At 39.1% G+C, this 57671-nt stretch carries 53 protein-coding genes (2 of these 53 cut by a window edge); 13 read left to right on the top strand and 40 right to left on the bottom strand.

What is annotated here, in order from left to right:
• The 23 genes from ATS74_RS04910 to tagH all read right to left on the bottom strand — a co-directional run.
• Positions 1–2587, bottom strand: partial view of an RHS repeat-associated core domain-containing protein gene (locus ATS74_RS04910; RefSeq protein ID WP_082660561.1) — the 5' portion only. Its footprint begins 2318 nt before the window's first position; 2587 of the gene's 4905 nt are visible here — the first part of the coding sequence; its start codon is at positions 2585–2587; the stop codon falls past the left edge of the window.
• Positions 2587–3438 carry a hypothetical protein gene (locus tag ATS74_RS04915; protein WP_058547835.1) on the bottom strand — a complete coding sequence of 284 codons (852 nt, stop codon included), beginning with the start codon at positions 3436–3438 and terminating at the stop codon, positions 2587–2589. Before ATS74_RS04915 ends, ATS74_RS04910 begins: the two co-directional genes overlap by 1 nt.
• The gene (locus ATS74_RS04920; protein WP_058547836.1) at positions 3435–4463 is read right to left on the bottom strand and encodes a hypothetical protein; all 1029 of its coding nucleotides are present in this window, start codon (positions 4461–4463) and stop codon (positions 3435–3437) included. The genes ATS74_RS04915 and ATS74_RS04920 overlap by 4 nt, the downstream gene beginning before the upstream one ends.
• Before the next feature lie 2 nt (positions 4464–4465).
• The gene (locus ATS74_RS04925) at positions 4466–4756 is read right to left on the bottom strand and encodes a PAAR domain-containing protein (protein WP_024595244.1); all 291 of its coding nucleotides are present in this window, start codon (positions 4754–4756) and stop codon (positions 4466–4468) included.
• Positions 4757–4792: 36 nt separating this feature from the next.
• Positions 4793–5149, bottom strand: coding sequence for a hypothetical protein (locus tag ATS74_RS04930; protein WP_058547837.1), 357 nt, complete (start codon positions 5147–5149; stop codon positions 4793–4795).
• 7 nt (positions 5150–5156) lie between these two features.
• Positions 5157–7034 (bottom strand): type VI secretion system Vgr family protein, encoded by a 1878-nt coding sequence (locus tag ATS74_RS04935; protein WP_058547838.1) that lies wholly within the window; start codon positions 7032–7034, stop codon positions 5157–5159.
• Between the two features lie 73 nt (positions 7035–7107).
• Positions 7108–7587, bottom strand: coding sequence for an Hcp family type VI secretion system effector (locus ATS74_RS04940; protein WP_024594574.1), 480 nt, complete (start codon positions 7585–7587; stop codon positions 7108–7110).
• 250 nt (positions 7588–7837) lie between these two features.
• The gene (gene tssH / locus ATS74_RS04945) at positions 7838–10441 is read right to left on the bottom strand and encodes a type VI secretion system ATPase TssH (protein ID WP_058547839.1); all 2604 of its coding nucleotides are present in this window, start codon (positions 10439–10441) and stop codon (positions 7838–7840) included.
• A 22-nt stretch (positions 10442–10463) separates the two neighbouring features.
• On the bottom strand, positions 10464–11453 hold the full coding sequence (gene tssG, locus ATS74_RS04950) for a type VI secretion system baseplate subunit TssG (protein WP_058547840.1): 990 nt from the start codon (positions 11451–11453) through the stop codon (positions 10464–10466).
• Complete coding sequence (tssF, locus tag ATS74_RS04955; RefSeq protein WP_058547841.1) at positions 11450–13276, bottom strand: type VI secretion system baseplate subunit TssF; 1827 nt, start codon at positions 13274–13276, stop codon at positions 11450–11452. The genes tssG and tssF overlap by 4 nt, the downstream gene beginning before the upstream one ends.
• Positions 13273–13758 carry a type VI secretion system baseplate subunit TssE gene (tssE, locus tag ATS74_RS04960; protein WP_058547842.1) on the bottom strand — a complete coding sequence of 162 codons (486 nt, stop codon included), beginning with the start codon at positions 13756–13758 and terminating at the stop codon, positions 13273–13275. The genes tssF and tssE overlap by 4 nt, the downstream gene beginning before the upstream one ends.
• A 17-nt stretch (positions 13759–13775) precedes the next feature.
• A complete protein-coding gene (locus tag ATS74_RS04965; protein ID WP_058547843.1) occupies positions 13776–14543 on the bottom strand; it encodes a type VI secretion system accessory protein TagJ in 768 nt (255 codons plus the stop codon).
• Between the two features lie 2 nt (positions 14544–14545).
• Positions 14546–16072 (bottom strand): type VI secretion system contractile sheath large subunit, encoded by a 1527-nt coding sequence (gene tssC, locus ATS74_RS04970; protein ID WP_058547844.1) that lies wholly within the window; start codon positions 16070–16072, stop codon positions 14546–14548.
• Between the two features lie 36 nt (positions 16073–16108).
• The gene (tssC, locus tag ATS74_RS04975; protein ID WP_058547845.1) at positions 16109–17599 is read right to left on the bottom strand and encodes a type VI secretion system contractile sheath large subunit; all 1491 of its coding nucleotides are present in this window, start codon (positions 17597–17599) and stop codon (positions 16109–16111) included.
• Positions 17596–18099, bottom strand: a complete 504-nt coding sequence (gene tssB / locus ATS74_RS04980) for a type VI secretion system contractile sheath small subunit (protein ID WP_058547846.1) — start codon at positions 18097–18099, stop codon at positions 17596–17598. Before tssB ends, tssC (ATS74_RS04975) begins: the two co-directional genes overlap by 4 nt.
• A 16-nt stretch (positions 18100–18115) precedes the next feature.
• Positions 18116–19231 carry a type VI secretion system protein TssA gene (gene tssA / locus ATS74_RS04985; protein ID WP_058547847.1) on the bottom strand — a complete coding sequence of 372 codons (1116 nt, stop codon included), beginning with the start codon at positions 19229–19231 and terminating at the stop codon, positions 18116–18118.
• A gap of 221 nt (positions 19232–19452) precedes the next feature.
• Positions 19453–20250: a PP2C family protein-serine/threonine phosphatase gene (locus tag ATS74_RS04990; RefSeq protein WP_058547848.1), complete on the bottom strand. Its 798-nt coding sequence runs from the start codon at positions 20248–20250 to the stop codon at positions 19453–19455.
• Positions 20243–20971, bottom strand: a complete 729-nt coding sequence (gene tagF, locus ATS74_RS04995; protein WP_058547849.1) for a type VI secretion system-associated protein TagF — start codon at positions 20969–20971, stop codon at positions 20243–20245. The genes ATS74_RS04990 and tagF overlap by 8 nt, the downstream gene beginning before the upstream one ends.
• Entirely contained in the window at positions 20953–24465 is a 3513-nt protein-coding gene (tssM, locus tag ATS74_RS05000) for a type VI secretion system membrane subunit TssM (protein WP_058547850.1), read from the bottom strand. The genes tagF and tssM overlap by 19 nt, the downstream gene beginning before the upstream one ends.
• A 9-nt stretch (positions 24466–24474) precedes the next feature.
• The gene (gene tssL, locus ATS74_RS05005) at positions 24475–25755 is read right to left on the bottom strand and encodes a type VI secretion system protein TssL, long form (RefSeq protein WP_058547851.1); all 1281 of its coding nucleotides are present in this window, start codon (positions 25753–25755) and stop codon (positions 24475–24477) included.
• Positions 25756–25776: 21 nt separating this feature from the next.
• Positions 25777–27105 (bottom strand): type VI secretion system baseplate subunit TssK, encoded by a 1329-nt coding sequence (gene tssK / locus ATS74_RS05010; RefSeq protein ID WP_058547852.1) that lies wholly within the window; start codon positions 27103–27105, stop codon positions 25777–25779.
• 15 nt (positions 27106–27120) lie between these two features.
• Positions 27121–27585: a type VI secretion system lipoprotein TssJ gene (gene tssJ, locus ATS74_RS05015; protein WP_058547853.1), complete on the bottom strand. Its 465-nt coding sequence runs from the start codon at positions 27583–27585 to the stop codon at positions 27121–27123.
• A gap of 15 nt (positions 27586–27600) precedes the next feature.
• Entirely contained in the window at positions 27601–28911 is a 1311-nt protein-coding gene (tagH, locus tag ATS74_RS05020; RefSeq protein WP_058547854.1) for a type VI secretion system-associated FHA domain protein TagH, read from the bottom strand.
• 493 nt (positions 28912–29404) lie between these two features.
• Between tagH and ATS74_RS05025 the strand changes: the two genes are divergently transcribed.
• On the top strand, positions 29405–31378 hold the full coding sequence (locus ATS74_RS05025; protein ID WP_058547855.1) for a serine/threonine protein kinase: 1974 nt from the start codon (positions 29405–29407) through the stop codon (positions 31376–31378).
• Positions 31379–31558: 180 nt separating this feature from the next.
• Entirely contained in the window at positions 31559–31915 is a 357-nt protein-coding gene (locus ATS74_RS05030; protein ID WP_058547856.1) for a PEGA domain-containing protein, read from the top strand.
• Between the two features lie 54 nt (positions 31916–31969).
• Here the strand turns inward: ATS74_RS05030 and ATS74_RS05035 are convergent, their stop codons facing one another.
• Entirely contained in the window at positions 31970–32347 is a 378-nt protein-coding gene (locus tag ATS74_RS05035) for a DUF1294 domain-containing protein (protein ID WP_058547857.1), read from the bottom strand.
• Between the two features lie 53 nt (positions 32348–32400).
• Here ATS74_RS05035 and ATS74_RS05040 point away from each other — a divergent pair, with 53 nt between their 5' ends.
• A complete protein-coding gene (locus ATS74_RS05040; RefSeq protein WP_058547858.1) occupies positions 32401–32931 on the top strand; it encodes a hypothetical protein in 531 nt (176 codons plus the stop codon).
• Between the two features lie 60 nt (positions 32932–32991).
• Here the strand turns inward: ATS74_RS05040 and ATS74_RS05045 are convergent, their stop codons facing one another.
• On the bottom strand, positions 32992–33534 hold the full coding sequence (locus ATS74_RS05045) for a carboxymuconolactone decarboxylase family protein (protein WP_058547859.1): 543 nt from the start codon (positions 33532–33534) through the stop codon (positions 32992–32994).
• 112 nt (positions 33535–33646) lie between these two features.
• On the opposite strand from ATS74_RS05045, the gene ATS74_RS05050 reads away from it, so the two are divergent.
• Positions 33647–34234, top strand: coding sequence for a TetR/AcrR family transcriptional regulator (locus ATS74_RS05050; protein WP_058547860.1), 588 nt, complete (start codon positions 33647–33649; stop codon positions 34232–34234).
• Positions 34235–34322: 88 nt separating this feature from the next.
• On the opposite strand, the gene ATS74_RS05055 is transcribed toward ATS74_RS05050, so the two are convergent.
• The 5 genes from ATS74_RS05055 to ATS74_RS05075 all read right to left on the bottom strand — a co-directional run bounded on the left by ATS74_RS05055 (position 34323) and on the right by ATS74_RS05075 (position 39811).
• Positions 34323–36443: a methyl-accepting chemotaxis protein gene (locus ATS74_RS05055; protein ID WP_058547861.1), complete on the bottom strand. Its 2121-nt coding sequence runs from the start codon at positions 36441–36443 to the stop codon at positions 34323–34325.
• A 97-nt stretch (positions 36444–36540) separates the two neighbouring features.
• On the bottom strand, positions 36541–37764 hold the full coding sequence (gene arsJ, locus ATS74_RS05060; protein ID WP_058547862.1) for an organoarsenical effux MFS transporter ArsJ: 1224 nt from the start codon (positions 37762–37764) through the stop codon (positions 36541–36543).
• A gap of 29 nt (positions 37765–37793) precedes the next feature.
• Positions 37794–38804 (bottom strand): ArsJ-associated glyceraldehyde-3-phosphate dehydrogenase, encoded by a 1011-nt coding sequence (locus ATS74_RS05065; protein ID WP_058547863.1) that lies wholly within the window; start codon positions 38802–38804, stop codon positions 37794–37796.
• A 38-nt stretch (positions 38805–38842) separates the two neighbouring features.
• Positions 38843–39196, bottom strand: coding sequence for a metalloregulator ArsR/SmtB family transcription factor (locus ATS74_RS05070; RefSeq protein WP_004587025.1), 354 nt, complete (start codon positions 39194–39196; stop codon positions 38843–38845).
• 186 nt (positions 39197–39382) lie between these two features.
• Positions 39383–39811: an organic hydroperoxide resistance protein gene (locus tag ATS74_RS05075; RefSeq protein ID WP_058547864.1), complete on the bottom strand. Its 429-nt coding sequence runs from the start codon at positions 39809–39811 to the stop codon at positions 39383–39385.
• A 135-nt stretch (positions 39812–39946) separates the two neighbouring features.
• Between ATS74_RS05075 and ATS74_RS05080 the strand changes: the two genes are divergently transcribed.
• Entirely contained in the window at positions 39947–40405 is a 459-nt protein-coding gene (locus ATS74_RS05080) for a MarR family winged helix-turn-helix transcriptional regulator (protein ID WP_058547865.1), read from the top strand.
• On the opposite strand, the gene ATS74_RS05085 is transcribed toward ATS74_RS05080, so the two are convergent.
• Positions 40394–41293, bottom strand: coding sequence for a LysR family transcriptional regulator (locus ATS74_RS05085; protein WP_235591994.1), 900 nt, complete (start codon positions 41291–41293; stop codon positions 40394–40396). The two genes, ATS74_RS05080 and ATS74_RS05085, sit on opposite strands and share 12 nt — an antisense overlap.
• Before the next feature lie 110 nt (positions 41294–41403).
• On the opposite strand from ATS74_RS05085, the gene ATS74_RS05090 reads away from it, so the two are divergent.
• The 3 genes from ATS74_RS05090 (at position 41404) to astB (ending at position 45279) form a co-directional block, all read left to right on the top strand.
• A complete protein-coding gene (locus ATS74_RS05090) occupies positions 41404–42414 on the top strand; it encodes a zinc-binding alcohol dehydrogenase family protein (protein ID WP_058547867.1) in 1011 nt (336 codons plus the stop codon).
• A 2-nt stretch (positions 42415–42416) separates the two neighbouring features.
• The gene (locus ATS74_RS05095; RefSeq protein WP_058547868.1) at positions 42417–43520 is read left to right on the top strand and encodes an L-dopachrome tautomerase-related protein; all 1104 of its coding nucleotides are present in this window, start codon (positions 42417–42419) and stop codon (positions 43518–43520) included.
• Positions 43521–43932: 412 nt separating this feature from the next.
• Positions 43933–45279 carry an N-succinylarginine dihydrolase gene (gene astB, locus ATS74_RS05100; protein ID WP_058547869.1) on the top strand — a complete coding sequence of 449 codons (1347 nt, stop codon included), beginning with the start codon at positions 43933–43935 and terminating at the stop codon, positions 45277–45279.
• A 241-nt stretch (positions 45280–45520) separates the two neighbouring features.
• Here astB and ATS74_RS05105 read toward each other — a convergent pair whose 3' ends face one another.
• Positions 45521–46378, bottom strand: coding sequence for a mechanosensitive ion channel family protein (locus ATS74_RS05105; RefSeq protein WP_058547870.1), 858 nt, complete (start codon positions 46376–46378; stop codon positions 45521–45523).
• A 281-nt stretch (positions 46379–46659) separates the two neighbouring features.
• On the opposite strand from ATS74_RS05105, the gene ATS74_RS05110 reads away from it, so the two are divergent.
• Positions 46660–47340: an SDR family oxidoreductase gene (locus ATS74_RS05110; RefSeq protein ID WP_058547871.1), complete on the top strand. Its 681-nt coding sequence runs from the start codon at positions 46660–46662 to the stop codon at positions 47338–47340.
• Between the two features lie 231 nt (positions 47341–47571).
• Complete coding sequence (locus tag ATS74_RS05115) at positions 47572–48252, top strand: SDR family oxidoreductase (protein ID WP_058547872.1); 681 nt, start codon at positions 47572–47574, stop codon at positions 48250–48252.
• 122 nt (positions 48253–48374) lie between these two features.
• Here the strand turns inward: ATS74_RS05115 and ATS74_RS05120 are convergent, their stop codons facing one another.
• The 4 genes from ATS74_RS05120 to ATS74_RS05135 all read right to left on the bottom strand — a co-directional run bounded on the left by ATS74_RS05120 (position 48375) and on the right by ATS74_RS05135 (position 50417).
• Positions 48375–48596 (bottom strand): hypothetical protein, encoded by a 222-nt coding sequence (locus ATS74_RS05120; RefSeq protein WP_058547873.1) that lies wholly within the window; start codon positions 48594–48596, stop codon positions 48375–48377.
• A 32-nt stretch (positions 48597–48628) separates the two neighbouring features.
• Positions 48629–48835 carry a hypothetical protein gene (locus ATS74_RS05125; protein ID WP_201023019.1) on the bottom strand — a complete coding sequence of 69 codons (207 nt, stop codon included), beginning with the start codon at positions 48833–48835 and terminating at the stop codon, positions 48629–48631.
• Between the two features lie 143 nt (positions 48836–48978).
• On the bottom strand, positions 48979–49533 hold the full coding sequence (locus ATS74_RS19990) for an ArsR family transcriptional regulator (RefSeq protein ID WP_201023020.1): 555 nt from the start codon (positions 49531–49533) through the stop codon (positions 48979–48981).
• A gap of 410 nt (positions 49534–49943) precedes the next feature.
• Positions 49944–50417, bottom strand: a complete 474-nt coding sequence (locus ATS74_RS05135) for a DUF6882 domain-containing protein (RefSeq protein ID WP_058547888.1) — start codon at positions 50415–50417, stop codon at positions 49944–49946.
• 434 nt (positions 50418–50851) lie between these two features.
• On the opposite strand from ATS74_RS05135, the gene ATS74_RS05140 reads away from it, so the two are divergent.
• Entirely contained in the window at positions 50852–52165 is a 1314-nt protein-coding gene (locus tag ATS74_RS05140; protein ID WP_058547875.1) for a M20/M25/M40 family metallo-hydrolase, read from the top strand.
• Positions 52166–52180: 15 nt separating this feature from the next.
• On the opposite strand, the gene ATS74_RS05145 is transcribed toward ATS74_RS05140, so the two are convergent.
• Complete coding sequence (locus ATS74_RS05145; protein WP_058547876.1) at positions 52181–53080, bottom strand: LysR family transcriptional regulator ArgP; 900 nt, start codon at positions 53078–53080, stop codon at positions 52181–52183.
• A gap of 105 nt (positions 53081–53185) precedes the next feature.
• Here ATS74_RS05145 and ATS74_RS05150 point away from each other — a divergent pair, with 105 nt between their 5' ends.
• Positions 53186–53788, top strand: a complete 603-nt coding sequence (locus ATS74_RS05150) for a LysE/ArgO family amino acid transporter (protein WP_058547877.1) — start codon at positions 53186–53188, stop codon at positions 53786–53788.
• Positions 53789–53858: 70 nt separating this feature from the next.
• On the opposite strand, the gene ATS74_RS05155 is transcribed toward ATS74_RS05150, so the two are convergent.
• From ATS74_RS05155 to ATS74_RS05165, 3 genes are all read right to left on the bottom strand, one after another.
• Positions 53859–54656, bottom strand: a complete 798-nt coding sequence (locus ATS74_RS05155) for a response regulator (protein ID WP_058547878.1) — start codon at positions 54654–54656, stop codon at positions 53859–53861.
• A gap of 121 nt (positions 54657–54777) precedes the next feature.
• Positions 54778–55494, bottom strand: coding sequence for an SIR2 family NAD-dependent protein deacylase (locus ATS74_RS05160; protein ID WP_058547879.1), 717 nt, complete (start codon positions 55492–55494; stop codon positions 54778–54780).
• Complete coding sequence (locus ATS74_RS05165) at positions 55491–56507, bottom strand: Kelch repeat-containing protein (RefSeq protein WP_058547880.1); 1017 nt, start codon at positions 56505–56507, stop codon at positions 55491–55493. The genes ATS74_RS05160 and ATS74_RS05165 overlap by 4 nt, the downstream gene beginning before the upstream one ends.
• 721 nt (positions 56508–57228) lie before the next feature.
• On the opposite strand from ATS74_RS05165, the gene ATS74_RS05170 reads away from it, so the two are divergent.
• A protein-coding gene (locus tag ATS74_RS05170; RefSeq protein ID WP_058547881.1) for a TonB-dependent receptor plug domain-containing protein crosses the window boundary here: on the top strand, positions 57229–57671 show its start. Its footprint extends 1618 nt past the window's final position; 443 of the gene's 2061 nt are visible here — the first part of the coding sequence; its start codon is at positions 57229–57231; its stop codon lies beyond the right edge, outside the window.

Raw genomic sequence — 57671 nt, forward strand, 5'->3', positions numbered from 1 at the left:
AATCATTCGCTTTGCTGTTTGTTTGCTGTAAATGAATAGCACTTAACTGGCCAAACTGGTAGTAGCTATATTTAAGTGTGGTTGAGTCTGGCAGCGTAAGCGTTTGCCTTCTGCCGTATTCGTCGTAACTGTATTTTAAAGTATGCGCTTGTTGCTGATTATGTACTTGCTCAGCACGCAGTAACCGCCCGCCTTTATCAAACTGCTGCTTTAAGGTTGATTGCGCATTATGTGCACGCGCAATTTTACCTTGCTTTGTGTAGCTGTAGTAATTGGCGTTATTAATGATATGTGAGTCACTGGCCAGGCTTGCATGCTGCGCAGTTACACGGCCTAGGCTGTCGCGCTCTATTTTTACATGGCGTTTATTGCTTTGCGTTACTGAGGCTAAGCGGTTACAGGCATCGTATTTATATTGCTGTAGCGTGCCATCAAACCCGGTTATTTGTGTTGGGTTTTCGTTAGCGTCGTAACTTATGCGGTATACGTGGCCGTCGCTTCGCTCGATGGCTGTCAAGTTGCGCTCTTTGTCGTACGTTAAATGCAGTGCGCTGCCATCGGGCTGAATAACACAATGCGGTTGGCTTAGCCCTTCAAAGTGTTGCTCTGTGGTGTCGCCTTTGCTGTTTTGCGAGCTAATTAATCGCCCTGCTTCGTCGTAGCTAAAGTATTGATGCTGTTTATTTTCAGGCTCGTTTTCATCAAAGGCAATTGTTTGTGTAAGCTGGCCGTGCTCATTGTATTTATATTGAGTGAGTAAGCCTGCGTTATTAAGTGTGGCATTTACGCGACCTAGGCTGTCGTAGCTGTAACGTATTAGCTCATCGTTATAATGCTTTGCTAATAGCTCGCCCTGCTCGTTCCAAATAAACTTGGTGATTTGGCCATTTTTATTTATATGCTGAGTTAACTGGCCGAGCTTATCGTAGCTGTATAAAGTGGTGCGGCCATCGCCAAAGGTTTCGCTTTGTAATAAGCCAGCCACACTGTATTTACGCGTAATGGTTTGGCCATCAGGTAAGGTAGTTAATACACGTTGCCCAAGCTGGTTGTAGGCAAAATGCGTTTGGCTACCATCTGGCTGCGTTATTGTTTCTAATTGGCCGAAAGATGTGTAGCTATAGCGTGTTGTGCTGCTATCGGGCTTTATTTCACTGAGCTTTTGGCCTTGCGCATTGTATGTATATTGCCAAACGTTGCCGTTAGGGTCGGTATGTTTTATCAGTTTACCTTGTGCGTTATGTACAAAGTGCTCTTTGTGCCCGCGAGAATCTATACAGGTTGTTTCACCAGCCGCTAAGTTATATTCAAACTGATAAGTATAGGTGTTGTTATCGCCCCACTGTTTTATACATTTGGCGCTAGGTGAGTAGCTATCCCACTCAAAATGATGGCTAAAGCCACTGGCTCGGGTACGCTTTGTTAATAAATTAGCGGCGTTGTAGGCGTAGCGCTCAGTTTCGTTTTGCTGATTAGTAGACTGAACAAGGTTTTTGTTTTCGTCGTACTCATAGCTTGCAAGTAATGGCGATAGCAATTGCTGTTTGTTGTTTTTATCGGTGCAGTACGCTGCTATTTTGCTTAATAAACCTTGCGCGTTGTAGCTAATAATGCAGCCACGTACTTTGTTTACTTCTATGCGGTGTAGGCGCTCTGTTGCATCGTAATAAAACGCGATGCTTTGGCCTTTTTCGTTAATTATTTTTTCAAGCAACCACGCGCTTTCGCCTGGTTTAAAGGTAAGGTGTTGGTCATCTGGTGTTACAAGTACTTGCTTACCATTTGTTTGGTAATGTAGCGCAAGGTTACTACTTAACTGATAGCTTGATTGGCCAGGCTTTACCTTTTCAAATTTATGTTTAGCGCCGTGCTCGTCTTGGTACTCTAACCAGTAGGTGCCTTTTTGCTTAGGGCCCACTTTTGGCGGCGGCAAGTAATGCTCTGTAAGGCTTGCCATAAAGTCATGGCGCCAACCATTACCCATTGTTGTACACACATCAGCATGAGATGAGCGATACAAACGTCGCCACGCTAATTGGCGGCTGCCTGCTAGGGTAAAGTCGATAAGCGGAAGAATTTCTTCGCCCGACAGCATTGATACCGGATCAGAACGGCACTCTTGGTTTGTAATTGGCTCTTCGCTTGCGGTGTTATTACTTGCAGCACCCGTATTTTTAGCGGGTGCTTGCGATGCGCTTTTACCTGATGCTGTTGAGCTTGATTTTTTGCTCGACTTTTTGCCAGCTGCTCCACTATTGGTGTTATCACTAACTTGAATAGATGACTTTGCTTTTTGGTGATAACACGTTACAGCGCCAGCTATTAAAGCTTGGGTAAGTGCACTTGCGGTTTCGCGGGCAGAGGCGCTGCGTGGGCAGCTAACGCCTGCGCTATTTAATAAGTTAATTACGTCGAGGCGTTTGGCAGCATCGCCTGTTAACGCACCACCAATTTGAGCTATTTGTTGTTTAGCCGTTTCTGGGGTGTTTGCCACAGTTGGCGCATAACCAGACGGCGTTTGGCCTTTACCAGCAACGAGGCAAATGGGGTAACTTGTTCCTTGTAAAACAACTGTATTACTTTGCATTAGTTGTGTACTTCCTCACTTATCCATAAGTATGATGCTGCAGCTTGGTATTTTGATTGTTCTTGAGAAATCACTAATGCATGTTTAAAGTGATTTACAATAGCCGGGCTTGAGGTCAATTGATATAAATTGACGAGTCCTTCAAGCGCACCAATTTTACCTAATTTGTAATTAGGTAATTCATAATGTGTATGCTCATTAATTAAGCTACTGAGCAATTCTAAATTAGTTAACCACACATCGCTTTCGTGGTTTACGCCATTACCTGGCGCACATATAAAATCTATTTGTTTTTTACTATTAAGCGCAATGTTAGAAAACATCCCACTTAACTGGTTATGCTTTATAAAATCTACAGATGGAGCTAATTCGTGGCTTTGTTGCATCCAACCCGTTGTACCTGCTGTAACCGTTGCAAATGCACCACCAACACCTTGATAAATATATTCACTGTTACTATTTGCTTTATATGTTGCGTCTACTGCAAGTACGTTAACCTTTTTCCACTGATTTTTTTGTACAAGTTCAACCATTGCATTAGCGCCCGTAGCACCATAAAACAAAATATGATTAACATGCTGTGGAAATAATTGTTTTAAACTATTTGCCAAAAGTTGCTTAAGCTCACCTTGATACTCAAGCGCAGGAAGCAGCCAAACTAAAGGCGCTTGTAGGTCTTCAACTTTTGCAAATAACTCTTTTGCTTTTAATATGCAATCGTATATGCAAGCATTCCAAGATTGCCATTCTTTAAACTCTTTTGATGCTGGGTTTTCGCCGTATAAAAGCTCATCTATGTCTTGTGAAAATGGCGCTGAAAAGCACTCCATATTAATATTAAAAGCACTCACAGCACGGCCTCCGCAGTTAACTGCTTAGTAGTAACGTGCTGGTAGTAGCTATATAAATTAAATACAGCTTGGCTATAGCTATCCATAGCAGATATTTCTATCGCATTTAACTTAGTATTTAATGCCTTCCCAGCTATTAAGCGCGAAGATGAAAGCTCGCCTTCAAACTTCGGCCAGTTAGCTTGTAACTGACGCTTAAATTCACTGCACGATAGCTCATCGCCCTGCCACGCTTGTAACTGCGTTTCAAAGCTCACCAATAAATCAAGCTTATCGCCAAGCAAGCGCCTTATTAAAGCAATAATGGCACTAGGATCTTCAACTTTATTTAAAGAGGTACTAGCTAAAGGAATAAGTTTTGCAAAGTTACTTTGCAGTAAAACCTGCATAGTTTGATCAACCGTTAAAGTGTTACTTGCATAGTTGCCAACTACATTTACCTGTTCCCAACTTAGTGATAATAAAAAAAGCGACATTAACGGAGAATTAATAAGCCCAGCATTGCACAGGTGTTTAAACGTATTTATTACATCAGTATTTTTTGTTTGGCTGCTTACTAAAAGATTTTTATCCAACGCTGGCTGTAAATTCTCAAGCGACTCTTGATTAGTGGTTAATGCAAAGCCCAGCGTTTTTAAATCAATATAAGCGATTAAATTAAAGCTATGTTGTTGTAATAACACTTTATAAATAATTAATTTAGTTAGGCTATGTAAGGCGGGCTCATTCATTAAAGCGTTAATAAACGCTAGGTTAATGTTTTGGGGCAAATTAGCCATAACCTCAATACATGCTTGTGCTGTGGTATCAATATTGGTGTCACTTTGTAAAAAAGTGATTAATTGCACTATATCTGGTTGGCTGAATTTTTGTGTTACGTTATTTTTTTTAGCCGTTAACCAACAAGCTTCTAGTAACTTGGTTTTAAGCGTTTTTATAAAACCTACGCATGTAAAAGGGCAATATTGTGCTTCACTAATTGTTAGCAGTTGCGCTTTATGATTACTTAGGTATGTAGATAGCAAGGTTAGCCACCTATTAATACTGTAGGGTTGCCAACAACAATTTTACCACCATGGGAGCTGTCATCACCCATTCTAGCGGCAGGCTTTCCGTTAATTTTAACTGACCCAGAACCCGATTTAATGCTATCTGGCGGGCCAATACATACCATCATGTCGCCTTTACGCGCAGCGGGCATACCACCAATTAACACATTAGTTGAGCCGATAACTACAGGGCCGCCTACATGCGGCACTGTGCCGGTTGTTTTAGGGCACACATGCATGTGACCAATTGTAGCTGCGGGCTTACCCATAAAGACTCCTTGTCTGTTTATATTTTTTAAATAAAATTAATCAAATAAAGGGATAATTAATAACTTACTGTGCGCCACTAAAAGAGATAAAGACTCTATTAACTCACTTTGAGAGTAATCTGAAAGTGCAACAGGGCTTTGCATAGCATATTGGTATAACCCCGACACAATATCTTCACTATTTAATACTGGGTGTAAATTATTTAAAAACTGACTAGCGTAATAACCATTCATTGCTTTTAAGTGAGTTAATGCAGGATTTAACAATGGATCATCAGGCCTATTAATCGGTAAACATATTAAATGTGCAAGCCCATAACGGCAATATACAACATAGCCATTATTATTAATGCCGTTTCTTAGTCCTGAATGAAAGCTATTTATTATTTCCATATATGCACTAATTTAATTTAATCATTCCGGCAGATAAAGTAATAGCACTACCATCAACTTTAACATTACTACCTTTAATATTTATATTAGTGCCTTCAATAGTTATATTACCACTACTGCTCATTTTAATTTGCGCAGAACCTGTTTTAATAACTATTTCATCACCCGCTTCTATATTTAATGTTTTGCCTACTTTTAAAGTATCGTTTTCGCCCATGTCGGCAATACGATTTTTAGCAACTTTAAGGCTGTCGTTGTTAGCTATATCTGTTTTTCTGTCGTTGCCAATTTCAATATTATGGTCGTGATCTGTTTTATCGTTTTGATCGTTTTTAACATAAAGTTGCTTGTCTTTTTCTGCTTGAAGATAAACCAGCTCACTGCCTTTTTTATCTTCAAATCTAAGCTCATTAAAATTATCAGCCCCGCCTTCTTTTGTAGAACGTGTTTTTATACCGCTTTGTGTTTTTTCAGCAGGTAATGCGTACGGAGGCATTAAGTCAGCGTTATACACTGCCCCACTTATTATGGGTTGATCTGGGTCGCCATTTATAAAGTCCACAAGAACTTCTTGGCCTACACGAGGGAAGAAAAACGCCCCCCACTTTTTACCCGCCCAATTTTGAGCAACACGGATCCAACACGAACTTTTAGAATCTTTTTTGCCTTCTCTATCCCAATCAAACTGCACTTTTACACGGCCAAATTGGTCAATCATAATTTCATCAGCGCTGTCGCCAGTTACAATTGCCGTTTGAACCCCATTTATTACAGGCTTTTTCTTATTTATTTGTGCTCTGTAAGGGATTTCTTTTGGGACACATTCAAAGTGATTTGAATAAACTTCCTCTACCGATGACTGCTGCGAACCTGATTGGTTTGGCACTGTAATTGAGGTCATCATAGAGGTAATAACAAATGTTTTACCTTCAAGGCGTGGGTCTTCATGCTTTTTAAAGCTAAATAACTTACCTACAGTAAATGAGCGGCAATCACTACGCCCACTGGAAAGCTTCATGTCTCTTTGCAGTGACTCTAACTGTACAGATGCTAAATTAGCTGCGCGCGGGTGGCACTCTTGCTCGCCCGTGTATTCAAAAATTTCAGAGACCGATTGAGTAGGAAGCTCAGGGTTTGCTTGCTCGCCATCAGGGTATCGAGATGGCTGTTTAAAGTCGTAACCAACACGTTTAAAACTACCAGGGGCAATGCTTAAACCGCCTTGCCAGCGCGATACGTGTGATTCACTTAAATGACCAGTTGAAAATACAACTTTGCCTTCGCCACATACTTCATAAGCTGTAATATCATCAGCTAAAACAAGCGTATGGTTACTGTTTGAGTGTTCAAAAAAGTAAAATATACCTTCTTGTTGAAATAAGCGCTGAATAAAATCAAAATCAGACTCTTGATACTGAACACAATATTCGTACTTAGGGTAGGTTTTACTGGTTTTATCGCTAAAGGCAACATTGTGTTGGCCAAATAAATCAGCAAATATTTCTTTAATTGTTTTCTTTTGAAAAATGCGGCTATTTTTACGATTGCGCATTGAAGCTGCGAATGGAACTATCGTCGCTTGATAATCTATATAATTTTTTTGCTCGTCAACATCTGCCGTACGGCTTCCGTTTGAAACCAAATGACTAACTATACCGTGGTAGTAACGCTCACCACCGCCTTCTGCATTTTTTACTTTAATAGATACAGGTTTACCCACTAAATCTTCGTGTGCGATTTGTTTTCCAATCGTGTACATATTGGCAGACATAACAAACAAATCAGACATTGCCTCTTGGGCAACAAAACGAGTTAAATAGAGGGCATCTTTACCAGCAGGGGTGCTAATTTGAATTACGTTTTTATCTTGTGTTGCTTTTTGCATTCCTTGCTTTTCCCGTCCTAAAGATCAAAAAAAGCTCTGAGCAATGCCCAGAGCCATTATAAGGTAACAAATATTACATTTGTTGACCTTTAACACCGCTGTAACCGTATACAAGAGGAGCAGTAATGTTATTTTTGTCGTCTGTTGGAGTAACAGTCATCATCATTTCTGTGTAGCTGATAGTGATTGTTTCGATTGGACGATCGTTTTGTACTGATACTGAGTAGCTAGAAATCATTGCATCTGTAAGTTCGATTTTCATGATTTCTTCAACCTTATCACCTTGCTTAGTGATATGGAAAACAGCTGGTAAACCTTTACCGATTGTCGCTTCTTTGAAAAGATCCGGAGATGCTTTATCTTGAAGTTTAGTGATTGTTACGTCGCCAAGGCGAGTAGAGCTTGACTCACGGTCCATCGCTGTACCAGTAGCTGAGCTAATTTCACGACTTACATTCCAATCAAGAGATAAAACTGTAATTAAATCTTTGAAAGACTCAGCAGTAGTTTCGCCTTTGATTGAACCGTATTTTAAATATGTATTTGCTTGCATTTGATAATGCTCCTTTTTATTAAACAATGTTATCCATTAATACTGGATTCTTTACTTTGGTATATACCAAAATTCCTTTGAAACCATTATCTTTAATACAGCAATGAAAAGGCCTTCTGATTCCTTTCCTTAGATGAAGACAATGTCTCAAAAATTCCATGTAGTGATATCAGGCACCAAAATTATAATGCCCTCAAACTAAAGAAACAACCTTAATAACAAGTTATTTCAAATTAACTTTAATTAACCTTTAATTCAGCTCCAGTTCAAATTCATTATCTTTTATTAATAGCGATATACTATTAATTTCTTTGTCATCAATCATGCTAGAAAGTAAAACTTCAGACAATAATGGCAGCACTCTGTTTTGCAGTATAGTGTGAATATTACGTGCACCTGAGCCTGCGTTCTGGCAATTAGCAATAATATATTCAATTACATCTTTATTATAAATTAACTCGGCATTGTAATGTTTTTTAACACGTTTAATTATTTTATTTATTTGAATAGCGGCAATTTCTGTAAGAATATCGTCACTTAGTGGGATGTAAGGTATTACATTAATACGACCTAAAAATGCGGGTTTAAATGAAGCAAGTAAATCATCTTGTAGTGCCTTTAATAAACCTTTGATACTTGGTTTACTTTCTTCGTCTTCAAATAAGCTCATTGTGGTGTCTGTGCCCACGTTTGAGGTCATAATTATAATAGTGTTTTTAAAGTCGATATCGCGGCCTTCACCGTCTTTTATTGTACCTTTATCAAACACTTGATAAAAAATATCTTGCACGCCAGGATGTGCTTTTTCCATCTCATCTAAAAGTACAACACTGTATGGCTTTCTTCTTACGGCTTCGGTTAGTATGCCTCCCTCGCCGTAACCTACATACCCTGGAGGTGAGCCAAGCAGTAAAGATACTTTATGCTCTTCTTTAAACTCAGACATATTAATTACAGTGACGTTTTCTTCACTACCATATACTTCTTGGGCTAAAGAAAGCGCTGTTTCTGTTTTACCTACACCGCTTGGCCCTGCTAACATAAATATACCGTTAGGGCGGCTTTCATCAGCTAGTTGAGCACGAGATGTTTGAACAACTTTAGCTATTAAATCAAGAGCATGGTCTTGTCCTACAACTCGTTGCTTCATTTGTTGTGCTAAATTTAAAATGCCATGAATTTCATCTTCGTGCATTTTACCAACAGGTATGCCTGTCCAATCTGAAATAACTTGCGCTATAAGCTCTTCGTTAACCTGCCAATGAACCATATTATGTTCAAAAGAGGCTAGCTTCTCTTTGCTAAGTCTTAGCTTATCGAGTATCTCTTGTGATGACTCATCGTCTTGAGAGTTAATAAGCTCTAGAGCTTGATTAAGCTCAGTTACAATTTCTTTTTCAGTACTAAATTGTTCATTTAAAGGGGCTAATTGCTCTTCAATTGTAATTAGCTCTGCTTTTAATGTGTCTAGCTGCTGTGAATGATCTAAACCCGTTTTTTGCTCTCTGTTAAGCATTTTTACTTGTGTTTCTATTTCGCTTAAGCGATTTACAAGCTGCTCAATAGTATTTGGAGTTGATGCTTGGCTCATTGCTACACGTGCACACGCTGTATCTAGTAATGCCACGGCTTTGTCTGGTAGCTGCCTTGCAGTAATATAACGATGTGATAAATGCACCGCGCCTTCAAGTGCTTGTTCAGATATAAATACCTTGTGGTGCTTTTCCATTACCGGTACTAAGCCGCGTAACATTGCTACCGCTTTTTCAGGGGTTGGCTCTTCAACTTTTACAACTTGGAATCGGCGTGTTAATGCAGCGTCTTTTTCAAAAAACTTTTTGTATTCAGCCCAAGTAGTTGCCGCTATTGTACGTAATTCACCACGCGCTAAAGCGGGCTTTAATAGGTTGGCCGCGTCATTTTGACCAGCAGCACCACCGCTACCAATCATGGTATGTGCTTCATCAATAAATAAAACTACCGGATTTACCGCATTCTTTACTTCATTGATAAGTGATTTAAGGCGATTTTCAAATTCACCTTTCATACCCGCACCAGCTTGTAGTAGAGCTAAATCTAAGCTGTGAATTTTTACATTTTGTAATACAGCCGGTACGTCTTTTTGAGCGATTCTTAACGCAAGCCCTTCAACGACTGCTGTTTTACCTACACCGGCTTCACCCGTTAAAATTGGGTTGTTTTGACGACGCCTTGTTAAAATATCTACCATTTGACGTATTTCGAAATCACGACCAAGAATAGGGTCTATTTTTCCAGCGAGTGCCTGGGCTGTTAAATCAACAGTGAATTGATCTAAGCTTGGGGTTTTAGAGCCAGCATTTACCTGAGTTGATGCATTTTGTACTGAATGGTTACGCTCTTGAGATTGCGCAACTATTTCAGGCCATGCATGAAGCAATTGACCTGGTTCTATTTTATTAAATAACTTACTACAACGTGTAACTAAACTTGATAAAGTATCGTCTTTAGTAAGGGTATAAATAACGTATGCACTACGAATTTGATTATCTGTAAACTCAATGCTGGTACTTAACCAAGATTGCTTAAGCAGACTCGTTACATGCACTGACAAACTAGGTGATGACTCACTACCCGTTTTAAATGACTCTAGTGATTGATTTAAATCCTGCTGAACTTTATCAATATCTATATCGAACGAGCCAAAAATTAGTCTAACGTCATCTAATTGCTGCTCAATCATAGCTAGTAGCCAATGTTCAAGTTCAACCGTAAAATGACTGCGGCTATTACATATAGCAACAGCACCTTCTAGGCTTTTTCTGCAATCGGGACTCAGTTTTTCAACTAGTTTATTCAGTGTCATCGAAGACATACTTTGTTCCTTTTAATTTTAATTATCCCTTAAACGATAACTTAGTAGGGTTAGATTTTAATTTTTTATCTTGTACAGATAAGAAGCTATTGGCACCTAACTGACACTCATTTTTTGAAAGTTTAGCGGCGCCTAAATTTTGAAAATTTGACTCAATGACTAAGCGAAAGTTAATGGCACTGCCAACATAGTCTTTTGTTATTTTATTCGCGATTTCGAAAAGCGGACCTTTGGGCAAAAGTTGTTTTGCTTTATCTGGATCATCTGATTTTATGTGGATTTCGATATTAGAAGAGACATCCCATACTTTATTTCCAATCATGGTATCAACACCTAATCGGGCATGCTGGCCTTCATATAATGCTTGGCTGGCTAAACGGGTTTGTTCTTGCGCTTTTAGCTCGTGCCATTGGCCAACCATTTGTTTAATTGATACATCACAACCTAAGTATGACGAAAGTACGTTTTTTAAATCAAAGGCATTTCTAATTTTACGGCTGTATAAACCCGAAAAATGCAGTTGGTGCTCGTTATAGCCACCACTTAATAAACCGAGTATTTGTGTGTATGGGTCTTTGTTTTTTTCATTATTAACGTGATTAAGCGAAGGCTTATATTTTTTCCAAGCGCGGTAATACAGTGAGATCAAGCGATGGTTAAACATGTCGTAAAAGTCACGCATCGTTGTATCTTTATAGCGTAAACGCTGCATCACAAGTTCACTATAAAACTGGGGTAAAGCGCCTGAACAACCCGTTAATCCCATAAAAGAAACCTGCATATTTACTTTATGCATACCGTCTTCAAAACCTGTTTCTTCTAGTTTAGTAATTGCATTACCTGGATAGCCAAACTTTTGGGTAGCAGTAAATTTAATCAACTCTTGCTTTGGACTACTGTCGTAACCGACGTGTCGATAATCTAAGCCATGCTTTTTGAGCTGATTTTCAATTATGAAAACAGCTTTATAAAAGTCAATTTGAGAAGCTTGTGAGATTATTTGCTTAATCATAATAATGGACTGTCACCCACTCTTGCAGGCCATTGATAATATATTTGTTCTTGCTCTTTAAGCCTTAAACTTAAACGCGTGTAACTATTTATTGCTGCAAATTGAGCAAAAAAGTGATCAAGTATTGATGCAAAGAAAAACATGCCGCTGCCAGAAAAGTCATCGTTAGCAAATGTAATTTCTATTTCACTGCCTGTTGCAAAGCTTACTTTGCCTTTTTGAATAACACGTGCTGTTGAGGGCTCGATTATCACTCTATAAATGTTATCTATCATGCCCTTAGTTTGTGGCGATGCTCTAAAATCGTATAAACGTAAAACTTCTTTAAGCTTATTGCATGCATCTTCACCACTAAACGTATCAAGCGTTAAATGATTAACTAACTGCCACCGTGTTGCATCAGCTAATATTGGTCTTACTGCATGAGTAAATGGCGTTAAACATCTAATTTTTTTTATTACATCGCCGCGCTCAGGCATTAATAAACCAAGTTCGTCATCACCAAAGGGCATACTTGCTGGTAGGTTACGATTACTACAATTTGCGCGCACAGTAAGTACAGAGTTTCCGTCACCATACTCCATCGCACTATTTTCAAAAGTAGCATCAACTAACGATAAAAATGTTTCGGTTCCTGACTCTACATAACCGCCAGCCCACGAAGCGGTTTCTCGACGAATATGCCAAAACAAATCATCATGCCCATGATATTTAGGATGTGTTTGACCATAAAAAGGCGAAACAATTTGCTTGTTGCCTTTATGATCAAATGCAATAACTTCAGAAATACCAATTACTTCTGATATCTCCGAATCCATATAACGCGGTGTTAATTGGTATTCATATTCACTGATCTCAGGTCTTATTGGCTCAAGCTCTTGTTCAAATAAGTTTATTATTGGGGTACAGCCTAATAAGAACATATCTTTATCTACTTGCTTTTCAAGCTCAGCAGATTCAGTATCTAGGTAAATGTAAATACTACATTTATTCGATTGCTTAGGCAGTGATGAGAGAATGCCTTCAAGCTCAAAAAACCTAAACTTCTCAGGAAAAGTAAAATTCTCAACAAGCAAACGGTATCCGGCAGATGAGCGCTGCGAATAAGGGACTACGGCTTCGTTAGAATCAAAACCTACGGCTTTTAATTGGTTTTTTGACAGGTACCTAATACCTTCATCGCCATTATCTATAGCAATACCGATACTATGCTTAAACAGTAACTCGTACACTTTAAGCGTATGATGCCACTGACCATTTATAAAAATACGAAGTTTTTCAAGGCCTGTTTCTGCAAGCGAAACCCCTTTATACTCACCCGTTAATTCTATTTTAAAAATAGATTTTGCTTTTTCGTGCCAGCGGGGCTTAGGCGCTACAAATGGGCTATTATCAAATTGCACATTTGTAATTTCAACGGGCCAAAGGTAAGTTTCATAACATGTTTGAAATTTACACTGCTTCATTGAGTCAACGTTTGTTTCTACTTCGCTGGCTTTGGGGATTACTACGCCCGCCGTTGATAAATTTTCGGCTTCAAGTTTAACAACCGACATTGACGGAATTGGTGCTTGGTAATCTGGCAACATTTGCCCGAGCAAAGCATCTGTTAACTCCGGGAAGCTATCGTCGAGCTTTTGTCTTATATTGGCGGTTAAAAATGCAAAAGACTCAATTAGTCTTGATACATGAGGGTCTTCAATATGATCTTCACTTAACTTTAAACGCCCTGCAACTTTTGGGTATTTTTCAGCAAAGTCTTTACCTAAATGACGCACAAATGCTAATTCACGATTGTAATACTTTAATAACTCATCGTTCATAATGATGCCTCAATAATCTTCATACCCAAGTTAACGGGCTCAACTTCTGAATCAAAACTAATAAATTCTGGCTCAGGATCGGCGTATAAAAGTGCATTTATTCTTAAATTTAATACTCTATTTAAAGGTACTTCTTCGTCAGTGAACACTTCCACTTCAAGAAACCGTGGCTCAAATTTTAAAATTGTTTTTCTGACGGTTTCACACAGTAATGCGCGACCTTCATGAGAGCTTACAGACATACTCGAAAAGTCAGGTAAACCATAAGATAAACACGAAGTAGCCAGCTCAGTATATTGAGTTGGCCACGTATGCCACTGAATTCGGGCATTTAACAAAGCTTCAATATCTCTGCGCACGTTTTTTCTAAGCTCACTAATAGTGATCCCTTCCGTACGTGATGGCGCATCCTGAAAATCTGGCTCATCATCAATGAGCTTATCTATAATGGATGCTTGAAGCTGTTGCTTATGCTCTATCATGGTTGCTAAAACTTAAATTAAGCTGTTTCAAGTGAGTTGATTTTTAAATTTGGAATGGTGATCGCCTCATCATCAACAAACAGCATTTTCATTCCCTTGCCTATAATAAATTCATCTTTTAACTCTACCCAGTCAGATACTTGACCTAGCTTTTCAAGCTCAGATTCAGAGTTAATATAAACAAGTGGCAAATGAGCTGTACCTGATGGGCCATCTTTGATCGTAATTTCAACACGTAACCAAATGCTTTCTAATAAAGACTCTACTGGCTCCATTTTTAACGATTCAATTTCGTTAAAGTTAGCTAAATAAAATTCACCATTAGTCCCAAGAACTTCTAGGTATGGGTTTAAGCAATCATCGAGATCTCTTGCTGATGACTCGTCTGTGCTAACTCTTATAGATTCCATTTCCTGAGCTAACTGAGCTGCTTCGTCGGTTGAACCTTCTAACAGAGCCACATGCATTTTCAAAAATAGTGTGTCTAATTCGTTTGCATCATGAAATAACTTAGGAATGCCTTTACCTTGATAAAAGTCTACACGAGATTGCTGAGCACGAATTAGGTGTCTTAAATTTACTGCACCTACTGCAAACTCTGGATTTTTTTGTACCATAAAATCTAGTTGTTTATCAGCTTTTTCAAGCTCACCATTGATGCAAAGTAGTTCGGCGTAAATACTTCTGATATCAAAATTTAGTGGCTCATCTTGAAGCTCTGTAGCACAACAAGATAATGCATCAGTAAGTTTCCCCTCGCGAATTAAGCTATGTATTTTTTTCATGACTATTCCTTTATTTTATGATGAGGACTGAGCTCAGTAATTAATTTAATACTGGAGATCATCTGATCTAATTGAAAATGTGGCTGTAATTGTAAAACAGAAAAGTAATGCCCTGGATTAGCTTTATTTTCACTGACTTTTATTCTGGCATTACTTAAAGGGTACTTACTTCTTATATGCTCTGAGGCAGAATCTGAAGCAGTGGTATAATTATTTATCCATGCTTGTAAGTCTCGCTCACAAGCTTGTGCTGTGTTGTAAGACCCAACACGGTCGCGAGCTAATAACTTTAAATAGTGAGCAAAGCGAGATACACATAAAATATATTGCAGCATTGAAGATAAGCGCGCATTTATATTAGCAGCGCTTGATTCATAGTTTTTAGTTTTTTGAACCGACGCATTACTATAAAAAACAATGTGTTCTGTATTGGTTACTGACGATGTTGGGATAAAGCCAAGCTCAGAAAATTGCTTTTCAAATTTGCTTGTTACTAACAAGTTTAGAGGTGGCTTTGCTTCTTTTTGATAAGTGTCGTTTGCAAAACTATCTCTAGCCAGCCCAGTTACCAATCCCTTTGAAATTTTACCCGGCTCAATACCGCGAATATGTCCAAACCAGCCACTGTCGCAATATGCTCTTATTATGGTAGATACGAATTGATATGCTGCATTGCCCCAAAGCATATCGCTTTCAGGGTCTTTAATTTGTTCTTTAAAGTAAAAATCTTGATGGCGTTTACCATCATTGCTATATGGCGGTCTAACTAATACATGAGGAAGCGTAAGCCCAATAAAGCGAGATTCTTCCATCGCTCTAAAGCTTTGCCATTTAGCGTATTCAGGCTGTTCAAACTGATTAAACAAATCGGCGTAATAGCCTAAATCAGAAAAGTTATCTGCACCAAATAAGTTAGGAGAAGCGGAGCAAATAAATGGGGAAAAAGCCGCTGCAGTGGTTCTAGATATTTCTTTTATTGTGTCTATGTCATTATAAATTGTGCCCGCTGAGCACATGTTACTAATTTCGTAATCACCTATAACAACACCAAATGGCTCGCCACCTGCGCTATCAAATTCACTTTGATAAAGCAGCTGAAAAAATAAACTTTGGTCAAAATCAATGGCTTTGTTTACATCTTTAGAAAGTGTTGCCCAATCGCAGTTCAATACTTTTATTTTTACTTTATTTTCTTTGTCGTATTGTTCGCTTTGAAGTATTAGCCACCAAAGATTACGCCAACTGGCTTCTAACTTTTGAAATCTATCATTATGAATTATCAGGTTTAATTGTTCTGAAATGAGCTGATCGAGCTCAACAATTACGCGCTGCAAATAAGGACCCAGTGATTCTTTAGTCCATGAGATAGGTGAATCTGAAGAGCCTTCAAGCCATAATAACAAGGCTTTATCTAGGTTTTTTTCGTTTAAAAACCTATCGAGTAAAGCCTCATTATCACTTATTCTAGACTGTGCTTTTTGTACAAAAGCGAAGTCTTGATTTATAAATGAAAACTCTTCGTGATTCATTCTACTGCATTATCCTTAACGCTAAAGATCAGTTTATTAACCGATCTCTGGAATTTTAGCTACAAGGCGTAAAGAAGAAGTAAGCTCTTCCATTTGTAGCCAAGGTCGTAACCATGCAACTGCATTGTATGCACCTGGCTGACCTGGGATTTCCTTAACCGATACTTTTGCATCAGCTAGAGGATAACGTGCTCTGATATCTTGACCACCACCCTCAGTCGCATTTACATACGATAAGATCCAACGGTTTAACCAAGACTCAACGTCTTCAGCTTCCATAAAGCTACCAATTTTATCACGCGCCATTACTTTTAAGTAATGAGCAAAACGAGACGTTGCCATAAGGTAAGGTAGACGTGCAGATATAGCCGCATTAGCAGTTGCATCTGGAGTAGAATAAATTTGTGGTTTTTGACAGCTTTGGCCACCAAAAAATACGGCATAATCTGTATTTTTGTAATGACAAAGAGGTAAGAAACCTAACTTACTTAATTCCGCTTCGCGACGGTCTGTAATGCCAATCTCAGTCGGACATTTAAGATCTGGATCGCCATCATCGCTAGTGAAAATATGCGTAGGAAGACCTTCTACTTTACCGCCACCTTCAGCACCACGTATTGCAGTACAGAAACCGTATTGAGCAAATGCTTTGGTCATATTAGTTGCCATTGCATAAGCTGCATTACTCCAACAGTAATCACTGTTATCAGTACTTACAGAGCGACCATCTTTTGGTTCAACTTCAAACTCTTCATAGTTGAATTCTTCAACAGGTTTAGAAGCAGCGCCATAAGGTAGGCGAGATAAGAAACGAGGCATAGTTAATGATACAAAACGTGAATCATCACTGTCTCTAAATGAGCGCCACTTAGTGTATTCTAAAGATTCGAATACTTTTTCTAAATCGCGAGGCTTAGTTAGCTCTTCCCAGTTATCAAAGCCAAATAATGATGGCGATGAAGCGGCAATAAACGGACAGAAACCAGCGGCTGCTACATTAGACATTAGGCTTAATGTTTCAACATCTTCAGGATGGTTAGTAAACTCAAAGTCACCTACGATAGTACCGTAAGGTTCGCCACCTGGAGTACCAAACTCAGACTCATAAATTTTCTTGAATGTTTGGCTTTGGTCAAACTCAACAGCTTTACTTAAATCTTTATGAAGTTCTTTTTTCTTCATATTTAGCATACGGATTTTAAGTGTAGAGCTTGTCTCAGAGTTCATTACTAAATGGTGCAATCCACGCCAAGAGCCTTCTAACTTTTGAAACTCTTCGCTGTGCATTACTACACTTAGCTGTTTTGAGATTTTTTGATCGATTAATTGAATTGCTTCATTAAACGTCACTGTCATGTTTTTGTTCCACTGAACAGTCCCTTTTAAGGCTTCTTCTGTCAGTGTTTTAAGTAGCTCTTCTGCACGGCTTGCATCAGTTTGCTTAGTAGCGCCGATTGCTTGTTCTAATAGTGAAGACGTCGCTTCTGAGGTAGACTCTAATTCAGTACTTAGTTGCTCTGTACTCATTTTTCAGTCTCCTCAATTTTAAGTTCTTTTGCGATCGTATCTAAGCTTGAGGTGTTGCTTAGCACTTCTTCAAGTACATTTTCTAATTCTTCTGAACGGTCAATCTTAGTCATCAAATCGCGTAACTTGTTGCGTGTTTCCATTAATTTACGTAATGGCTCAACTTGGTTCACAACAGCTGCTGGCTCAAAATCGTCAATCGATTTAAAGTTAAGTTTTACTTCAAATTCAGAACCATCATCATTAAGCGTATTATCAACTAATAATTTTAATGAAGGGCTCATACGCTTTAAAACATCGTTAAAGTTTTCACGATCTATTTGCACAAATCGTCTGTCTTTAAGTGGTTTTAATGCTTCAGTATTATCACCAGAGAAGTCGCCCATAACACCAACAACAAATGGTAATTCTTTTTTTACTGCAGTGCCTTCAGTTTCCACATCATAAGTGATGTGTACGCGAGGCTTACGAACTCGTTTTAATTTATCATGGATACTCATAGAGAACTCCTTTTACTTATGTTTCAGTTTCGCTGATTTTAATGCCAGACAACTTAAAGTACCCCGTCCTAGCATCACTATCTGTAATTAATTCATTTAATAATTCAGGCAGCGACAATTCGCTCCATCGAATTACTTGTTCTATGGTGTACGACATAGGTGAGTGCGGCTCTGTCTTTCTAAAAAAAGTAGCGATTTCTTTGAGTTTATTAATCGCGCTTTCTCTTGAGTTAATTTCGTTATTAACTTTCACAGCTTGTAATGCAACACCTTGACCTTCGTCGTCCTCACTTTGAACCACTTCTTGCACTTCATTTAGTGCCGCTTTTGCTTTTTCAGCAGCTTCAAGCTTATCTGCTGCAACATGCTCAACAGCAGCAAGGCTTACTTCTAATGCTTGTTTTATATTTGAAGTTGGCTGGGGCTGACCCGTTACTCTATCCATTACTTCGCTTAATAAGGCAAATTGCTCAATCGCGTTTTCAATGTCTTGTTTTAAAGTAACAAAAAATTCAGTACTAGTTTCTGCAGCGCTTCTTTCAATAAGCTCATAATCAACAGCACCTAGATTAAGCTTTTTTTCTCTTTTCTCATCCGTTAAACGAGAAATATCATAGCCCTGCTGATACTCCCAAAAAGAATATGACTCCATACTGGCACTGTCGGTCAGATAGATACTTTTAATTGGGATTATTAATGTACCTTCCCCTGCAGAACCATTAAGGCCAACCAAGGCAGATACTTTATCTGACACTTCATCATCGTCATCGAGAGACGGATAGAGTTCGTCAAAATAATTATCGAGCAAGTTATGAGCAACTTTAAAACCAAAAGCCAAACCTTTAAAACTATGAATTCGACAAAGGGCTTCGATAAACCAAGCTAAATATTCAATATCTTTGCTTTGTGTTTTTATTGCTTTGCTACATTGCTCTAATAAAGGAAGCCAATCTCTTGCTAGTGAGGAAATACCTTCTTCATCAACTAACGCATTTCTTTCTGCTGCACGAAGCTGGTTTCTTAAATCTTTTAAGGCGTAATAAGTCGACGTAGGAGACACATCTGAGCGAGGATCAATACCTGCAACTTCGGTGTCTGAAATAGGGGAAATATACTCTTCAAATAAAAACATTCCGTCGTCCTAATAATTATCCATAAAACTCCAATAAAGCGGAGCGGATTTCATATTACATTTTTTATAATAAATTACAAGCCTAGTTACAATTGAGTTTAAACCTTAATTATTGCCTTTATATAAACAATTAAAATTTAATATACTTATAAATTAATAGGTGTAATTAAAGTAAAAACTCTAATATAAAAATAAAAGCACTATTTATATTTTAAATATCGTTATTTTGAAAAAAGAGGTATTGTAGCTTCATCTTGAATATTGAATGTTTCTGAATTATTACCAACGTATCCTTTATCGTATTTTATTAAAATACAGGTCACATTATCTCGCGCACCTCTAACTAAAGATGAATGCATTAGCGCCATACCAGAATCAATAATGCTACTAGGCTCTAATGACAAACATATGTCCTCATCAGACAACTCACCAGTGAGACCATCTGAACAAAGTAAAAATATATCGCCTGTTTTCACTTCATTTTGAATAACGTCTACTTTCACTTCTTCAGTTACACCCACAGCCCTTGTGATTACATTTGATAATGGGTGCGTTTTAGCTTCTTCTATTGAAATAATCCCTTCATCGATTAAATCATTTACTTGGCTGTGATCTCTTGATATTTGCTTAAATTGACCATCTCGAAGCATGTAAGCTCTGCTATCGCCAACCCACAAAACATAGTACTTATTATTTTTTAAAAATAATGCGGTAACTGTACTGCCCGCGGTTTTACTACCTAGATATTGGGCACTGTATTCGTTTAATTGCCTATTAGCATCTTCAATGGCTTCAACTATGTGTGATACTTCTAGTTTTTCAAGTGGAAGCTCTTCAACTTTTGCTCTTATTACATCTACAACAAGTTGGCTGGCAACTTCACCAGCCTCGTGACCACCCATCCCATCTGCGACAACCCATAAGTTATGGCTGTTTATTTCTACATGCGCATCCTCGTTAAGCTGCCTGACAGCACCACGGTGGGTAATTGCATAACTTGTACTAAACTTGCTAATCACTATTTTTTACCTGTGTAAAATTCCATTCCCAGTGTTTCCACCTTCCATCTAACATTGCCGCAACTTGATTTACTGCAGGCAAACCAGGGGTTATAAGTACCATTGGTTTTATATTGCAAGAGCCATGCGTCCACCAAACACTGTAATCGCCATGTTTTTTTAATAAAAGAGCATGCATTGCATCTTGAAGAACTTCACCCGATAACTCATCACCTGAGAACTCAAATGCTTCCGCACTTTTATTTTTATCTGCAGAATTTGAAAAGCTAACCTGCTTTTTAACTCCAGTTATAGCACTTATAGATTTAGCAACTTCTTTACGCCATGAAAATAAATCGACAGAACTATCTAAAACTTTTAATACAGTATCTTCATACTCTAAAGAGAACACTCCTGTGTTTAAAACATCAATCGGTGCTTGCTCTAATGTGCTTGCAACTGTAAAAGGGTAATGTCGTCCCACTGCATCCATACTCGGAAACAACGTGCCCATAACCCCTTTGTCACCAACAATATTTGGCGATAATGCAAAGTGCCATACTGGTCCGGTTAAGTAATTATCTTGCCATACCTCACCTAGTTGCTCTTTACTCACTGCAATGGCTGCTTGCAGCCACTGCTCCCAATGCTCTGAAAACTCTTTCGATACGTTATCTTGTACAAAATCACCTAAACTAGGCACTTTGCCAAGATAACCAATATTTATAATCGGGTCGGACATGAAAACTTCTCTACACTTTTATTCCAAAATGGATGCCTGATTGATTTAGGCAATAATTCGACTTTTGCATTGTTCCCCATGAGTGAAAAATGTAACTCTAAGTCTTCACGTGTTTTTGTTCTTTTAGCACTTAACTCGTCTAACATACGGTATAGCGACCATTCACCTTGGTAAGTTGTATTAATGGGACGACCACCACTTGGAGGAGTAAATTCAATCCGAGTATTACTTTGCCCTGATGATCCTGGCCATACAAAGTTAGTTATCTTAATTGGCCCATGACGATATGACATAGATTGCCCATCAATTTCGACCCTGAACTTTGATACTGATTGATCTAATTCTACAGTCCTTAAACCAAACTCAATTCTTGGTGTTGCACTACCGCCATCAAAAAAGACGGTTTGAATTTGATTAGCAAGTTCAAACATCGCTAATGTATCTCGGCTAATGCCTATATCTTTTTCAAATTTCCATGGCGTTGAGCTCATATCTACACTAGGCGCAATATAGTTAGTGAAAAAGCTATCAATCGTGCCACCAGGGCCGAAGAATCGAGTGAAGTCTTTCATATTCACTTCTTTATTTGCGTACTGAGAGAATGGATAACGGCCAACAATTGCAGCGTTATATTCGCGTAATACCTTACTTTTCCACATCTCGTTTAAATGTCTGTTGGCACTATTTTTAGTTATATTGCTAGTATCACGACTGATATCTAACAACCAACTATTAAACGGATAAGGTAAGTCTCGGCTTTGGAACTCAAGTTGACGAATAAAGCTTGGCTTACTTTTACCGCTAATTTGATCTTTAATTGACGACTTTAACTGATCGCCTCTATCAAGTTTGGTTAAGTAAACGTTTAGCTCTCTTAGATTTTTCTGAATATTATCTAATTGTTGAGCATCAATATTTATTACACCTTCAAAGGCTTCTTCAACTTGATGACCCGGTAATTTAATATCAAATTTAGGGGCTTCGTCAGGTAAAAATCGTTTGATGCGATTAGCCTTTGTTTGCATAGCAATCTCAGCAGCATTTGCTGCCACTTTACCTGCAGCCTTTTGATTATCCGATACGGGTAATTTAGTAAGCTGCACATTTTTTTGAACTGCAGTAATAATATTTTTAATAGGTGCTTCAGAGCCCGCTAGAGCATCAGTAATATTAACCCCCTCAGCAGGAGAGCTATATTGGTTCAGGCTCAAATCATCAATAAATGATTGCCAATAATAGATATAATCTTGAAAATATCGTTGCTCTAGTTTCTTCTCAATCTCATCTTTAGAAATATCGTAGGTACCCGTGGCCTCTTCACCATACACCCAGCTACTTGCCATTAAATTACCAAGCATTTTACTTTTCTCAACATTAAAAATGCCGTGGAAACCATTAAATGTATATAAGCCCGGGATACTTCGCGTAAGCTCACCGTCATTTCTAAAAGTAAATTTTTGCGCACTTTCGAAACTAATAATGTCTGTAAGCCTAAATGGCGGGATACTGCTATCTAAAAAGTCGGCTTGAAGTCGTTGGTATGCTCGCTCAGCAATTGGTAGCTTAGTTAGCTCAGCTCGTGCAACACGCACGGCTTGATTATCAATTTCAATTTGGCTTACACCGTTTTCAAGTAATGTAGCAACATGCTCCATTAGCTCTACTCTGGTTTGCATATTTTTATCGCCTGGTAAATTACGTTCTAAATACGCGTTAAACCATACCGTTATATCTTCACCTTCAAAGTATTCAGGCTGAAACAACATAAGGTAACACTTCAGTGTTTCGTATAAATAACTTAAGTGCTCAGGATGAGCTTCCATTTCTTTAATTAAGGTACTTGCAATAAACGGTTCTAAATACGTTTGCAATGAACGGTCGTAGGCTTGTGTAGAAGCCATTTTTATTTCATTTAGTTTGTTAAACCCAATTGATTTAGACTCTTGTGTATTAACAAGTTCAGGGTTGCTTGCAGGTAAGTTTCTAAGAGCTTTTAATCTGTCGTTTAGTACCAATAAGTTATTACGATCAAATGAGGCGGTATCAAGCTCTTGGTACGTTGCAATCGCATCCTCAGTCTCTGAAATTAAGTTACTATTCCAAGCAAAACTAAAGTACCACGATGTTGAAAAACCAAATAAAGCTATGCATGCAAGCGATATGCTACCAACACGAAGCCATTTATTTTGCTTGTCATGATGTTTGTTAGTGCTTGCTAAGTTTTGCTCTGGAAAAATCACACCTTCTAATACATTCTTTATAAAAAAGCTTTTAGATTGGTTGATGTATCCCGATTCGCCTGCGTTCGCTTCGTTTAAAAAGCTTGATGGCGTACCTTCTTGCGTTGCACTTGTAAGATAAACACCACGAAACATTGGTAGTTCTTCGTATGCATTAGGAGTGAATATTTCTTTTAAAAAAGCATCTCCTACACCTTGTAGCACACGAAGCTGCCTTGGGAATTCGAATATTTTAGCGCGAATTTCTTCGTTTCTTTCATTAATTAATCTACGATTTAACATCTCGGTTAATTTAGAAATTAATGTGTGAAATTCTTTATTAAATGCATCTACTTGCGTGTCTTTGTCTAAATCAAGTTCAAAGGTTACGCCCCAAACCTGCTCACATTCTTCTTCTGTTAATTCGCCAAAAAACTCTCTAAAGCCTTCGATTAAATCAACTTTTGAAAAAATAACGTAAACAGGAAAAGTCATGCCTAATTGGCTTTGTAGCTCTTGTAATCGCTGTTTAATAGCGCGAGCATGTAGGTTTCTCTCAGTTTTGGTCTGGCTCATAAGCTCAGAAATACCCATACTGATCATTACACCATTAATCGGCCTAAGAGGACGGTACTTACGCAGTAATCCTAAAAAGCCTTCCCATGCACGTGAATCATGCTTTGCATGGCTGCTTTGCGTTGTGTAGCGCCCTGCAGTGTCAATTAAAACAGCTTTATTGGTAAACCACCAATCACAATTACGCGTACCGCCAACACCATGAACTAAATCAACACCCAGCTTATCTTTTAGTGGGTAATCAAGCCCTGAGTTATGAATAACGGTAGTTTTGCCAGCTCCTGGCGGTCCTATCATTATGTACCAAGGCAGCTGGTAAATGTTTTTACCTTTGAACAGCTTTACATCTTTTAAAAGATCGATAGCTTCGTTCATTCGCGTTTTAAGCGTGGTAATTTCTTCATTTACTTCAGAGCTATTTGTATCGCTATTACTATCAATTAACTCATCAGCCATTTTTTCGTCTCGTTTGCTTTGTTGCATAAGACGATAAATTTTAGACACAGAAAAAACCAATAAAACCAATATAATAGTAAACAGTCTTGCTGCTATACTTTGTAGTGGTACATAGTCAGCTATTGCGATTAATGGGCCGCCAAACCAAATTAGTAATGATAAAGCTAAAAAGCCAATAATTAGCATTGCCGTACGAGATGTAAGTGCGTAGGTCACTTTTTTTATTTTTTGTGAAAAACTCATTTCAGCCTCTTAAAATAATAAGTCGATTTCAATTCGTCGGTTAAGTGACCGAGAAGCTGAATCTGAATTACTGGCAATAGGCTCTGCTGCGCCCTTACCTTCGGGCCATAAACGCCCACTGAGGTTTGTACTTTTAGCCATAGAGTTTGCAACTTGCGTTGCGCGCGCTAAAGAAAGGTGCCAATTTGAAGGGTATTTATCAGTTCTAATTGGTGTGTCGTCTGTGTGGCCGGTTATTAAAATACGCCCTTTAGTTCCTTCAAGGCTTAATGCTAGCTTTTCTAAAATAGGCTGAAATGAAGGTAATAATTTAGAGTCACCTTGATTAAAAAGGCTCTCACTATTAATAGAGATTCTGATCCTATCGATATTTTTCTTTATCGTTACAATCCCCATTTGAATCTCAGTTTGTAATAGTTGTTCTAAAACAAGTAGCTGCTGATCCTTTTTGTCTATTGCTTGGTCTTCAGCTAGAGGGTGAATGATGGCCAGCTTGTCATTTACAGCGGTAACATCATCATTTAGCTTCATATTTATAAATAAATAAACGGTAAGTAAAAGTAGACCCAGAACAGAAAAAATAACCCACAGCGGCACCTGATTTCTTAATTCAACGCCAGCGGCTACTCTTTGTTTCCAGTTAGGAGAAAGCTTATTATTGATTGGCCCATCTAATTGATTTAATAGGTGGTACATTTGTGAGCGGTATTCTTCTACTTTACTATCACCCACAGTATCTAGCCTGTACTTACCTTTAAAACCTAAATTTAAACAGTGGTACTGAAGCTCTAAAAAGGCTTTGTGTTGCTCTGGCTGAGACAATGCATTATCTAGCAAAGTATAAAAGTACTCACCGCCAAAGGTCTCTTTATGAAATGTTGAAAGCAAACTTTCGTCAGCCCATTCCATAGAGCTCCATTTAGAATTTAAAACAGACTCATCTAAAATTGCACATAAACAATAACGAGAGTTTTTGATTACATCTTTTGATAAATTTTGATTACGAATCTCGACTTCAAAGCGTTTGATAGCCTCAACACATCGATGCTTTAACGCAGCCAAGTTTGTCATCTCAACTGATTTTCTTATTGAAATAACCAATGAAAAACAGTCTGTTGCCGCTTCCATTAACGGGTTTTTAAATATAGATACCTTTGCATTACTAGGAATACTGCTTGCAACAGGCTCAACAGACATAACTGTTTTGTCTGGATCATTATCTACTTGAGTATTATTTGAGGCATCACGCCCTAATCGACCAGGACGTGGTTTTATAATGGTTTCGTCCATTGAAACTCTTCCTTTTAAAAGTTAAGTTCTTATTGCCCACAGGCTTAGTTGTAACTCGGGGTAATTTCCAGACAAGTGAATAGCAATACCACCACTAGAATGAAGCTTTGCCCAATGCTCGCCATGTTTATTTAATTCAAAATAATGAAAACCTGCATGGTAAGGAATTTGACGCGGTGCCGTTGGTAAGTTACTGATTGTAATACCTGGGATTTGATTGTTTACTAAATCTCGGATTGTCTCAACACTACCTATTTTAATTTGAGAAGGTAGTATCTTACGAAGCTCTTCGTGGGGGACACTCGCCTTAATAGCCAATACAAATTGACCCGAGCTAAGTACCGATTTGTCTTTGAGTGCACCAAAAGAAATACCAAACTTGCTTTGCTCTAGCTTTATTTCTGTCGCAGTTTGCTCGATTACATGACTCAAAGATTGATATAAAAAGTTTACTACTTCGCTAAATACAGGGCCTAAATTTTTATGATCGTACTTAGGTAATTTAGGTACTCTTTTATTTACTGTACTAAATGTAGAGAGTTCACCAGCAAGCTCTATTAAACGTGTATAAAGAATATTTGGATGAAGGTTATTAACTGATAATAAGTTTTCAAAAACAGCGTCATACTTATTTAACGTTTGCAGCATAATAAAATCAGCTACAGATGTGCTTCCCGCATAGCCTTGGCACAACCTAACAGCGATACTTTCTGAGCGCTGCTTTATCATTGAGCCAATTTCTCTGACTAGACCAAGTAATGGCTTACACTGACCTACTTTTAATGAAGCTGGAATATACTTTGAATCGAGCTTAATTTGCCCTTCGCTACTTACTTCAACAATGCGTGCTAATGGCAATAATATATAGCCAGCGTGATCGTCTGATGACAATACTAGCTTACTAAATACCTTAGCTACTTGAATAATTTCTTGAGCTTGCGCACCTAAAGAGTCATCGCTTACTGATAAGTCATTAAGTTTATAACGCGTAACAATATCTTCATCTAAAGATGAAATATTAATACCACTGGCTTTTAGTGCAGGAACCGCTAAATAAACTATTTCATCATAAACATCTTTACCAACTACTAAAGGCTCAGGTAAAGAGGTTGATTGAGGCATATCGATGGGTAGCAAATCAGGAGTAATAGCTGATAACGACTCAATTGCAAATTGGCCTGAGCTTAATAGTTGAGTGTCGATACTTATATCAAGTATGCCCCAAGGATCTGATAAATTCCCATTGCAAATTTGCTTTATTAAATGCGAAAAATGCTTATCTGACTGCTGAAAGTGTTGCGGCCTCAAGAACATTCCTTCGGTCCAGGCAACACGAGTGTTATCACTCATTGTACAAATCCTTTTTTATTGCTCTCTCATGTATGTAGCAATTGCTTCAACATTTACATCTATATCGTCATAGCCTGTAGGGTCAACTTCAATTACAGCTCTCCATCGTGCTTGGTCGATATCTCTGTACGCAACAACAACTCCAACATATCGCGTATTACGGTTTAAGCTCATTTTGTATTCTTGAACAGAGTTTGGCTGTAATTCTAATTCATCTTTTTTTAATAAGTCTGGGCCTAATAGTTTTTCAGGTGTTTCGTATAGGCTAAAAAAATCCTGCGTATCAAAAATTGTTCTTGAGCTAAGCTCAAAAATTTTCATTACTACTGGTGAAGGCCTATCCGAAGTGTCCGGATTAACATTTTTAGACACATTGATTTTTAGATCTGTAGAAGGAGGTACAAACTTGTTAACAGTTGAACAACCCATGGCTAAAAACAGTAAACTGAAACTCATTAAAAAGAGCTTAAACTTGTTCATTATCTACTTTCCTTTCTAGAACGATTCTTTAATTCTATCGTTATATGCTTTTAAGAAATCATCTGACAATGCCATAGCTCCCTTACTATTTACATCATGAGATAACTCATCATATAAATTTTGGTATAGCTTCCAGCACTTAGCCTCTGTTTGACCAGGGATGATTTTTAATACGTTAGAATTATCATTTATTTGTTGATTTATGTGTTGGGGAGAAACTTGCTCTAACATCCCTTTTAATACGCCATCAGCTCCTGCTAATAAAGCATGTTCATGTCTTCGAGTGTCAACAAAGCTTTCTTTGATTGATTCTCGAGACGACAAGAAGCTTGCACTATTTCTGATGAATAAATTCTGAATAACATCATCAATATCTGCCGAAAACTTAATTGGGTTATTTTGTTGAGTTTGGAACATTGTTTGGTTTAAACGCAATTGGTTTTTCACAAGTGCTCTTTGACGAAGAGACTCCATCAACTCTGTGAGTAATAAATTTAACCCTTGGCCCATTTCAAACCAAAGTTCTTGCGAATTTAACGAATTTTGTAACTCAGCTTTAATCCCTAACCCGTTCAAAAAAGCATCGGTTAACGCAGTGTCTTCACTCGGTGATATTGAATTCTTTTGCGCAGCAGGCTTATGAACAGGCTTTACAGCTTGAGGTTTGCTTACAGGTGTATCAAGTACCGCAGCCTCAACTGAAACTTGTTGTTTAACAGGCTGTTTTGGCTGTGGCTTACTTACAACTGGTGCTGGTTGAGTTACCGCCTCCGGGTTCATTAAGTGAGCAAGCTCATCCCAGTTCTCAGGTATTTGGTTTGCTGAATTATCTTCACTGGCCTGAGTCATAGAAACTGCAGGCATAGATTCATCCATTATTGATTCATTAAAATACTGCTCTGCCTCTGAAAAACGCTCAGTAGGGTGCTGATAAGCGCTTTCTGGCTCTTTGCTCAAACTAGCAGCTGCACTTAAATTACCATAATCGGTCTCAGGAGCTTTTTCGTTGGTAGCTAATTTCACTTCTACTTGAAAATCACCCACAGTAATTGTGTCACTATCAGACAAGCGTTGTTTATTACCTTGGCCTAATGGAGCTACGCCAAAATTTACAAAAGTACCATTTGTAGATGTATCGTAAACATAAAAAGAATCGCCCTCTTTAACTATGCGCCCGTGCTTACTAGAAATGATTTTTTCGGGATCAGGAAAGTGCCAATCACATGCTTCTGAACGGCCAAATATTAGAGAGTCTTTTACTGTTTTAGTGGCTTCAATTTCTGGAGAGAGTCTATGATAACTAGTGATGTTTAGTATCAGTTCCATTTGATAAGTTAGTCCCATAAATCTACATTTTTATTAGGATAAAGTAGAAGAGAAACTATTGTCAACATTGAAATTAATATATAAAAATATACTCAGTCTTTTAAAAGCATAAATCCAAATAATTTAAATTAATCAAAACCGCTTTAAAAAAGCCCTTTCACAGCTTAAAAAACATATTTTGTATGTTCCGATTTAAAAAATTACTATTTATTAATTTTCACAACACATTATTCATTTTAAATACCTTAAAGTGTTACAAAACAATGCCTGTAGACTTACGCTGTTTATAAAAACAAATAGCAATTAAACGATATTTCAATAATTAATATAAAAGCTCTAAATTTTTTAAAGTTTTGTACGAAAGTTCTGCTATAGAAACATTGCTAAGTTGGCTGATTTTTGTAAAAATACAGCGCTTATCAAAGGGAGAATTGATAAAAATAAAAAACTCACCTTTGCGATTATTTTAATATACACAATAAAAGGATTTATAATGAGCGGTGTCAACAGTTCTAATGATAAAACGCAGATAGCTTCGCTTGACTCAAATCTTCGCACGCCAAAAGCAATAAATAAATTAAACCTTGTAGGTAAAAAAATATCAGACCGCTACTTAGTTGAAGAACTTATTGGCCAAGGTGGTATGTGTTACATTTATCGAGCCAGAGATTTATTTTTAGAAAGTGCGAGTCGCCCTGAAGTTTTTGTAGCGATTAAGGTATTGTTAGAAGAGTTTTCTCACTCTGAAGAAGCTATTTCACTTCTTAAAGATGAAACAACTAAAACACAACAGCTCTCTCACCCTAATATTGTAAAAGTATATTCTGCAGGATCTGATAACGATTTACATTATGTAACCATGGAATTAGTAGAAGGCGAAACGCTTGAGCAAATAATCAAGCGCAATAAACCCTCTGGAATGGCTTTCAAAAAAGCGAATGTAATTCTTAGCCAACTTGCAGATGCATTAATTTATGCTCACTCTCGTGGCGTTATTCATAACGATTTAAAACCATCAAATATAATTTTCGATTCTAATGGTAGCCTTAAGGTACTCGACTTTGGTATTGCAAAACATAAAACCATTGAAGATGCCTATGCAGTTAAAAGCGAATCAAGCTTAGGTACTGTAGGGGGCTATACACCAACCTATGCAAGCCCTGAACAACTTAAAGGTGCTGCAGCATCTGTCAAAGATGACGTTTTTTCTTATGCGTGTATTGCACTAGAATTATTAAGTAGCAAACATCCATATAATCGTGTTGCAGCAGATACACTCCCTAAAGATACATCGGCAAAACGCCCTAGTAACTGCCCTTTATGGCTGTGGGGCACGCTTAATAAAGCAGTTTCTTTAGATGCAGCAAAAAGAACTGATTCGTTAAAGCCCGTTTTAGCTAAGCTTCAAAGTAACTTTAAACCAGCAATAGCGCTTGTTGCCAGTACTGTCGTGTTAGCTCTTTTAGCTGGCCAGTACTACCTAACAAATACAAACAATATAAAGCAGCTTGAAGCTAAGTTAGACAATGCAAAAGCAATAAACCAACAAGTAGAAACATGGATGTCTTGGAATGGACCGGAGATTTTAAATAAACTTGCAGAAATCCCCCCGCAATACGAGGTATTAAAACAAGGTTTATTAAGATCAAATCAAGCTAATATCTTGCAGAGTTTTGATTACAGAGCTAACCAAATCAATACAAGCGCTAATAAGTTTAAAGATTTTGATGAAACTATTAATGTTTATAGTAAAGCATTAGAGTATTACCCTGATTCAGAAAAGCTATCTGTACAACTCGAAAGTATTTTAAGAGAACGCCAATCAATAATTTCGGATATTACTTCTCGTATTGATTTGTTACTTGAGCAATCTCGCTATAGTGAACTTGACAATAATAGTATTCCACAATTAATCAATGATTTAAGCGTAGTAGATAGTACCTACGTTTATCGTCCGTCTGAAATACATTTTGATAATTACAAACTTGCCTTAGATAAAGCTATTGAAGAAGATGATGTGATCACGCAAAAATCTTTACTTAATGTTGGTAAAGCTATTTTCACTAATAATCAAAAAAATGAACTTGGTTTCGCAAACCTTCTTAAAAGAGAGTCGGCGATAGATGCTTTAACGCTCTACCAAAAGAAAATTAACCTAGGTGAACAAGCTGATTTTCCAACTGAAGATGCCGTTGTATTTTACGGCCCAAGATTTGACAGATACACACAAAAACTAGAGACAATTGAAGAGTATAAAGATTTATTAGACTTTGAAGAGTTAATCAATACTGAGTCTGCAGCGTTACCTAAGGACTTTTCTTTATTGGTTTCTTTAAAACAAGAATTATCTAGACGCTACATCACTATGGCAAATACATTAATGAAAAGAAAGATGTACCGCACAGCAGAACAACTAGTTGAAAGAAGCGAAGCTATTACTCAGTCTCTTGATAATGTAATGCTTTAAACAACTGTTTTTATTTGGTGAGTATCACCAAATAACTAAAAATAACGATATATATTAAACTAACAAACGTTTTGTTTTAACAAACGAAGGTCAAGGACGACGAGTTGAGCGATCATTTTGCATAAACTCCTCCAAGATTTTTCGTAATTATTACTATTTAAATGAGTTTATGGAGTACCTATGAAAAAGATAAGCGCACTAGCAGCACTATTAATACTAAGTGGTTGTTCTACTACATCGTCAGTAGACGAAACGCAGCAAACGGCAAAAGAAGAAGCAGTTCAAGTACAAGAAGAAATTGTTGAAGCTGTAGCACCTATTTCATTAACTGTAATCACTAACCCTAGTGATGCACGCGTACGCATAATGAACATAAAGCCTGTATACGAAGACGCTATTGAGCTGAAAGAAGGTGAATACGACGTTGAAGTAAGCAAACCTGGCTACCTAACTTACCGCAAGTGGGTTGCTGTAGATAAAAAGACTATTTTAACTGTAAATTTAGATGAAGTAGCAGCAACTGAAGCGGCTAACTAAACACTAAATAGAATTTTGAATTATGCCTTTAAACCTCGTTTTAAAGGCATAATTTTAGCTACCTATCAAAAAATACAATACACCACCTGCCCCACTTATATTTAAAATAATACACAACCACAACACACCTATAAAACGACGTTTTTTCGATTTATGCCTAAGCCATTGCTGTGCAATGAGCGCACCGGGCCAGCCGCCAAATAATGATAATAACTGAAGTGTTCGCTCGCTCGTGCGGTTAACTTTTTTATGCGTTGATTGTTTAGCTTGTCGCTTATCCCATGCGTACATTATAAAAGTGATTAGGCTCAGTGAGCTTATATAACCTGGTACATAAATAGGTATGTAAATAGGCAAGTACTGAGATAGATACGCAAGCCAAATTATTGCTAAATAAAGCAGTGAGAACGTGATTAATGTTTTCTTTATCAATTAATATTCGCCTATACTAAAAGCTGTTAAACCAAAATAATAAGAGCCAAATTATGACATATTTTAAAGCGCTATTCTTAGTATTATGCTTATACACAATTTGCAGCTATGCATCCGATACCCCAACCAACCTTGATAAAGAACTTGCCGTATTTAAGCCTTATTTAGGCACTTGGCAGGCCGACTTTAAAGTGCCTGAAGGTGCCAAACCAGTACAAGATGTTGGCCGATGGGAGCGGGCATTAAATGGTAAAGCTATACATACCAAGCACTCTATTAATGAAGGCGAATATGGTGGTGAATCGATGATTTTTTACGACAGTAAAAAAGAGTCATTAGTGTTTTACTATTTCACTACCGCAGGGTTTTACACAAAAGGCACCATGAAAGTGCTCAGCCCTACTCAATTTGTAGCCTATGAAGATGTGACAGGCAGTCAAGATGGTATTACTAAGGTTAAGTCGATGAGCGAGTTAAAAGACGATAAATTTGTAGTCTCAACCTCATATTTAAAAAAGGGTGAATGGACTAAGCCCGAGCAGCGTATTTATACTCGCAGTACAAAAACCGTTAAATTTAAATAACTTTGCATTTAAAACACAAAAAGGCAGCCTAGGCTGCCTTTGTTATTTATAAAACTGCTATTATTTAGCGAACTTTTTAAATGGTTCGTCAACTGGTGTATCAGCAAGGTGATTTGTGTAATTGCTCATTACTTTTTGCGATAAACCAACAATAATTTCTAGTAGTTGTTGCTTAGCGTAACCTGCTGCAAAAAACTTCTCAATTTGCTCATCGCTAATTACGCCGCGATCGCGTGTCATTGCAAGCGTTGTTTCACGTAGTGTTTCAAGTTTTGCATCTGCTAGTGGTGTTTTGTTTACTAGTGCATCAACAATACCTTGGTCAACTTTCATTGAAGCGGCAATTGCGCTGTGCGCTGGTACACAGTAATGACACTCGTGCTCAACGTTAATTGTTTGCCATACTACTGTTAGCTCTTCTGCATTAAACGATGTTTTTTGAAATAAGTCGTGCAGTACTTGGTAGCCTTTAAGTAGCGTAGGCGCTTCTGCCATTACTGCGTGAAGGTTAGGCACCATGCCAAATGCAGCTACTGAATCAGCCATAAGCGATTTTGATTCTTCAGGTGCGTTGTCTTGAGTATATAACGTAAATTCTGCCATGTTCTGCTCCAATAAATTAATGTGTTTGAGTAACTTCGAGACACATACTATTTGATTTTGAGCGACTGTTCAAGTTAAAGTTGAGCATACGTTCAAAATAGTTGAGATTAAAATGGCTAACAAAGTTAAATTTGAACGCGAGAATGTAATTCGCGTTGCAAGCCAATTGTTTTGGGAAAAGGGGTTTACAGCAACCTCAACCCGCGATTTACAAGAGGCAATTAATATGCGCCCAGGCAGTATTTATGCGGCGTTTGGCTCTAAAGAAGGCTTATATAGTGAGTCTTTAAAAGACTACACCGTACAAATGAAAAGCCAAATTGACGGTTTTTTAGCAAGCTCTGACACTGTTATAGGTGGTTTGCGTGCGTTTGTAGAAAACGTAATAATTAAAACCAAAGACTGTAGCCCAAGTGCTATTTGTATGTTGGTAAAAGCAAACAGTGAATTTGCAGAAAAAGATGCCTCTTTATATGAACTGAGTTTAGACTTATCGGCAAAGTTTGAAGCTTACCTAACAACCTTGTTTGCTCAAGCTATTAAAAATAATGAGCTTAGTAGTAATCTTACGGCACTTGAATATGCGCAGTTTTTTCAGGTGCAATTTACTGGGCTACGTGGCTACTTTAACCGCCCAGGGGTTGAGCAATTAGCGCAGCCGATGATCAATCAAATGTTTGCCTTGATCAAAAAGCTATAACTTTTCGCATTACTCACTGCTAAAAAAGTCTCAACAAAAAAAGCGGCTAATTCACATTGAATTAGCCGCTTTTTTATATCTTACTTTTTTACGTTTTAAGCTTATTAAGCTCGCTATCTTGTTGCGCTACCAATGCATTAAGCGCTTCGCTGCTATCGCCCGCTTGAGTAGATAAATCAGCAAGCTGCGATGCCGCATCAGAGATAAGCGTTAAGTTACGGTTTATCTCTTCGGTTACTAAGCTTTGCTCTTCAGCTGCGGTGGCAATGTGCGTAATTTGATTAGTAATTTCGTCTACTTTTACTACCACGCTATGCAGAGCATCAAAGGCAACTGAGGTTTCGTCTACTGCGCTTTCAGCGCGTACTACGCCTTTTTCAATTACGGTAGATGCATTACCTACTTCTAACAATAAGCTATCAATAAGTTGGCTAATATCATCGGTAGATGAACGGGTTTTAGAAGCAAGTGCTCGTACTTCATCGGCAACAACCGCAAAACCTCGGCCATGCTCGCCAGCACGTGCTGCTTCAATGGCTGCATTCAGTGCAAGTAAGTTTGTTTGCTCTGAAATCGTTCTGATTACATCTAAAATTTGTGTAATGTCTTTACTACGCGACGCCACTTTTTCAACAGCTTGGTTAGCTTCTTTTATTTCTTCAGACATGGTTTTAACTTGGCTCATAGCCGATGACAAGCTCGACTCACTACTTACCACTAAACCATTTATTTCATCCGCTTGTTGAGCTGATTGCTCAGAGGCTCTTGCAACTTCAAGTGCAGTAGCGCTCATTTCATTCATGGCGGTTACCACGCTTTCAATTTCTTGAAATTGTGATTGCACGTTGTGCTTGGTATCAATAGCAATATGCTGCGCTATTTCGCCTTGATGCTTAGTTTGCGATGAAACATCTTTTAGCTCTGCAATTAAGCCTCGTAATTTAGTTAAAAAGGCATTAAACCCACCAGCAAGAGCAATAAGTTCAGCATGAGTATCAACGTGGAGTGTGTGTGTCAAGTCGCCCTCAGAGCTGGCTAGGTTATCTACACGCTGTTGAATTTGCTCAAGAGGAGCAACCACGCTGCCCACCACAATTTTCATAATTATAAATGCGATTAGCGCTATTACAGCACCTGTAATTAAGATCATCACACCTAAGTAGCTTGCTGTATCATCCATTCCTTTAGCAAGAGCATCAGGTCCTTCAAGCGCTAAATTAGTAGGTACTTCAATAAGTAAAGACCACTGAGTATTCGCAAGTTTAATATTTATAGGGTAATTAACTAAATACTCTGACGACATTTTAAAAATGCCTTTTTGACCTTTGAATCTTTCGGCTTCTTTAAAAGTAGCGGAACTAACAGCCTCTTTAAATGGGCGCCCTAATTTAGATTTATAATGGCTACTGCCCACCACTAAACCGATGTCGCTCAAAAGCGTTACTTTTGCTTGCCCGTTATATAACTCGCTAGACAATTGCTCGGTCATTGCTTGAAAGGTAGGTAGGGTTAAATCAGCACCAGCTAAACCTATAAACTGGCCCGATTTTAATATCGGCACAGTTAACGAGGTCAACATTACTGAATCGCCCGATGGGATTTCGTATAAGTAAGGTTCCATAATACACGGCTTTAACGTGTCTTTTGCACATAAGTACCAATGCGCTTCGCGAATACCAAACTCGTTTAATGAGGTTATATATTTATCGGCTGCGTTGGCTACTTTTTGCTGCTCAATGGCGCCGTTTTGATCGCGAGTAATATACACCTCTAAGGTGCCATCGCCATTAACTGATTGTTTATACCCTTGCTTAAAGCTCGAATCTTGCCCATCAAAAGCATTTGGCTCAAATTGCGAATATATAGAAGAAAGCAACTTATTTTGCTCTAACATCGAACGGTTAATGCTCACAACCGTATCGCGATCTAAATTTTGACTTTGTGCAGCATCGCCTAACAAAGCAGCTAATGAATAAGGTACGCGATAGGCTTCGTTAATAAAGCCTGCTATTTTCTCACCATAAGCGGCTGCATTTGAATTAAGTTTATGCTCAACCTCGGCAACAATGTACCCTTCTGATTTAACAGCTAAGTCTTTGTTACTTGATGATAATTGCCACCACAACGTAACCGACAATACTATTACTGTTAATAATATACTTGAGACTGTAAGCCACAGTAATTTTTTTGCTAGCGATAATTCCCGCATTCATTTCACCCTTTAATTTAAACTACGGCTACAGTTTAGTAGATCTGAGAAATGAAGCTATGAATATCGCTAAGAAAATTAAATCTAATACAAACGTTTAGCTTTTATTTTTGGTTAAAAAGGCAGTGGCTATAGAGGCCAAAATAAGCAAAATTACGCTCACCCATAAACACGCTACAAAACCATAAACCTGAAACACCCACCCCGAAAGCACGGTGCCCACTAAACGCCCCATTGCATTAGCCATATAATAAAAGCCAACATCAAGCGATACACCATCGCTTTTAGCAAAGCTGACAATTAAATAACTATGTACTGATGAGTTAACGGCAAATACACCGCCAAAAATAAGCAAACCTATAATTAGCGTGGCATGCACGGCAACATCAAGTTGCATAAAAAGAGCTAATAGTGCTGTTACACCACTTAGCAGCAACACCCATAAATAGGCATGTTTAACAGTATCAACGTTTGAGTTACTGGTGCCGGTAATACGCGGCGCTTGCGATTGCACACCACCGTAGCCAATTACCCAAAGTGCCATAAAGCCACTTACCCACCAAAAGTTCCAGTTAAATTGCTGGGCTAAATAAATAGGTAAAGCCACTACAAACCATACATCACGCGCGGCAAACAAGCATAATCGTGCTGCACTTAATAAATTTATTGCACGGGATTTAGAAAAAAGCTCTTTAAACTTGGGCTTATTTTTAGCTTTACCCATGTCGCCTTTTAAAAATACAACGCTAATCATCCACGCAATAGTAAGTAGTATAATAAGTGCTTTTAAAGCACCTACAAAACCCAGTACCGTTAGGAGTAAACCACCTAAAAAGAAGCCGACCCCTTTTAACGCATTTTTAGAGCCCGTTAAAATAGCCACCCATTTATAGAGCTGGCCTTGGCCGCTTTCTCCCTCGGGCACTAAGTGTTTAATGGCGCTTTTGGCGCTCATTTTATTTAAATCTTTTGCTATGCCGCTAAGCGCTTGCGCCGCCATAACATAAGCCACTGTGAGCCATTCACTTGGCGCGCATAACATGGCAAGCGCCATTATTTGCAGCGCCAAGCCAAAGTTCATGGTTTTATTAAGACCTAAATGAGCTCCAAGCCAACCGCCCACTAAATTGGTGATCACACCAAAAATTTCGTAAAACAAAAACAGCATGGCAATGGCCAGCGCGCCATACCCTAACTGATGAAAATGCAGCACTACCAGCATACGCAGTGCGCCATCAGTTAAGGTAAATGCCCAGTAATTACCGGTAATAATTAAATACTGTTTTATTGCTGTAGGTAAATTAGCAAGTTGCTCAAACATGGTTAAAGCCCTTTAAACCTTATAAATGGTTAAACCAAGTCGCTTTTAGCAACTTTAAGCATAAGCTCGGCGGTACGATTAGCGTAGCCCCATTCGTTATCGTACCAAGCGTATAATTTAAGCTGGGTATTATTAATAACCATGGTAGATAGCGCATCAATAATGCTACTACGCGGGTCGGTTTTGTAATCAATCGATACCAGCGGTTTTTCTTCGTAGCCTAATACACCTGCAAGCTCGTTTTTAGACGCTTGAGCAAACCATTCATTCACCTCAGTTGCAGTTACACCACGCTCAAGCTCAAATACACAGTCGGTAATTGATGCGTTAGTTAAAGGTACCCGCACGGCATGGCCATTTAACTTACCTTTAAGCTCAGGGAATATATGCGTAATGGCTGTTGCACTACCTGTTGTGGTGGGTATTAAACTAGTACCGCACGAACGAGCTCGGCGTAAGTCTTTATGTGGCGCATCAATAATAGTTTGAGTATTGGTAATATCGTGAATAGTGGTCATTGAGCCGTGCTTAATGCCTACTTTTTCTTGCAGTACTTTTACAATAGGCGCTAAACAGTTAGTCGTACACGAAGCCGCAGTCACAATTTTGTGCTCATCTGGGTTATATAAATTATCGTTAACGCCCATAACCACATTTAAAATGCCGTCTTCTTTTACCGGAGCGGTTACCACAACGCGCTTAACACCTTGTGCTAAATATTGATTTAACAGCTCAGTGGTTTTCATTTTACCGCTGGCTTCTATTACAACATCGCAATCAGACCAATCGGTGTCGTTAATGGTTTTGTTATTGGTAACGGCAATAGTGTGTTTGCCCACACTAAAGCTATTTTCGTTTGCTGTAACATTTTGGGCTAAACGCCCGTGCACTGAGTCAAACTCTAATAAATGGGCATGTGTTTTAGCATCGCCCGCTACATCGTTTACTTTAATAAATTCTACTTCTGGCCACTCTAAAGCTGCGCGCAGTGTTAAACGTCCCATACGGCCAAAGCCGTTAATACCTACTTTAATTGTCATAATAAATACCTTTAGTAAAGTTATATCAATTTGCTTAATTAACAGCAGCTTGCTGCACGCTCTGGGCGATTACCCATAGCATTGAGTCGATTTAAATCGTCGTTATAAAACGCAGAATTTTCGTTTCGTGTTTGCGTTAGTACGCTAAGAGCCCATTGTGGCAGGGCTTTATTAATACTGTAATACACCCATTGATTTTGCTTACGATCGCTCAATAGACCACATTGCCTAAGTTGCGCTAAATGGCGCGACACTTTAGGTTGGCTCAGTTCCAGCGCAGCAACAAGCTCACACACACATAGCTCTTGCTCATGGCTAATTAATAACATGGCTTTTAAGCGCGTATCGTCGGCTAAGCATTTGTAAAATTGAAGTGGGTTGAGTTGTTCCATAGCATCCTCGTTTAGTTAGTGTGCATACAATAAAACAAAATTAGAATATATGAAATAGTGAATATACGATTTTCCGTATATTTATTTAAAGCCCGCTTCAATTAATGTGACCTCTAGTAAATTGCAGCGCACAAAAAAGCCCAGTGGCAAACCACTGGGCTATTACAATGCTAAGTAATCAGTTAATTAAATAACCGAAAGCTCTACTTCAATGTTACCGCGTGTAGCGTTTGAGTATGGGCATACTTGGTGTGCTTTATTTACCAGCTCTTGCGCTGCTGTTTTATCCATATCACCTAGTGATACAGCTAATTTAACTGCAATGCCAAAACCGCCTTCAATCGCGCCAATAGATACTTCAGAATTAATGTGTGTATCACTTGGTAGCGCAATTTTTTCGCTACCGGCTACAAATTTTAGTGCGCCAATAAAACACGCAGCATAACCTGCTGCAAATAGCTGCTCTGGGTTAGTGCCTAGCCCATCGTCGCCACCTAGCCCTTTTGGGGTTGATAGTTTTACATCTAAACGGCCATCGTCAGATTTAGCTACACCTTCACGACCACCGGTTGCAGTTGCTTTTGCTGTGTAAGCAACGTTTTGTAATACATTCATAGTGAACTCCAAAGTTTATCAATTAATTTAGTTTGCATGCAAAATAATAGGCCAAGTAATTAGAGATTGCAAATACTTTGCATGCAAATTAAAATGTTTTTTGAGCTGAAGGTATTAACACGTTAGGAGTTGAGTATGTCGTTTGAGCAATTAAAATTAAAAAATCAGCTGTGTCATAGGCTATATATGGCATCAAATAGCATTGCACGTGCTTACCGTGAGCCTTTAGCTGCACTTAATTTAACGTATCCGCAGTATGTAGTAATGATGGCGCTGTGGGAGCAAGACAAAATAACCATAGCGCAGCTAATAGATAAAACCGCTATTGATGGCGGCGCTATGACCCAAATACTCAAAAAAATGACCGAAAAGTCTCTGCTGGCTGTTATTAAAGATGAGCACGATAAGCGTAAGCGCCTAATTCAGCTTACCAAAAGTGGGCAAGCCCTTAAAAACGAAGCTGCTGATATTCCAAAAAATATATTATGTAAGTTTGAAAGTGTAGACCCTACACAAGCCAAACAGCTCATGCAGCTACTTGATTTAGTAGTAAGCGATTTAACAACTAAAAACGATGATGAGTTAGCCAACTAACGCGGTTATTTTTTGTTGAATAAACGCCCTAAATGCGCTGATCACCGGGGTCATTTGGCGTCGGTCGGCGTACATCATATAAAGCGGTAGCGGATCGCTTTGCCACTCGGGGCATAAATGAACGAGTTGCCCGCTTGCTAAATCATCAATGACATCTAAGTACGACTTATACGCAATGCCTTTGCCCTCTAGCGCCCAGCGCCTAACCATTTCGCCATCGTTAACTATGTGTTGGCAATTTAGCTGCACTTTTTGCACTGCTCCATTTTTATAAAATCGCCACTCTTTAAACACTTCGCCAAAGCGCATAAAGGTAATGGTGGTGTGCTGCGTTAAGTTAAGTGGATGTGTAAGCAATCCATTGTTTGCTACATATTCAGCAGAGGCCACTAAAATACGCGTATTATTTAAAAAAAGTGGCGCTGCAATTAACTGCGAATCTTTTGGTACACCAAAGCGCAGCGCAATATCAATTGATTGGCTGTAAATGTCGCTTACTTCGTCACTTAAGTGCAGTTTAAGTTTTACATGCGGGTAGTGTGCTAAAAACTCATTAAGCCATTCACTTAGTTTATTGCGCCCTAAGTCGCACGGAGCCGATACCTGTAGCGTTCCCGTTACTTCGCCTACTGCGGTTTGTACTGCAGCTACCCCTTGTTGAATAAGCGAAAGTGAGTCTTTGGCGTAAGTTAAAAACTGCTCCCCTGCCACACTTAATCGTAAGCTGCGGGTAGAGCGAATAAACAGCACGTTTCCTAAATCTTTTTCTAAGCGCTTAATAGCGGCACTTACCGCCGCTGGGGTTTGCGCGTTTTGCCGTGCGGCTTCAGAAATACTGGCGCAACTGGCTACATCTATAAAAGTTTGAATATCGTTAAATGATCGCATATTTTCAATTAAAATTTGAAAGTGCTTTAGTTTTTCATGTCTTTTTCTATTTTTCAACTGAGCTATAGTGTTTACATATTAAAAAGTACTTAAAATCATCAGGAACCCACATGAAAGCATTTGGCTACACCAAAAACTCTAAAGTACTCACACCCAACTCTATACAAGCAATTGAGCTTGATACTCCAACCGCCACCGGGCACGACCTACTTATTGAAGTAAATGCTATTTCGGTAAACCCTGTAGATACAAAAATACGTGCCAATGTAACGCCAGAGCAAGGCCACAAAGTATTAGGCTGGGACGGCGTAGGTATTGTAAAAGCCGTTGGCGAGTCGGTATCGTTATTTAATGTGGGGGATCGCGTATTTTACGCTGGCGATTTGTCGCGCCAAGGCAGTAATGCGCAATTTCAATTAGTTGATGAACGTATTGTAGGGCGCGCACCTAAAACATTAACCGACGCACAAGCCGCAGCGCTGCCACTAACAGGTATTACCGCCTACGAAATGCTATTTGAGCGCCTGCAAGTGCCTAAAAATAAGCAAAATACTCAGCAATCTATTTTAGTTATTGGCGCCGCTGGTGGCGTTGGCTCTATTTTAGTACAGCTTGCCAAGCAACTTACTGGGCTAAAGGTGGTAGGTACTGCATCGCGCGAGCAAAGCGTAACCTGGCTTAAAGAGTTAGGAGCCGATCACGTGCTCGATCATTCTAAAAACTTAAACGAGCAGCGCAAAGAACTGGGGTTAGCTGAGTTTGATTACGTTATTGGCTTAACCCATACCGACCAATACCAAGACCAAATAGTGGAGTGTATTAAACCCCAAGGTAAATTTGCGCTAATAGACGACCCTACATCGTTCGATATTTTAAAATTTAAGCGTAAGTGTATATCGGTGCATTGGGAGTTTATGTTTACCCGCTCGCTATTTACTACAACCGATATAACAGCGCAGCACACCTTACTTAATGAAATTAGTGAGCTTATAGACTCAGGTAAGCTTAAAACCACACTTGGGCAAAATTTAGGCCCAATAAACGCCGCTAATTTATATAAAGCGCACCAAATTTTAGAATCGCACACCTCACGCGGTAAACTTGTTTTAGAAGGCTTTTAAACATGATCGAGATTAAAAAAATACTTTTAGTTGCAGCCTGCAGCACCGCGTTTTTAACCAGCAGTGTGTTTGCTAATACCGCTAATCAAAATGCTGATTTAAAAACAGTAGCCACATTCGACGCGCAACACCCACCGGGGAATATTGCTATTACCCCATCGGGTCGTAAGTTTTTATCGGTACATGGTTTTTACGGCCAAAAACAAAAAATTATGGAGCTATTAAACGATGGCACCACCAAACCCTACCCTAATGAAGAATGGGCATACGCGTATAAAAACGGCAAAGGCTTTTACGATGTACTTGGCATAAATGTATCAGCCGATGGCGTATTATGGATGCTTGATACATCAGGCCCTGATCATGCTGGGCGTTTAGTCGGATGGGATACCAACAAAGAGCAGCTGCATAAAATAATTTATTTAGCTAAACCCACCATTACCGACACCTCGTTTTTAAACGATTTAGTTATCGATAATAAACACGGCGTTGTATACATTGCCGACACCGCACAAGGCAGCCAAGCCGCTATTATTACCGTAAATTTAAAAACAGGTGAGGCGCGCAGAGTATTACAAAATAGCCCATACACCACAGCCGAAAATATCGATATGGTCATTGAAGGGCGCACCATGAAACTAGGCGGCCAACCAGCACGTTTAGGGGTAAACCCAATCACACTCGACCCAAGCGAACAGTGGCTTTACTTTGGCTCTATGTCTGGCACGTCGGTTTACCGTATTGCCACCAGCGATATTAATAATAAAAGCCTGAGCGCAAGCGCCCTTGAAAGTAAAGTAACGCGTTACGGCACTAAACCCATTTCAGATGGCATTATTGTTGATGGCGGCGGCAATGTGTATGTTACCGACATAACTAATGGCGCGATTGGCGTAGTAAAACCAAGCGGTAAATACCAAATATTATTTAAAGACGAGCGCTTAAGCTGGCCTGATGGCTTTAGTTATGGCGCCGATCATAAAATATATTTTACCGTAGATGAGCTACACCGCTCGCCAGTACTAAATAACGGTAAAAATGCCAGCCAAGGGAAATTTAGTGTGCTGTCGTTCGACCCGCTAGTAAAAGGTAAAGTAGGCCGCTAATTACCACGTATAAAACATAAGCCACACACCTGCTGCGTGGCTTTTTGGTGCAACTTTTAAGCCCTTGAGCCCCAAAGTGGTGCTAAACGCTCAAAAGTTATTTTTAGTGTTTTAATAAATTACTGATTTATATTCATAAAATATTCAATTAACAGTTGGCATAATTCTTCCACAGTACAGATGTGTTCAGTGAAACTTTCAAGGAAAATACCATGGCTAACTTATACCACACCCTTTACCTAATTTGGCGTTTAGACATTAGCGTATGGCAGGTAAACGATCCGAGTAATACCCATACCACGTGCGACAAAGAGCGAGTTTACAGCCGATAAATTTCGTATTTATAGGCTTTGCAAGCGCGGCCATTGCGTTGTATTGTTAAGTTACTAAAAACAATATGATTGGAACGTGTATGCACGCCTTAGAAGTAAATTTTGATGGCTTAGTTGGCCCTACTCACAACTATGCGGGTTTATCGTATGGTAACGTTGCCTCGTTAAATAATGCGGCAAGTTTTTCAAACCCTCAAGAAGCTGTGTTACAGGGCCTTGAAAAAATGAAAGCCATGCACGACAAAGGCCTAACACAAGGTGTGTTTGCGCCCCACGCACGCCCCGATTTAAACGTACTACGTCGCTTAGGTTTTACCGGCAACGACTCGCAAGTTATTCATAAAGCATTTAAAGCAGACCCTATCTTATTGCGCGCGTGTTATTCGGCCTCTGCAATGTGGACCGCCAATGCCGCTACTGTTTCTCCATCGCCAGACACCCTCGATGGCAAAGTGCATTTTACCTCAGCTAATTTAAACAATAAGTTTCATCGCTCCCTAGAGCCTGCTACAACTACCCGCTTACTAAAAGCCATGTTTAATAACGATAGCTACTTTGCACACCACACGCATCTACCCGATCAGGGCTTTTTTGGCGACGAAGGCGCGGCTAACCATACCCGACTTTGCGACAGCCACGGCGAGCAAGGCCTAGAAATGTTTGTATTTGGCGCAAGTGCCTTTAACAGCCAACTACCAAAACCGGCTAAGTTTCCTGCAAGGCAAACACTTGAAGCCTCAGAAGCCATTTGCCGATTACATAACTTAAAAGAATCGAGCCAAATTTTACTGCAGCAAAACCCAGATGTAATAGATCAAGGCGTGTTTCATAACGATGTAATTGCAGTAGGTAACGCAAACGTATTGCTTTGCCACCAGCAAGCATTTTTAAACCAACAAGATGCCCTGCAAGAAATTCGCGATGCCTACACCGGCAGCAAACAGCTATACATAATTGAAGTACCTACTGATAAAGTAAGCATTAGCGATGCAGTAAGCAGTTACTTGTTTAATAGCCAATTAGTAAGCCTAGATGATGGCTCAATGCTATTAGTAGCGCCACAAGAGTGCCAACGTAATAGCGCAGTAAACGCCTACATTGAAGAAATGATTTTAGCCGATAACCCAGTAAACCAAGTGCAGTTTTTTGACCTGCGCCAAAGTATGCAAAATGGCGGCGGCCCTGCCTGCTTACGTTTACGCGTAGCTCTTAACGAGCAAGAACTTGCTGCGGTAAACCCAGAGGTTATTTTAACCGATACTAAATACACTCAGCTTTGTGACTGGGCAAAGCGTAACTACCGCGATAAGTTAGGCGCAAGCGACTTTGCCGACTCAGCCCTACTTACCGAAAGCTACCAAGCACTGGATGAACTAACCCAGCTGCTTAACTTAGGCTCAGTGTACGACTTTCAATTAGAAGGTTAATACCTCGGCCAACACATAGGCTAATACAAAAATAGCGAGCCAAGGCTCGCTATTTTTATTTGTGCTTATGCTAATAGAGTTTAAAGGTTTTTATTATACCAATTCGCTTAATTAAGTGATCTATTTTGAGGCTGGAAAAAACGTGTTGATAACTAGGCAAAAAATTCGTTATTTAGTTGTTCTAAATGAGAATTTTTTAACGCAGGTAGCGACATGTTTAGCCCCGCAAAATGATTAAGTATTATTGCGGATTGGTATTAACCGTTACTGCAGATGCCATCGACTCAGATATATGCAGCGTTCGCTGCGGAAACGGAATACTCAGCCCCGCGCCTTCTATAGCCTCTTTAACGCGTTTATTTAAATCCCACACGGTTTGCCAGTAATCGCCATTTACAGCCCATGCACGTAATTGAATATTTACTGCGCTTTCGCCTATTGAGGTAACCATTACTTTAGGCGCTGGCTCTGCAAGTAGTCGGCTTTCTGATGCAGCTAATTCTTTAAGTACATTTAAGCCTACATCAATAGAGTCGGCGTACGAAATTCCCACCACTATATCCATGCGCCTTTTACCGTTGCGGGTAAAGTTTTTAATGTTGCCGCCCCACACTTTACCGTTAGGTGATGCGATATACAGGCCGTCGGTGGTTTTAAAAATGGTCGTAAATAAGTTTATTTCGTTCACTGTGCCAAGCGTGCCGCTAGCATCTACAAAATCGCCTATTTTAAATGGCCTAAGTATTAATAGCATAATGCCAGCGGCAATATTACTTAAGGTGTTTTTAAGTGCTAAACCAATCGCTAAACCCGCCGCGCCCATTAGCGCTATTAAGCTTGCCGTATTAACGCCAAAAATATCTAAAATAAACAACCCAGCAATTATGTAAACTAAATACCCCGCAATGCTCGATAAAAGCGGCAGTAGCGTTTCGTCTACTTTTTTTAATGGCGACTTAGAATTTTTAATCGCTTTTTTTACTGAACGCGCAATAAGCGCACTCGCAACTAAAATAGCCAAGGCTAATACCACTTTGTAACCTAAAGTGATGATTGTTTCTGAATGGCTTTGCCAAAACACAATAAGTTTATCTTTCATACATATTCCAAAAAACGGCTGACACTCAGCACAATTTAAAAATGAGCAAAGCTAAATGCGCTAAACCCACAATTTAGCCTTAATGGCTAAAAACCGCGCGAGTATATAGCTATAAATTAGTTATACCTATTGTTTTTGTATTAAATTAAAACATTAAATAAAAGCTATGTTCCTCTAACGTTACTATTCAATTTAGGTTAACCACACACTGTTAATGTTAGTACAAAAGTTACTGTAAATACTTTTCTCATTTTGAATAGGCTCACATAGGAGAAATAACCATGGCGATCAAAAAAGTAATCCTCATTACAGGTGCCTCTAGCGGTATTGGCAAAGCAACCGCCAAAACGCTGGTTAACCATGGCCACAAAGTCATACTTACCGCCAGAAGCGAAGACAAACTAACAAAATTAGTTAAAGAATTAGGCGAGGATAGCGCACTCAGCGTACCGGCAGATGCAACCAACTTTAACGAGCTTGAAAACGTAGTAACAAAAGGGCTTAACAAATTTGGCCGCTTAGACGCTACATTTGCAAACGCAGGTAAAGGGCTAAACACATTAGGAATAGAAAAAGGCGACCCTGGCGAATGGGCAACTATGCTTGATATAAACATAAACGCCCTGCTGTGGAGCGCTAAACTTACCCTCCCCTATTTACGTAAAACCAAGGGCCATTTTATTATAACCAGCTCAGCCACTGGCCGCAGAGCTGTTAAAGGCTCAATATATGGTGCAAGTAAATGGTTTACCTATGGCTTTGGTCAAAACCTAGCAGCAGAAATGAGTGAATGGGGCGGGCGCTGTACCACCATAACCCCAGGTGCTGTAAATACCCCATTTACCGATGAAGCAAGGCCAGACAAATTATACCCACAAGATGTTGCCGACGCCGTACTCTTTGCACTTGAAGCAAACCAGCGCAATAACATCAGAGAAATTCACCTAAGGCCAACCAATTAATGGGGCCTGCTGACCTCTCAGGATTAAAATTGGCTCTATCCAAGGAAGAGTTAATCGCGCTGTGTTTATGCCTATTGCTTAAATACCAAGCACACAGCTGAAAACTCAACCTCAAAAGATAAACAGGCTCCTCCATTCAAGCCCTGTTAACCCAGAACTGGTACAGTTAATAGCACGTATTAGTTAAACCGTTCTTATCATTTTGAATATGTAAACATAGGAGAAATAATCATGGCGAAAGAAAAAGTAGTTCTAATTACAGGTGCCTCTAGTGGCATAGGTGAAGCGAGTGCAAAAACATTGGTTAATAACGGCCATAAAGTCATTCTTACCGCCAGAAGTGAAGATAAATTAGCTGAACTAGTTGAGTCATTAGGTGAAGATAACGCACTGAGTGTACCCGCAGATGCCACCGACTTTACCGAACTTGAAAACGTAGTAACACAAGGGCTTAAAAAATTTGGCCGACTAGATGCCGCATTTGCCAATGCAGGTATGGGCGTTTCAACCGCAGGCACCGAAAAAGGCGACCCTGATGAATGGTCAACCATGATAGACATAAACATTAAAGCCCTACTGTGGACGGCAAAAGCAACCCTGCCTCATTTACGCCAAAACAAAGGCCACTTTATATTAACCAGCTCAGCTGCTGGCCGTAAGCCAATAAAAGGCTCTATTTATGGCGCAACCAAATGGTTTGCTTACGGGTTTGGGCAAAACTTAGCTGAAGAAATGAGCGAGTGGAACGGCCGCTGTACCACCATAGCCCCAGGCATGGTAAACACCCCATTTTTTGATGAAGCAAAACCCGACAAACTCGACCCACAAGATGTGGCCGACGCCGTACTATTTGCAATAGAAGCAAACCAGCGCAACAACGTACGCGAGATATATTTAATGCCGACTAATTAACGTTGATTGGTTAAATTTGAGCTGTCAGGTTTAATGTCAATGGTGTTAAACCTGATGGTTGTTAACTTTAAATACCGGCTGGATAGAATGCAGAGAAAGTATTCGTCACTAATAAAAGCTTACTATATGTACAGTAACTCTAAATCACCATCACTAGGTTCGAATATTTCAAGCCAAATAGTAACACCATTTTCATCGCAACATTCAATATCAAAGACTCCATCATAAACTTCAACTATTGTTCCAACATCACCGATTTGAGGAGCTCTTGAGCCAAAGCTTTTTTCTGAATAGATAAACTTTTTATTAAGAGATATAACTTTTACTACAGAGTATTGCTTCATTAGATTCTCAAGTGTTTATAACGCCTAAACATTTACTCAAAATTTTCAAGAACACAAAATTGAACCCCGCCACTATTGTGCTTGCCAACTAAACTTATGCATTTAAAGGACTCACAACCATCAACTGAAATCTGAACCTCTAAGTCTTGATTCTCGAACGTTTGCAGCTCTTTGATGAGTTGCTTGATTGTTTTGCCGCGAGTTACCCATTCAGGGTTATCATCTATATTATCGTCCACAATTTACCCTCTACCAGAAGAACACCCAACTCCGAATTAAGTAGTAAGCAACGGCTACACCTAACTTAAATCTTTATGTTGTAAACACTAAATTCAAAGCAAACCGAAAATGCCTAGTGTTGGCAATGATCTTAACCGCTTTGCTATTTTTTTGCTTGCCACACTTTAACAGTGCCATCCATACCCGAAAGAATTTTCCCATCTACCTCTAGACGAATTAGTGATGCCAAAATAGATGACTTCCCCACTAGAAGTATATGTCCGAGTCCTCGGTGCGTAAAAGCTTCATTTGAGTGCTCAAACATATATTTATGAACCTTTTCATCCAGCTCATGTTCCCAGCTTTTAACCGTTAATTCTGCAATTCTATTTGAAAGCTCTTTAAGGTTTCCAGTGATTTGGTTGCTTTCTTTTGCTTCTGAAAGAACCTTTTCAGTTTCTTGTGCGACAACCTCTTTAAGTTGGTTTGCGTGTAAGAAATGCTCTTCGTTGGAGAAATCACTAGGTGCATATAAAACCTGAGGTTTGAAGACTAATACAAAGAAAAAAAGCGTGACGATAAACACTGGGAAGAACATTACAAAATAGATGAACTTTTCTTGTAAAGATAAGGGTAAAGCAACTAGAGCTCCCGTTGCAAACGTCTCAGCTGCACCAGCAAAAATTGCCACTATCGTCAATGGGTTACTTACTTTCATGATACTCCCAATAAAAAGCATAACACCTAATTTCTAGTTGATGCTTTGTTATGTTTACGTTACTCACCATACTCAGACAAATATAATTTAACACCCAAATTACTCATTATTAACATAGCTTCTGGTGATAGAATAGCTCCACCATAACAAGCATTCTGTCTTATGCTAAAACCTACATCGGCAATGTATTTTGATGGAGTTAAATTAAGAGGATTTTCTAACAGCCAACTTTCAAGCTCTTGGATCTGGATAGGCAGTTCCCAATGACCTTTTGCTAAGTGAGCTAGCTTTTAATTCGATTGTTCAATTTTGATATAAATTGGCATCTAACTTCCTTGTATACCTAACACTTACGATAAGCGGTTTGGCGGCGCTCTTCTGACAAATCCGTCTTCATCATTTTGTTATACCTATTCTACCCAATATATGTCTGTAATGACCATATAAGTAAAGCCAGTTTTATCAGCAGTTCTATAAGCGCCTTTAGCATTTAAAATATAGCTAGTAATAGATGTCATCTCCCAACCATCGACTTCGTCTGCAGACCACTTATCATTTATTAGTGCATCGAAGCCTTTAGATTGACCAAACTCTTTAACTTTGTACATTTGATCTTTAACATTATTCAAAACTGAAGAATTTGCCCATGACCAAAGCCATGTGTTTGACTTAGTCGATACAGAACCAACAAATTGCACTTTTGCAATAACGGCTTTTATTCCGTCGTTCGAAAATACCAAAGTTCCATTCTCTTGATCCCAATCGAAACGCTCGTGCTCTCCAATTTTATATTCATCCATTATTGCATCTTGCTTTGCTGATAACGAGTTATGGGCAATTGTTACGAAGTCAGCCCAATCATCATTCGCGTGAGAGTTTGACATGAACAAAGCTAATATAGATGCGAAAATTTTCTTCATACTTCCTCAATAGGTATAACAATTTAGTTTACGACATTTGTCATTTTACAAAGTATCAAATGTCCCTATTTTATACTAATTTCATCCTAACCATAAAATAAATACCTGTAAACAAATAGTTAGCTTCGCCTTACCTTTCCTAAATGTAGCAAAACCCAAAAATGTTGGAGATCAGTAATATCAGACATATAGCTGTGTAGTTGTACTAGTTGATTACTAATTAACAAATCATATTTTAAATACCTGAGTTTAAACCAGTAACGCATACCCCCTTTAACCCTTAATCTTTTAACTCGTTGTTGTTTATAAAATTAGTTAAAAATCACAATCTACTTCTATTGAACCCTTTGTATTTTTACTTCATATTAGCTGAACTACTTTTCAATTATTAGGCTGTTATGTCACTTTTAAAATTTAGCCATGTACTTATATTTACCCTTGCGAGCACCCTACCGCTTACAAGCCATGCGGCGCTTGATAAAAACGAGCGTGAAATAGTAAAACAGATCGATAAAAATATCCCCCAAGCACTTAAAGAAATAGAGCAAGCCGTAAATATTAATAGCGGTTCGCTTAATATTGAAGGTGTAAAAAAAGTGGGCGCGCTGACAAGCGAGCAGCTGAAAGCCATTGGCTTTAAAGTAGAATGGCTTGATGGCAGTGCGTTTAACCGCGCAGGTCATGTATTAGCAACCCATGAAAGTAAAAACCCCGATGCAATAAAAATACTGATGATCGGCCATCTAGATACGGTATTTGCCAAAAACGATAACTTTACTACCTACAAACAGCTTGATGAAAACACCGCGAGCGGCCCAGGTGTAGCCGATATGAAAGGCGGTAACACTATAATAATTACCGCCCTTAAAAGCTTACAAGCCCTTAATTTACTTGAAAACGTAAGCATAAAAGTATTGCTTACGGGCGATGAAGAAAGCAGCGGTCGCCCACTTAGCTTATCTAAGCAAGCTATTGTTGATGGCGCAATATGGGCAGATGTAGCGCTTGGCTATGAAAATGGCGATAACAATATTAAAACCGCGATGGCAGCGCGCCGTGGTTATACCGGTTGGACGTTAAATATAACGGCCAATGCTGCACATTCATCGCAAATATTTAGTGATAGTGTGGGCTATGGCGCTATTTACGAGGCGTCGCGTATTTTAAATGACTTTAGAGAGCAACTAGCTACACAACCTAATTTAACCTTTAACCCTGGGCTTATTGTAGGCGGTACAAATGCCGATTACGACAGTGCTAACTCGTCAGCAACGGCGTTTGGTAAAAGTAACGTAATTGCGCAAACCGTGCATGTAGCGGGTGATTTACGAGCGCTTTCGCCAAAGCAGGTAGAAGGCGCTAAAAAAGTGATGCAGCAAATAGTGGCTAAAAGCTTAAATGGCAGCCACGCTGAGCTTATTTTTGAAGACGGCTACCCACCAATGGGGCTCACCGAGGGTAATAAAAAGCTGCTTGCACTGTATAGCGAAGCAAGCCAAGACTTAGGCTATAACAAAGTGGTGGCTGCAAACCCTCGTAATGCCGGCGCTGCTGATATTTCGTTTGCTGCAAACCATGTTGATATGGCGCTTGATGGCCTTGGCCTAATGGGCAGTGGCGCGCACACTAAAAACGAAACCGCCGATTTAACCAGCCTAAATAAAAACACCGCTAAAACAGCGCTGCTTATATATAGATTAGGGCAGTTATAAACGCAGGCTTAGCTTTTATGGGTTAATACGCTCTAACCGTTTGCCTGCTACTTGCAATGCAAATTTACGCAACGTTTTAAGCTGCGGGCTTTCGGTTTGCCAATAGTGCCAGTACAAAGGCGTATCAATATAATATTCTGGGAATAAATCGACTAATTCTCCTTTTGTTAACGAATCTCCTAGCTGTAATGTAGGTAATAACCCGTAACCTAAGCCTGCGATCATGGCTTGTTTAAATCCCTCTGACGAAGGGTATATATGGGTAAACAGTGGTGATGAGCCGTTAATGTCGTTTAAAAACTGATGCTGTAACTTATCAAGGTCGCTATACACTAAACACGGTAAGTGCGCTAACTGCGAAAGGTCGTTGATTTTATGCTGCTTTATAAATTCAGGACTCGCAATGGCTTTATAGCGTATAGCGCCAAGTGGGCTAACAAGTCCGCCATTTACAGGCTCGGGTGATGAGCTAATACACACCATAACCTCGCCGTCTTTCATTCTTTTATGAGCAATGGATTGGTCTTCACTAATTACTTCGAACCTGAGCTTGCACGTAAGCTCACTATCGAGCACGGCCAGTGCTTCGGGCAGCCAGGTTGCAAGCGAATCCGCATTAGCAGCAAGCCTTACGCTAAGTGGTGTATTTAAATCTGTATGCTCGTTAAGTGCCCCCACATTAAGGGCTACTTCTAGCTGTAATACTTGCTGTAAATGATTAAGTAAGCGCTTGCCTAATGCTGTTGGCGATGGTGGCTGGGTTCTTATTAATACGGGTTCACCTAGTTTAGCTTCTAGCTGATGAATACGTCGGCTCACCGCCGATTGCGTAATAAATAACTTTTTAGATGCCTTTTCAAATCCGCCTTCACTTATCACGGCGCTAAGCGCATTGAGTAACTGATAATCAATCATGAGTTTTACGCATATAACAATAAATATATTCATTGGATTTGTAACAGAATACTCCCTACCCTGCAAGGCATTGAATAGCAGGTTTTATTTATTTGGATTTAAAGTATGTCGTTTTTGTCGGGTGTGATGCTGGGGCTGAGTTTAATTATTGCCATTGGAGCGCAAAATATTTGGATTTTAAGCCAATGTATGGCGGGTGCTAACCGTTTTGTTTTAGCCGCGGTTTGTATAATTTGTGATGCCACATTAATTATTGTAGGGGTATTTGCAGCTAATGAGTTAAAGTTATGGCTGCCGGAGTTATTACCGTGGTTAACGTGGGGCGGTATAGCTATGTTGCTTTACTTAGCATTTGGCTCTGCACGCAGTGCAATTAAAGGCACATCGGGGTTAAAAGTAACTCAGGTAATAAAAGTGAGCTGGTGGCAAACCGCCTTTGCGGCCTTTGCAATAAGTTTACTAAATCCACATGTTTATTTAGATACCGTATTACTGCTTGGCAGTATTGGCGCACTACAACCAGAGCCTATGTACTTTGCTATTGGCGCTTGTGTTGCCTCTGTTATTTGGTTTAGCAGCTTAGTGTTGTTTGCGCCAAAATTAAAAAAGGTTTTAAGCTCCCCTTTTAGATGGCGCATATTTGATAGCTGTGTAGCCGCTATTTTATGTTTTGTAGCGCTTCAGTTGTATAACGTGCCCAGCCAATAGGTTAAAAAAGCGGTAGTAATATGTGTTACTACCGCTGTTTAATTTTTTACTTGTTCGCCGTTTTAATCTACTAAGACATTATTTTATATAGAAGCTCTCGCACTGTTGCGGGTTCAAACGGTTTATCACAAATGGCATCAACTCCCGCTTGCGCAATATTAGCTAGGTGGGTGTCGTTTGCCTCTGAGCTCACCATTAAAATAGGAATATGCGAGTAGGCGTTTGAGCCACGTACTGTTTCGGTTAACTCGCGCCCATCCATTTCTGGCATATTGTAATCGGTAACGATTAAGTCGAACGACTGCTCGTTAAGTTGCTCTATCGCTTCTTTACCGTTTTCGGCCTCTACAGGAGCAGGAATCCCCATACCAGCAAGTACGCGTATTATGTGTTTACGCGCAAAGCGGCTGTCGTCAACCACTAACACACGCAGTAGCGTTACATCAAAATGATCAAGCTCTACTTCTTCTTCGCTTATAATATCGAGCGTTGCTTTTAGTGCGCGGGTAATAGCTTTTGCGCTAAAAGGCTTAGGTAAAATAGCCAGCACACCCGATTGGCGTAATTGCTCAAGGTATTTTTTATTACGCTCACTCGATATAAGCATAAAAGGTTGATGCTCAGTGGTAGGGTTTGCTCTTATTTCTTGCAATAATGAATCGGCAGTGCCGTCAGATAAATACATAGAGCTTATTACTAAGTCAGGATGATAACTTGCTAATAAGCTAAGCGCTTGTGTTTGTGTAGATGCAGTTTCAACTTGTTTTACACCACTTTCTAAAAGCGATTTTATTATTATTTTTTGCTGAACCTCTGAAGGCTCTACAAGTAAAATTGACAAGTTTGCTATTGCAGTTAAGTCGCTCATTCAGATCTCTTTAGTATTGTTATAATCAGGATAATAGTAACATTTTTGATTCGTTAATATTATATAAAGAGATTGTAATATTTAAGAAAACATTATCAATCTCTTTGAAATATAGCACTTATTAATTAGATTGAATGTAATCTAGTGCATTCATTTTTTTATACGTGACGTTAGCGTGCAAAATATGTGCAGGCTCTGGGTCAACCACTTCAACAGGTATGTCGTAATTTCGGGCTATTTCAATTGCCATTTGAGTGATATTGACACTAAATGAAGTGCCCATAAATACAATTTTATCGGCATTGAGCATACGCTGCTGTGCTTCGGATATTCTGTAAAGCTCGGTGTAGTATTCATCAAATAATAAAACAAAGGGCTTAAATGAATGATTTAGCTCTGGCATTTGATTTTGAATATTAAATAGCTCAAAAAGAGAGTCATGCAGGCGGCTTTCGTCTACGCTATCCCACGGGGTCATAAGCGGTTTGACTGCTTCCCCTTGCTTATGAAATAACGTCATTTGATCGAGCCTGCCATGTATAGCGACATAATTTTTATTACCCGCTTTGCCATCAAGCCCATCTATATTTTGGGTAATTAAGTTTTTATCGCTAAGCCAATGGTGTACGTCGTTAGGGCCATGGTTACGATACGTTGCAAAACGATTGTAATACCAGGCTAAAAACTCGCGCGGATTGTTTTGATACATAGCACGCGTGGCCATTTCCATAGGTGTATAGTTTTTACTACCTATCGTCCAAAAGCCATCTTCGCCCCTAAAAGTAGGTATACCACTAGCAGCACTTACTCCTGCGCCTGTAATATAAAGCGTATTCACTGTGTTACCTCATAACCTGTTACATCGCTTATTACTTGCTGTTGGTTGTTCATACCGCCAATACGATATAAAGCCCCGTTGTGCTCAAGTAGCCCGCGGTGGTCCATGCTGCCTTCGGCTAAAGGCGATAAAACTTGCCATGAATTTTGCTCAATATTAAAACGCCACACGTGTTTACTTGCCGGTGCTGGCTTTTTATTGTAGCCAATACCGTTGTAGTTATAGGGGTTATTAGAGCCGCCCAGCATGTAAATATTGTTATTGTAGCTCGTAGCAGCCATACGGTAATGCGATTCACCTGTAGGATGAGGTAACGTGCGCCAATCTATTTTTAGCGGATTGTTGGCATTTATTGTGCCTTTTAAACACTGCGCAACACCTGCAAAAGAGCGGCGTGAATCTGGATTTGCTTGAGTTTTAACGCCATCGCAAATAACAATAGTATTACCACTAATAGCAGCCGCTTGGCCAAATACAGGCTCTCCTAAAAAAGGTGATGCCTGTTGCCATATGTTGGTTTGGGTATCGTATACCTGTACTAAATTTACGTTGCCATCGTTATGCCAACCGCTAATAAGGTATATGTAACGCTCTTTGTAGCTAATCGCTACGCTGTCATCTACCGGTACTGGCATGCTTGCAAGGTGTTTATATGTATTGTTTTTTATATCGAAACGGTACACATCGGGGCTTGAAATTTCAGTATGATCGCTATCTACCGTATAACCACCAAAAATATAAGCGTATTCACCTAAGCCCACTGCAGTACTCGCTAAGCGCCCCTTTAATGGCAAACTTGAAGGCACACTCGCTTGTTGCTGCCAAGCGCTGTCGCCCAGTTTTAGTGAAAATACCTTATTGTGTACATCGCTATGTTGTTTGTTTTTACCAAGCCCCATAAAACTCAAAAAATAGCGTTGGTTTTCAACAGTAACCTTAGCTACGGCATTGTTTGCAACGGGCTCTGGTAAGGCAGGAAGGCTTGCTAATACTACAGAAAAAAGAAGGCTCATAAGGTAATTAATTTAAAGGTGGCTAATGCACTTAGGGTAATTTATTTTACGCTGATGAACCAGTATTCATGCAGTTATTTGACTAAGCTCACCTCAGTTAAATGTGTAATTAAACATAATACCACATGACAATTTATGGCTATTTTTATTCTGTAATTAAGTTTGTAGCAAATTTATTATATTTTATAAACCTACTCGTAAATTTAACTACCGCCACGCTAATAATAATGATTCAAACTAACTTATTATTTACGTTATAAGCTGATGTATTAGCGACGAAAACATATAAAAGCTCTTTATTAGGGCGTGTTGACCTTTGCGGATTGAAGTTTGTTCAATCTAGGGGCGATTAAATCGCGGCGCGAGGTTTGTAACCTAGTGGGCTAAGTAAAAACCGAGTAAAGCTTCCGCGTCCTGCTCACGCCCCTTACCTACATCCATGTAGGCAACAAAGAGTTTATCGCCCCTAGGCAGAACCCGAAGGGCAGCGCATGTTTGGCATTTATGCTGCGTTATCGCCTATTTATGGGGAGTAACCACACTTCATAGGCTCCGCCTTGCCTAAAAACCAAACACACTGCTGCAAATTCAACCATCAAAGATCAACACGCCCTAGTATTTAATCGCATTTTTTAATTGTGTTGCGCCAATACATGTTAACATTGTGTAATACCACATGTTTTATAAAACAGTGATTCTTTTGATTGTGCAGGAGATATTGGTGAAATTATCACGACGTTTTTTTTGGCCATTGCTTTTAATTTGCCCTATCGTTGCGGCAGACCCATTTGAAGATGACGACCTAGACCTCGATGCCCTTATGGGAATGGATGTACAAGCAACATCAGCAATGAAAAGAGCACAATCAGCTTTTGATACCGCATCATCTATCTATGTATTAAGCAAAGATCAAATTACTAATTCAGGGGCAACATCACTCCCTGAAGCGCTAAAAATGGTACCTGGGCTGATTGTACGTCAACTTGATAACAACCAATGGGCAATCTCATCAAGGGGGATTGCTTCTCGCTTTTCCAGTAAGCTATTGGTGATGATTGACGGACAAAGCTTGTATACACCAAAATTTGCAGCCGTATATTGGGAAACCCTAAATGTGCCTTTATACGATATTGAACGCATTGAAGTAATACGAGGCCAAGGTGG

Source organism: Pseudoalteromonas sp. H103 (genome assembly GCF_001469205.1).
GTDB lineage: Bacteria > Pseudomonadota > Gammaproteobacteria > Enterobacterales > Alteromonadaceae > Pseudoalteromonas > Pseudoalteromonas carrageenovora.

What these genes read in the sequence shown, in the direction of transcription:
- ATS74_RS04925 (WP_024595244.1), bottom strand. Translation starts at nt 4,756, where the DNA reads ATGGGTAAGCCCGCAGCTACAATTGGTCACATGCATGTGTGCCCTAAA.
- ATS74_RS04930 (WP_058547837.1), bottom strand. Translation starts at nt 5,149, where the DNA reads ATGGAAATAATAAATAGCTTTCATTCAGGACTAAGAAACGGCATTAAT.
- ATS74_RS04935 (WP_058547838.1), bottom strand. Translation starts at nt 7,034, where the DNA reads ATGCAAAAAGCAACACAAGATAAAAACGTAATTCAAATTAGCACCCCT.
- ATS74_RS04940 (WP_024594574.1), bottom strand. Translation starts at nt 7,587, where the DNA reads ATGCAAGCAAATACATATTTAAAATACGGTTCAATCAAAGGCGAAACT.
- tssH (WP_058547839.1), bottom strand. Translation starts at nt 10,441, where the DNA reads ATGTCTTCGATGACACTGAATAAACTAGTTGAAAAACTGAGTCCCGAT.
- tssG (WP_058547840.1), bottom strand. Translation starts at nt 11,453, where the DNA reads ATGATTAAGCAAATAATCTCACAAGCTTCTCAAATTGACTTTTATAAA.
- tssF (WP_058547841.1), bottom strand. Translation starts at nt 13,276, where the DNA reads ATGAACGATGAGTTATTAAAGTATTACAATCGTGAATTAGCATTTGTG.
- tssE (WP_058547842.1), bottom strand. Translation starts at nt 13,758, where the DNA reads ATGATAGAGCATAAGCAACAGCTTCAAGCATCCATTATAGATAAGCTC.
- ATS74_RS04965 (WP_058547843.1), bottom strand. Translation starts at nt 14,543, where the DNA reads ATGAAAAAAATACATAGCTTAATTCGCGAGGGGAAACTTACTGATGCA.
- tssC (WP_058547844.1), bottom strand. Translation starts at nt 16,072, where the DNA reads ATGAATCACGAAGAGTTTTCATTTATAAATCAAGACTTCGCTTTTGTA.
- tssC (WP_058547845.1), bottom strand. Translation starts at nt 17,599, where the DNA reads ATGAGTACAGAGCAACTAAGTACTGAATTAGAGTCTACCTCAGAAGCG.
- tssB (WP_058547846.1), bottom strand. Translation starts at nt 18,099, where the DNA reads ATGAGTATCCATGATAAATTAAAACGAGTTCGTAAGCCTCGCGTACAC.
- tssA (WP_058547847.1), bottom strand. Translation starts at nt 19,231, where the DNA reads ATGTTTTTATTTGAAGAGTATATTTCCCCTATTTCAGACACCGAAGTT.
- tagF (WP_058547849.1), bottom strand. Translation starts at nt 20,971, where the DNA reads ATGTCCGACCCGATTATAAATATTGGTTATCTTGGCAAAGTGCCTAGT.
- tssM (WP_058547850.1), bottom strand. Translation starts at nt 24,465, where the DNA reads ATGAGTTTTTCACAAAAAATAAAAAAAGTGACCTACGCACTTACATCT.
- tssL (WP_058547851.1), bottom strand. Translation starts at nt 25,755, where the DNA reads ATGGACGAAACCATTATAAAACCACGTCCTGGTCGATTAGGGCGTGAT.
- tssK (WP_058547852.1), bottom strand. Translation starts at nt 27,105, where the DNA reads ATGAGTGATAACACTCGTGTTGCCTGGACCGAAGGAATGTTCTTGAGG.
- tssJ (WP_058547853.1), bottom strand. Translation starts at nt 27,585, where the DNA reads ATGAACAAGTTTAAGCTCTTTTTAATGAGTTTCAGTTTACTGTTTTTA.
- tagH (WP_058547854.1), bottom strand. Translation starts at nt 28,911, where the DNA reads ATGGAACTGATACTAAACATCACTAGTTATCATAGACTCTCTCCAGAA.
- ATS74_RS05025 (WP_058547855.1), top strand. Translation starts at nt 29,405, where the DNA reads ATGAGCGGTGTCAACAGTTCTAATGATAAAACGCAGATAGCTTCGCTT.
- ATS74_RS05030 (WP_058547856.1), top strand. Translation starts at nt 31,559, where the DNA reads ATGAAAAAGATAAGCGCACTAGCAGCACTATTAATACTAAGTGGTTGT.
- ATS74_RS05040 (WP_058547858.1), top strand. Translation starts at nt 32,401, where the DNA reads ATGACATATTTTAAAGCGCTATTCTTAGTATTATGCTTATACACAATT.
- ATS74_RS05045 (WP_058547859.1), bottom strand. Translation starts at nt 33,534, where the DNA reads ATGGCAGAATTTACGTTATATACTCAAGACAACGCACCTGAAGAATCA.
- ATS74_RS05050 (WP_058547860.1), top strand. Translation starts at nt 33,647, where the DNA reads ATGGCTAACAAAGTTAAATTTGAACGCGAGAATGTAATTCGCGTTGCA.
- ATS74_RS05055 (WP_058547861.1), bottom strand. Translation starts at nt 36,443, where the DNA reads ATGCGGGAATTATCGCTAGCAAAAAAATTACTGTGGCTTACAGTCTCA.
- arsJ (WP_058547862.1), bottom strand. Translation starts at nt 37,764, where the DNA reads ATGTTTGAGCAACTTGCTAATTTACCTACAGCAATAAAACAGTATTTA.
- ATS74_RS05065 (WP_058547863.1), bottom strand. Translation starts at nt 38,804, where the DNA reads ATGACAATTAAAGTAGGTATTAACGGCTTTGGCCGTATGGGACGTTTA.
- ATS74_RS05070 (WP_004587025.1), bottom strand. Translation starts at nt 39,196, where the DNA reads ATGGAACAACTCAACCCACTTCAATTTTACAAATGCTTAGCCGACGAT.
- ATS74_RS05075 (WP_058547864.1), bottom strand. Translation starts at nt 39,811, where the DNA reads ATGAATGTATTACAAAACGTTGCTTACACAGCAAAAGCAACTGCAACC.
- ATS74_RS05080 (WP_058547865.1), top strand. Translation starts at nt 39,947, where the DNA reads ATGTCGTTTGAGCAATTAAAATTAAAAAATCAGCTGTGTCATAGGCTA.
- ATS74_RS05085 (WP_235591994.1), bottom strand. Translation starts at nt 41,293, where the DNA reads ATGCGATCATTTAACGATATTCAAACTTTTATAGATGTAGCCAGTTGC.
- ATS74_RS05090 (WP_058547867.1), top strand. Translation starts at nt 41,404, where the DNA reads ATGAAAGCATTTGGCTACACCAAAAACTCTAAAGTACTCACACCCAAC.
- ATS74_RS05095 (WP_058547868.1), top strand. Translation starts at nt 42,417, where the DNA reads ATGATCGAGATTAAAAAAATACTTTTAGTTGCAGCCTGCAGCACCGCG.
- astB (WP_058547869.1), top strand. Translation starts at nt 43,933, where the DNA reads ATGCACGCCTTAGAAGTAAATTTTGATGGCTTAGTTGGCCCTACTCAC.
- ATS74_RS05105 (WP_058547870.1), bottom strand. Translation starts at nt 46,378, where the DNA reads ATGAAAGATAAACTTATTGTGTTTTGGCAAAGCCATTCAGAAACAATC.
- ATS74_RS05110 (WP_058547871.1), top strand. Translation starts at nt 46,660, where the DNA reads ATGGCGATCAAAAAAGTAATCCTCATTACAGGTGCCTCTAGCGGTATT.
- ATS74_RS05115 (WP_058547872.1), top strand. Translation starts at nt 47,572, where the DNA reads ATGGCGAAAGAAAAAGTAGTTCTAATTACAGGTGCCTCTAGTGGCATA.
- ATS74_RS05120 (WP_058547873.1), bottom strand. Translation starts at nt 48,596, where the DNA reads ATGAAGCAATACTCTGTAGTAAAAGTTATATCTCTTAATAAAAAGTTT.
- ATS74_RS19990 (WP_201023020.1), bottom strand. Translation starts at nt 49,533, where the DNA reads ATGAAAGTAAGTAACCCATTGACGATAGTGGCAATTTTTGCTGGTGCA.
- ATS74_RS05135 (WP_058547888.1), bottom strand. Translation starts at nt 50,417, where the DNA reads ATGTCAAACTCTCACGCGAATGATGATTGGGCTGACTTCGTAACAATT.
- ATS74_RS05140 (WP_058547875.1), top strand. Translation starts at nt 50,852, where the DNA reads ATGTCACTTTTAAAATTTAGCCATGTACTTATATTTACCCTTGCGAGC.
- ATS74_RS05145 (WP_058547876.1), bottom strand. Translation starts at nt 53,080, where the DNA reads ATGATTGATTATCAGTTACTCAATGCGCTTAGCGCCGTGATAAGTGAA.
- ATS74_RS05150 (WP_058547877.1), top strand. Translation starts at nt 53,186, where the DNA reads ATGTCGTTTTTGTCGGGTGTGATGCTGGGGCTGAGTTTAATTATTGCC.
- ATS74_RS05155 (WP_058547878.1), bottom strand. Translation starts at nt 54,656, where the DNA reads ATGAGCGACTTAACTGCAATAGCAAACTTGTCAATTTTACTTGTAGAG.
- ATS74_RS05165 (WP_058547880.1), bottom strand. Translation starts at nt 56,507, where the DNA reads ATGAGCCTTCTTTTTTCTGTAGTATTAGCAAGCCTTCCTGCCTTACCA.